Here is a 57,305-nt window from a genome sequence, read left to right as displayed (position 1 = left end):
CGACGGTCGCGTCCTCTTCTCCGAGGTGTCCTTTCGGGTCGGTGAGGGTGCCAAAGTCGCGCTCATCGGCGCCAACGGGACCGGCAAGACCACCCTCGTGCGCATGATCGCCGGGGACATCCCCGCCGACGAGGGCGCCATCACCCGCGGCGGTGGACTCGGCGTCATGCGGCAGCTCCTCGTGCACGACGACCGGCACCTGGCCGACCTCGCGCTGTCCCTCGCGCCCGCGCGGCTGCGGCAGCTCGGCGAGCGGCTCGCCGCGGCCGAGGCCGACATCGCCGCCGCCGAGAGGCGCGGCAAGTACAGCAACGCCGCCGAGAAGGCCCAGGTCGCCTACGCCGACGCCCTCACCGCCTGGGGCGACGCCGGCGGCTACGACTTCGAGGTCCTCTGCGACACCGTCTCCATCCTCATCCTCGAAAAACCCTGGGACGAGACGCGCCACCGCGTCGTTCGCACGCTCTCCGGCGGCGAGCAGAAACGCTTCGCCCTCGAACTCCTCCTCCGCGGCCCCGAGGAGGTCCTCCTCCTCGACGAGCCCGACAACTTCCTCGACGTACCCGCGAAACGCTGGCTCGAAGAGCGCATCAACGAATCCGAGAAGACGATCCTCTACGTCTCCCACGACCGTGAGCTCCTCGCCAACACCGCGCAGCGCATCGTCACCCTCGAAGCCGGCGACGTCTGGACCCACGGCGGCGGCTTCGCGACCTGGCACGAGGCCCGCGTCGCCCGCTGGGACCGTTTCGAGGAACTCCGCCGCCGCTGGGACGAGGAGCACCAGAAGCTCAAGGACCTCGTCGCCATGTACCGCAAGAAGGCCACCTACAACGACGGCATGGCCTCCCGCCTCCGCGCCGCCGAGACCCGCCTGGCGAAGTTCGAGGCGATCGGCCCGCCGCCGACCCCGCCGCGCGAGCAGGACATCAAGATGACCCTCCGCGGCGGCCGCACCGGCAAACGGGCCGTCATGTGCGAGCAGCTGGAACTGGACAACCTGACCTTCCCCTTCGACCTGGAGGTCTGGTACGGCGACCGCGTCGCCGTCCTCGGCGCCAACGGCACCGGCAAGTCGCACTTCCTGCGGCTGCTGGCCCGCGGCGGCAGCGAAGGCGCCGGACCCGTCGACGGGCAACGCCTGGAACCGGTGCTGCACAACGGATCGGCGCGGCTGGGCGCCCGGGTCATGCCGGGCCACTTCTCCCAGACCCACGACCGGCCCGAACTCATGGGCCGGACCCTGCGCGAGATCCTGTGGAAGGGCGACGAGCACCGCCCGAGCCTGGAGCGCTCGGCGGCGATGAGCAAGCTGTCGCGCTACGAGCTGGCGCCCTCCTCCGAACAGGTGTGGGAGAGCCTCAGCGGCGGACAGCAGGCGCGCTTCCTGGTGCTCCTGCTGGAACTGTCGGGGGCGACGCTGCTGCTGCTCGACGAGCCGACCGACAACCTCGACCTCGCCAGCGCCGAAGCCCTCGAAGAGGGACTCGGGAGTTTCGACGGCACCGTCATCGCGGTGACCCACGACCGCTGGTTCACGCGCGGCTTCGACCGCTTCGTCCTCTTCGGCGGCGACGGCGAGGTCGTCGAGACCGACGAGCCGGTGTGGGACGTGCGATAGTGAGCCGTGCCCTGGGTTAGACGCGCCATCACCGCGGCCCCGCTCGCCGCCGCCTTACTCGCCGCCACCGCCTGTGGCGGCGCCCGCGACATCGCCGCCGACAAGCTGCCCGTGCTCCAGAACGAGTGGTGGGACTGGGTCGTGTCCTCGCCCGTGGACCGCAACCCGGTCACCGACACCACCGGCGCGTTCTGCGGGGAGGGGCAGCCCGACGACATCTGGTTTCTCGCCGGGACCTTCGGTGACGCCGCGGGCCCCGTCGACCGCGCGTGCGAGATGCCCGCCGGTGTGCCGATCCTCGTTCCGGCGGTGAACCTGCTGGCCTTGCCCGACCTGTCCGGAGCTCCGGAATCGCAGGCCTGCCTTGAGGTCATGGGACAGATGAGCGGTGTGATCACCCTCGACGGCGCCGAGGTCCTCCTGGAGAAGGTCGAGGGCGCGCAGGTGACGGTGAAAGGCGTGATGGGCAACCCGATCTCGCATGACCTGTCCATGGTCAGCGGCGCCGGATGCGGCCTGTGGGCACGGATCGCGCCGCTCGCCCCAGGCGCCCACACGCTCACGATTCGCGGCGAGATGCCCGGCGCGAACGTCGACGTCGACTACGCCCTCACGGTCACCGACTGACCATCACCGGGTGACCCAGCCCTCACTTCCCTCAACGAAACGCCCCTTGCCCCCGCACGCCCCGAAGGCGTACGGTGGCCGCAAGTAACCCACGGGAGTCCGGTGCACCGGGCTGAGAGTGGGGCTTCGTAGCCCCAGACCGTCGAACCTGATCCGGATCATGCCGGCGCAGGGAGGAGCCCTACTGTGCTGTTTCCGCACGCGTTTCCGCGTCTGCACGTCATCACCGACACCGCCCCGGGCGTCGACACCGTCGCCACCGTTCACGCGGCTCTCGCCGCCGGCGCGCCGTTGATCCAGGTGCGCCCGAACGAGCGCGACACCGACCGTGCCGCCTACGATCTCGCCCTCCACATCGCCGAGCTCTGCGCCCGCTATGACGCGACCTGCCTGGTCAACGACCTGCTGCACGTGGCGCTGGCGGTCGGCGCGCACGGTGCCCATGTCGGCGCCGACGACCTGCCCGTCGACGCCGCTCGCCGGGTCCTCGGGCCCGCCGCGATCCTCGGCGGGACCTGCCGGGACCCCGACGCGGCCCGCGCGGCACAGCGCGCCGGCGCGAGCTACCTCGGCGTCGGACCCGCACACCCGACGTCCACAAAGGACGGCCTGCCGGATCCGCTCGGGGTGTGGGGAATCCGGTCGGTCGCCGCGGCCGTCGACATCCCCGTCGTCGCCATCGGCGGGATCACGCCCGGGCGGGTCCCCGCGCTGCTCGCCGCCGGTGCGCACGGTGTCGCCGTCGTCGGCGCGATCAGCCGCGCCGCCGACCCGGCCGCCGCCACCCGCGACTTCCTCGACGCGCTCCCCGGCGACAAGCCCGCCGGAGCCGCCCGATGACCCACGTCGGCATCGTCGGCGCGGGCACCATCGGACTGACGATCGCCTGGCGCTGCGCTCAACGGGGAATGTCCGTCGACGTCCACGACCCCGCGCCGGGCTCCGGAGCGTCCACCGTGGCCGCCGGGATGCTCGCACCCGTCGGTGAGGCCCACTACGGCGAACGGGACCTCCTCGAACTGTCCCTGACGTCTTGCGCGCTGTGGCCGCGATTCGCCGCCGAACTCGGCGTCGACATCGGCTACCGCGAGAACGGCTCGCTGCTCGTCGCCCTCGACGCCGGCGACCGCGCCGAACTCGACCGGCGACACGACTTCCACCGCGAACTCGGTCTCCCCGCGACCCGTCTCACCGCCGGTGAGACCCGGCGGCGGGAACCCCTGCTGTCACCCAGGATCAGCGGCGGACTGCACGCCGGCGGGGACCACCAGGTCGACCCCCGCAGACTCCACACCGCCCTCCTCGACGCCGCCGTCACCGCCGGAGCCAGACTCGTCCGGCGGCACGTCGCGGATCCATCCACAGTGGATGCCGACGTCGTCGTCATCGCCGCCGGGAGCCACTCCGGCCCCATGCTCTCCGCCGCGATCCGGCCCGTCCAGGGCCAGGTGCTGCGCCTGCGCGGACCCGCCGACCTCGGCACCGTCGTCCGCGCCACCGTCAACGGCAACCCCGTCTACGCCCTCCCGCGCGCCGACGGCGAAGTCGTGATCGGTGCCACCAGCGCCGAACGCGGCTTCGACCTCACCCCACGCGCCGGAGACGCCTACGAACTCCTCCGCGACGCCATCGCCGTCATCCCCGAACTCGCCGAATACGAACTGCGCGAACACACCGTCGGCCTGCGTCCCGGGACCCTCGACAACGCGCCACTCCTCGGCCGCACCGGCGATCCCCGCGTCATCGCCGCCACCGGTCACTACCGCAACGGCATCCTGCTCGCCCCCGTCACCGGCGAACTCATCAGCGAGCTCATCGCCACCGGCCGGACCCCGGAGGCGCTCGAACCCTTCGACCCCAGGAGGTTTTAGCCATGCACGTGATCGTCAACGGTCGCGCGCGCGAGATCGCGCCGGAGTCAACGGTCGCCGACGTCGTGCGGCAGACGTCGCCCGAGGAACGCGGCATCGCCGTCGCCCTCAACGGCGAGGTCGTGCCGCGCGCCGACTGGGCCACCGCGCTGCGCGAGGCCGACCGCGTCGAGGTCCTCGTCGCCAGCCAGGGCGGCTGACATGGGCGACGACCTCACCGTCGACGGCGTCACCCTCCCGTCGCGCCTGATCCTCGGCACCGGCGGCGCCTCCGGGCACGCCGCCGCCGAAGCCGCGATCCGCGCCAGCGGAACGGGACTGGTCACGGTCGCGCTGCGGCGAGTGGACCCGAACGCCGCGGGGAGCATCCTCGACGTCGTGGAACGCTGCGGTGTAAGGCTTCTGCCGAACACCGCGGGCTGCTTCACCGCCTCCCAGGCGATCCGCACCGCCCACCTCGCCCGCGAGGCCTTCGGCACCACCTGGGTCAAGCTGGAGGTCATCGGCGACGAGCGCACGCTCCTGCCCGACCCGGTGGAGCTGCTCGCCGCCGCCGAGAAACTCGTCGCCGACGGCTTCACCGTCTGGCCCTACACCAACGACGACCCGATCCTCGCCCGCCGCCTCGCCGACGCCGGCTGCGCCGTGGTCATGCCGCTGGGCTCCCCGATCGGCACCGGCCTGGGCATCCGCAACCCGCACAACATCGCGCTGATCACCGAGAACGCCACCGTTCCGGTCATCCTCGACGCCGGGATCGGGACCGCCTCCGATGCCGCCCTGGCCATGGAACTCGGCTGCGCGGGCGTGCTCGTCGCCTCCGCCGTCACCCGCGCCGCCGACCCCGCCGCCATGGCCGAGGCCATGCGCCACGCCGTGCGCGCCGGGCGTCTGGCCCGCCTCGCCGGACGCATCGCGCGGCGCCACCACGCCGAGGCCTCCACCGCCTTCGAGGGGATGGCCGAACTGTGACGCCGCCCAGGCTCCTCGTGATCAGCGACGGGACGCAGGCCGTCCATCCACTGTGGGACGTGCTGTCGGCCGCGATCGACGGTGGTGCCCGCGCCGTGGTCCTGCGCGAACACGCCATGGCGCCCGGCCCGCGCGCCGAACTCGCCGCCCGCCTGTACGCCCGTCTGTCCGAAGTGGACGGAAGACTGCTGCTCGCGGTGTCCGGCGAACCACCCGAGGACGTTCCCGCCCACGGCCTGCACCTCGCCGCCCGTGCCCGGCCCGTCGACGCGCCCGGCCTGCTCGTCGGCCGCTCCTGCCACGATCCCGGCGAACTCGCCGCGGCCGCGGCCGAAGGCGCCGACTACGCCACGGTCTCACCGGTCTACCTGTCGGAGTCGAAGCCCGGCTACGGCCCGGCGCTCGGCCCGGCGGGCCTGTCCGTCCTCTGTGGCCGGACGAGCCTGCCGGTCTACGCCCTCTGCGGCGTCACGGGTCCCGAGCGAGCACGCGAGTGCCGCACCGCGGGCGCCCACGGCGTCGCCGTCATGGGCTCGCTCATGCGCGCGGCCGACCCGGCCGCGCTGGTGGGGGAGCTGCTCGATGCGCTCGGCTGAGGCGCCTGCGCGCGTAGTGGACCGTCAGCGCCCCGAGCAGCGGACCCCATCGCATCAGTGGCGCGTACGCCACGATCGCCGCGACGCCTTCCAGGGTGTCGAAGGAGAGCGGGAAGTCGCCGCGCATCTCGGCGATCCCGGCGAGTGTCCACGTGAGAGTGAGGGCGGCCGATCCGATGGCGGCGGGGACGACCGCCGGCATCGGCGGCACGCGACGTCCGGCCACTCCGGGGATCCAGCGCGGGAAGACCTCGCCCCAGCGCGCGACCAGGCCCACCACGCTGAAGGCGAGCACCTCGGAGAACACCGAGAGCGGTACGACGCGGAGGCGTACCGGCAGCCAGTCCGGCAGGGCGCCGGAGCCCTGTTCGGCGCCGCCGCCCATGTGGAAGGTGACCGTCAGGATCCGCCAGATCCCCGACGGGAGAACGGTCAGCGGCACCGCGTGCGCGGCGAGGACCGCCCACCGGGGCACACCGGCCGTCGTCACCCTGGAGTTGCGGGCGGATCCCCCGTCATGGGAAGAAAGGGGCCCGTGTCATGAGCCCGCCGGTCGTGCTCACCATCGCCGGTTCCGACTCCGGTGGGGGAGCGGGGATCCAGGCCGATCTGAAGACCTTCGCCGCGCACGGCGTGTTCGGCACCAGCGTGATCACCGCGCTGACCGCGCAGAACACCGTCGGCGTCACAGGCGTCCACGCCGTCCCGGCCGACTTCGTCGCCGCGCAGCTCGACGCCGTCCTCGCCGACCTCGACGTGCGGGCGGTCAAGACCGGGATGCTCGGTGATCCGGCGATCCTGGCCGTCGTCGCCGACTACGCCCGCGCCGGGCGGCTGCCGAACCTCGTCGTCGACCCGGTCGTGGTCGCCACCAGCGGTGACCTGCTCTACCGGGGTGATCCGGTCGACTATCTGCGCCTGCTCACCCCGCACGCGACCGTGCTCACCCCGAACATCCCCGAGGCCCGCGTCCTGGGAAGCGAGGACGCGGCGATGCTGGCCCGCGCGGCGGGCACCGCGGTCGTGCTCAAAGGCGGCCACGCCGACGGCGAGCGCTCCACCGACACCGTCGCCGACGGCGAGCGGCTCTGGATCCTCGACGCCGCGCGGATCGACACCGTCAACACCCACGGCACCGGCTGCACCTTCTCGGCGGCGATCGCCGTCGGGCTCGCGCGCGGCGCCGATCTCGCCACGGCGCTGCGGGACGCGAAGTCGTACATCACCGGCGCACTGGCGGCGGCGAGCACCTGGCGGCTCGGGCGGGGCCACGGTCCCGTCGACCACTTCTGGCGCCCCTAGATCTCACGCCGGCCGCGCGGCCGGGCGTTCACGACGACCACTTTGGAGTGTCCATATGCGACAGAAGGTCTACGTCGAGGGTTCGAGCCCCGGCATCCGTGTTCCCTTCGCCGAGGTGCACCTGTCCGGCGGCAACCCGCCGGTGCGTCTCTACGACACCTCCGGGCCCGGCTCGGAGCCCGAGGAGGGCCTGCCGGAGCTGCGCCGGGCCTGGATCGACGAAAGGGCGGCGCACGGCACGGGTCCGTGCGTCACCCAACTCCACTACGCGCGCAAGGGGATCATCACCCCGGAGATGGAGTTCGCCGCGATCCGTGAGGGCCTCGACCCAAAGATCGTGCGCGAGGAGATCGCCGCCGGGCGCGCGATCCTGCCCAACAACGTCAACCACCCCGAGTCGGAGCCGATGCTCATCGGATCCCGCTTCCTGGTGAAGATCAACGCCAACATCGGCACCTCGGCGGTGTCGGACTCGATCGCCGACGAGGTCGAGAAACTGCGCTGGGCCACCAAGTGGGGCGCCGACACGGTCATGGACCTCTCGACCGGCAAGCACATCCACGCCACCCGTGAGCACATCATCCGCAACTCGCCGGTGCCGATCGGGACCGTGCCGCTGTACCAGGCACTGGAGAAGGTCGACGGCGATCCGGTGAAGCTGACCTGGGAGGTCTTCCGCGACACGGTGATCGAGCAGGCCGAGCAGGGCGTCGACTACATGACCGTGCACGCCGGGGTCCTGCTGCGCTACGTGCCGCTCGCCGCCGACCGCGTCACCGGGATCGTGTCGCGCGGCGGGTCGATCATGGCGGCGTGGTGCCTGGCGCACCACACCGAGAGCTTCCTCTACACGCACTTCGAGGAGCTGTGCGAGATCTTCGCCCGCTACGACGTGGCCTTCTCGCTCGGCGACGGCCTGCGCCCGGGCAGCATCGCCGACGCCAACGACGAGGCCCAGTTCGCCGAGCTGCGCACCCTCGGCGAGCTCACGCGGATCGCGTGGCGGCACGACGTCCAGGTCATGATCGAAGGGCCGGGACACGTGCCGATGCACAAGATCAAGGAGAACGTCGACCTCCAGAAGGAGATCTGCGCCGAGGCGCCGTTCTACACCCTCGGGCCGCTCACGACCGACATCGCGCCCGCCTACGACCACATCACCTCGGCGATCGGCGCCGCCATGATCGGCATGTTCGGTACGGCGATGCTGTGTTACGTCACGCCGAAGGAGCACCTCGGCCTGCCCAACCGCGACGACGTCAAAGCGGGCGTGATCGCGTACAAGATCGCCGCCCACGCCGCCGACCTCGCCAAGGGCCACCCCACCGCGCAGGCCTGGGACGACGCCCTGTCGAAGGCCCGCTTCGAGTTCCGCTGGGAGGACCAGTTCAACCTCTCCCTCGACCCCGACACCGCCCGCGAGTATCACGACGAGACCCTCCCCGCCGAACCGGCGAAGACCGCGCACTTCTGCTCCATGTGCGGGCCGAAATTCTGCTCGATGCGCATCTCGCACGACCTGAAGGAGTACGCCGCGCGCGGCATGGCGGAGAAGTCGGCGGAGTTCGTCGACGGTGGGGGGAAGGTGTACCTGCCGGTCGTGAGCTGAGCGGACGGTGCTCGGCGGCTCCGGCCGCCGGGGACCGGGACGGGCCTCGCCGCCGACCGGGTGACCGGGGCGTCTCCGGGCCGCCGACGCTTTTCGGTGGCTCGGTGGCTCGGTGGCTCGGTGGCTCGGTGGCCCGGCCCGCGGTGACCTGACCGAGCCCTCGCCGCCGCCGAGAGCCTCGTCACCGGGCCTTCCGTACTCGACGAGGCTTCGGTGACGCTCCCGCGCCATGGGAAGGCCTCATTCCCGACCTGCCGCACATGCGTGGGCGGGGCGGGCTGCGGGGTCCTCTCGCCCGCTCGCGGAGACGCTGACCGGCGAGGGCCGGGAGCCGTCGGGAGGGAACAGGGGCACCGCCCAGGGCCGACGGCGCCTTCGACCGTCGAGCGGCCCCGGGGCTCAGCCTCTTCTCCGGCGGCGTGGGCCGCGATGACGGCCCGGCCGACCGGGGTGGCCGGGGCTCGGCCGGGACCGGGAAGGGCTCAACGCGGACCTTCCCCATGCGGGAGCAACGCTGGGTGAGGACGTCCGTCCCCGCGCTCGCCTGGCGACGCCACTGGGCACGCGCCTCGCCAGCGGGCGCGACGGGCGCGGGCACGGCCCTCGCGGCAACTGGTCCTCCCAGCGGAACTCGAAGCGGGCAGTACGGCCCCGACGCGCCGAGGCCGGGGTTGTCGCGGTGCGGCACCGCATGGAGCGGACGGCATCGGTGTAGCCGGGCAGGTCGACGATCCGGGGGAAGGGGCGCACGACCCTCGCGCGGCCGTGAGGAAGTGCCGTCCCCGCGCCGCTCGCGGCGGATCCCGCGAACGGCCACCGGAGAGTCGGCCGGGAGCACGAGAGCGGCCCGCTGTGCCGGCGCTCACGCGGAACAGCGCTCTCGGCGTGCCCCACGCCGAGCCGCCGGTGGCGGCCGTGCACGCCGAACGCCACCGCCTCCGCCGGGAGCCCGGGCCCCGCCCCGTGACCCCCACCACCCACCACGCCATCCCACCCGGCACCCCCACCGGATACACTTGCCCTGCACACGAGCGTGCCCGCCACCCCGCCGGACGGTCAGCCACGAGCGCGGGGTAGACTCGCGGACTGTTGTGCGAGCGGCCGGATGCCACCGAAAGTGTGTGCACCCAGTTCAGGTACGCTCGGGCGATCGGCGCGGTCTCGCGCGCCCACACACCGACGATGAGAGCAAGGTAGACCTGTGCCTACGTACAGCCCGAAGCCGGGTGACATCACTCGCGAGTGGCATGTCATCGACGCGACCGACGTTGTGCTCGGCCGTCTCGCCACCCACGTTGCCACGCTGCTGCGCGGCAAGCACAAGCCGACGTTCGCGCCGCACATGGACACCGGTGACTTCGTGATCATCGTCAACGCCGGCAAGGTGGCGCTGACCGGTAACAAGCGTGAGCAGAAGATCGCCTACCGGCACTCCGGCTACCCGGGTGGTCTGAAGAAGACCAAGTACTCCGAGCTGCTCGACAAGAAGCCTGAGCGTGCCGTGACGCTTGCCGTTAAGGGCATGCTTCCGCACAACAAGCTCGGTGCCGCGCAGCTCACCAAGCTGAAGGTGTACGCCGGTGCCGAGCACCCGCACGACGCCCAGCAGCCGCAGCCGTTCGAGATCAACCAGATCGCGCAGTAGGCGCGGCTAAGGAAGCGTGAAGAAACAAATGACCGAGCCGACGACCGCCCCCGAGGCGACCGACGACCTCACCGCCGAAGTTCCGGCCGTGGCCGACGTCCCGGCCGTTCCGGCTGTGGCCGACGTACCCGCCGTGCCCGCCGTGGCCGACGTCCCCGCGCCGTACGTCCCGCGCATGGACAAGCCCGTGCAGACCGTCGGACGCCGTAAGAAGGCGATCGTCCGGGCCCGTCTCAAGCCCGGCACCGGCAAGTTCCTCCTCAACGGCCGTTCGCTGGAGGAGTACTTCCCCAGCAAGGTCAGCCAGCAGATCGTCAAGGAACCGCTGGTCACCATCGACCGCGTCGAGACCTTCGACATCTTCGCCAACCTGCACGGCGGCGGCATCACCGGTCAGGCCGGTGCGCTGCGCCTGGCCATCGCCCGGGCCCTCATCGAGATCGACCCCGAGGTGCGCCCCGAGCTGAAGAAGGCCGGATTCCTCACGCGTGACGCGCGTGCGACCGAGCGCAAGAAGTACGGCCTGAAGAAGGCCCGCAAGGCACCGCAGTTCTCCAAGCGGTAATCACATCCTGGCGTTTCGAAGCCGCCGGGGACGCGTGCGGCGTACCCGGCGGCTTCGGCGTGTATTCACCGACAGGTAGTCGACACTTGGAGGACTGGCATGGGGCGGTTGTTCGGCACGGACGGCGTACGCGGACTGGCCAACGAGAAGCTCAGCCCGCAGTTGGCGACCTCGCTGGCTGAGGCCGCGGTCCATGTCCTGTGCGATAAGGACGCCGTCGCGGGCCGCCGCCCCGTCGCGCTGATCGGCCGCGATTCCCGCGCCAGCGGCGAGATGCTGGAGGCCGCGACGATCGCGGGCCTGCTCAGCGCCGGTGCCGACGTCCTCCGCGTCGGTGTCCTCCCGAGCCCCGCCGTGGCCCACCTGGTCGCCGAAGTCGGCGCCGACCTCGGCGTCATGCTCTCCGCCAGCCACAACCCCATGCCCGACAACGGCATCAAGTTCTTCGCCGCCGGTGGCCACAAACTCTCCGACGAGGTCGAAGACGAGCTGGAGGCGAACCTCGCCACCGCCTGGCCGCGTCCCGTCGGCGGCGACATCGGCCGTCTCCGTGACCTCGCCGACGGCACCGAGCGCTACATCCGCCACCTCGTCGGCACCATCGACGTCGACCTCACCGGCCTGCGCGTCGTCGTCGACTGCGCCAACGGCGCCGCGACCGAGGTCGCGCCCGAGGCCCTGCGCCGCCTCGGCGCCGACGTCACCGCGATCCACGCCTCGCCCGACGGCCTCAACATCAACGACAACTGTGGCTCGACGCACATGGCGTCGCTGCGGGAGACCGTCCTGTCCACCGGCGCCGACATCGGTTTCGCCCTCGACGGCGACGCCGACCGCTGCCTCGCCGTGGCCGCCGACGGGTCCGAAGTGGACGGTGACGCCATCATGGCGATCCTCGCCCTCCACCTGCGCAAGTCCGGCGGCCTCGCCGACGACACCCTCGTCGCCACCGTCATGAGCAACCTCGGCCTGCACCACGCGATGCGCGAGAACGGCATCAGCCTCGTCACCACCGCCGTCGGCGACCGCTACGTCCTGGAAGCCCTGCGCGCCAAGAACCTCAGCCTCGGCGGCGAGCAGAGCGGCCACGTCGTGATGCCCGCCTACGCCACCACCGGCGACGGCACCCTCACCGCCCTGCACCTGGCCGCCTCGGCCGTCGAGTCCGGCCGGACCATCGGCGAGCTCGCCGCGGTCGTGCGCAGGCTCCCGCAGGTGCTGCTGAACGTCCCGGTCGCCGACAAGGCGATCGTGGAATCGGTCGAGGTCAAGGCCGTCCTCGACGAGCAGTCGGTCGTCCTCGGAGACGGCGGGCGCATCCTGCTGCGCCCCTCGGGCACCGAACCGCTCGTGCGGGTCATGGTCGAGGCCGACACCGCCGAACGCGCGCACGCCATCGCCGACACCGTCGCCTCTGTCGTCCGCGGCGGCTGACCGAGCCGCGCGACGGAGGAGTCACCGGCCGGGCACGGTCGGCTATCGTCGGGAGCATGTCGACGCGCAGCCGGGCCCGCGCACTCGCCGCCGAGCACGGTTTAGGCGCCGTCGGGCGGATCCATCGCGAACGGCTGCCGGTGTGGAGCCCGTGGGCGCGGTACACCTCCGTCCTGGCCGTCGCGGCCGCGTTGGGCTGTGCCTTCCGGGATCCGTTGCTGTCGCTGGGGATCCTGGCCGCTGTCGGGATCGTCGTCCACGGCTACGCGCACCTGTCGGAGATCACCGCGCCGGCCGGGCGGCGCCACATCGCCGTCTGTGCCGGGGGACTGGTCGTTCTGCGGGAGTTCGCCGACCCCGTCGTGCTGCGCTGGACGGGTGTCGAGGTGACGCTGCGGGTGCCCCGGAGGCGCGCGCACCCCGCCGACGCGGGAGTCAACTGGACCGAGACCGTGTTCTACGAGGGTTTCCAGCTCGCCGGACGTGATGTCGCCGGTCGTGCCGTGACCGTCCCCATGGGACCTTTCGGTGGCCGGGCGGCCCTGGTGTCGGCGGTGGAGGACCACGCCGCCCCGGTCGTGCTGCACCGGGCCAGGAAGGACCTGGCCGAGACCGGCCGGGCCGAGTTCGGGCCGGTCGCGGTGACGCCGTGCGGGCTCGAACTGTGCGTCGGCGGGGCCATGTTCGTGGCGCCGTGGTCGAAGTTCCACAGCGACGGCGAACGCATCGTCCCGCTGCTCCCGGCGGCCGTGCACGCGCACCCGCAGTTGGCGTCGACGCCGGTGAGCCGGGCACTGCTGGCGCTGATCGCGGAGACGCGAGCCGGGCGGGAGTCCACAGGGGACGGGCGTTAATGCGTTGATCGGCGGGGATGCGCTGCGTATGTTCATTCCTACGCACCTCCCGGTGCGAAGGCAGCGGTTACTTCTGGTTTGCAGTGTCGCGGGTTCGAATCCCGCCGTCTCTTCGGGGACGTAGCTCAGAGGTAGAGCATGTAACGCGGTTCGCCGCGGTCACCGCCGCCGGCCTTGAACTCGGGAGGGCGTGCCCAAGCCAAGGGCGTCCGGTGCGCAGACATGGGTTACTTCGACCTCTTAAGTCGAAAACGCGGGTTCGAATCCCGCCGGGGCCACCACCCGGCCCTGTCGTCTAGCGGCCCAGGACATCCACGTTTCCCACGTCGACTTCGATCTCGGACACCCTTGGCGCGGTACGCCGCGGCGAATTCTCCTACTTTGTCAATGAAAGGCGGTGCACGAGACATGGCCAAGTTCAACAAGACCCGGCAGAAGACGTCCGGCGCCGGACCGATCAAGGGCGCCGCGCACGCGACGGGACGCACCCACGAGGGCGCCCCCGGCTACGAGCGCGACCCGAAGGGCGAGCTGTTCCTGCTCGCCGTGTCGAACCTCTGCGGCGAGCAGTCCTTCTACGAGTCCGCCGACGCGCGGGACTCGCGCTACATCAAGCTGATCCGCAAGCTCGCCGTGAGCGATCCCGACTGGCTCGGCCGCTTCCTGGTCTGGCTGCGCACCACCGCCAACATGCGTTCGGCCGCCCTCGTGGGCGCGCTGGAGGCCGCGTACTGGATGGTCCGCGCCGGGATCCCGGGTTCGCGGTCGATCGTGTCGAGTGTGCTGCGCCGGGCCGACGAGCCCGGTGAGGCCCTGGCCTACTGGAACGCGCGGTACGGACGCGCGCTCCCGAAGCCGGTCAAGCGCGGGATCGCCGACGCGGCCGTGCGGCTCTACGACGAGTACGCGCTGCTCAAGTACGACAGTGCCAATGCGGGCTTCCGCTTCGCCGACGTCCTCGACCTGACCCACCCGTCGTCCACTTCGGACGCTCAGGGCGCCCTGTTCGCGCACGCTCTCGACCGCCGCCACGGCAACGCCGGCTCGATCCCCGGGTCCTTGCCGTTGCTGCGTTCGCGGGCGGAGCTGATGGCCCTGCCGGTGAACCGGCGCCGGGCCGTCCTGCGCGATCCCGAGCGTCTCAAGGCGGCCGGGATGACGTGGGAGGCGCTCGCGGGCTGGTTGCAGGGCCCGATGGACGCCGAGGCGTGGACCGCGGTGCTGCCGGGCATGGGTTTCATGGCCAGGCTTCGCAACCTGAGGAGTCTGGACGAGGCCGGTGTGGACGACGACGTCGCCGCGCGGGTCGCCGCCGAACTGGCCGATCCGGTTCGCGTGGCGCGTTCGAAGCAGCTGCCGATGCGGTTCCTGTCCGCCCACCGGGCGACGGGTTCGCTGCGGTGGTCGCAGGCCCTGGAGACGGCGCTGTCGCACAGCCTCGCCAACGTGCCGGTCTTCAGTGGACGGACGCTGGTCCTGGTCGACCGCTCGGGTTCGATGTTCTTCGCGAACTCGCGGCGCGCGGGCCTGACCTTCGCCGACACGGCCGCCGTGTTCGGCACGGCGCTGGCCCTGCGGGCGGAGAAGGCCGACCTGGTCGAGTTCGGGACGACCTCGAAGAGCGTCGGTTTCCGCAAGGGCGACTCGGTGCTGCGCGTGGTCGAGCGTTTCGGCAACCTCGGTGGGACCGACACCGCCGTGGCCGTCCGCCGCTGGTTCGACCACCACGACCGCGTCGTCATCGTCACCGACGAGCAGGCGTGGAGCGGGGCGGGCGGCGACCCGACGCGTGCGGTCCCGGCGGAGGTCCCGGTCTACACCTGGAACCTCGCGGGATACCGCCACGGACACGGGCCGACGACGGCGAACCGGCACACCTTCGGGGGCCTCTCCGACGCCGCCTTCGGCATGATCCCGCTGCTGGAAGCGGGAAAGCGGGCCGCCTGGCCCTTCTAGACCTGATTCGGAAGACACGTGTAGGTGGACTGCACGAGGACCGCCCCGGCGCGCACACGCCGGGGCGGTCGCGCGCGTTCAGCCGTCGCGCCGCCGCTCCTCGAAGGCGCGGACCTTCGCGCGGTTCCCGCAGGTCGCCATGTTGCACCAGCGGCGGCGGCCGCGCCGGTCGAGGAACAGCCAGCCGCATTCGTCGCCGGGGCAGGCGCGGACGTGCGCACGGTCGGGGGAGCAGAGCAGTTCGGCGGCGGACTGGGCGAGGAGCCGCAGCGGCAGTTCGAGCTCCACGGCCGACGGTATCCGCCAGTGCGCGACGCCGTCGTCCCCGGAGACCAGTTCGGCGTGCGCGGCGGCCTCGGCGGCGAGTCCGGCGACGACGCCGAAGGCCTTGGCGTCGCCCGGATCCAGCAGGACGGCGTACAGGTTCGCGCGCAGCGCGCGGGCCGTGTCGAGGACCTTCGCGGCCTCCGCGGGCAGGTCGGCGCCGAGCTCGCGGACCGGTGCGGCGTCCTCGGCCGACACGAGGCCCGCGTGCACGGTGAACACGGTGAGCTGGTCGTAGTCGGGGAGCCATTCGCCGCGGGGGAGCGGGGGGCCGTTCCAGCCCGCGTAGGTATCGCAGAAGTCGAGGGCGGGATGGCCGCCGACGGGCTTCGGCATGCGGTATCCGAGCACTTCCGTCCAGTACACGTCGCCAGTATCCCTTGCCCGGCCACTCGATAACCACTAGTCTCGCCATAACCGGTTAGAGATCACTGTCCGGTTAGTGAACGGAGGAGACATGCGCGCACGATCGGTCCTGTTCGCCCTCGCCGTGGCCGCCGCGACGGTCCTGGCCCCCGCCGCCGCCCACGCCGAACCGGCCACCACCGTCATCGGCCCCGAGCCCTGGCAGCCCTGGTTCCAGCGGAACTGGGAGGCGGCCGACGGCCTGTACTGCGACTTCCCGCTCGGCCACGAGGTCGTCAGCCAGGACATCCGCTCCCGCGTCGTCGAGCGCTACCCCGACGGGACGAAGAAGATCGAGGAGTACGAGGGGCCGCTCATGTCGGAGTTCGTCAACCGCGACACCGGCAAGCGCTTCCTCGTCGACGCCGGCGGGCGCGGCTTCTCCGAGTACCGTCCCGACGGCACCGAGGCCCGCTTCGTCATGATCGGCCCGGTCGGCACCGGCTTCCGCGACGGCGACCTCGACCTCCCGCGCGGCTACTACCTCTTCGACGGTTTCCACGTCGTCGCCTTCGCCCCCGACGGCACCCGGTCCCTGCCCGTCGACCTCGGCCCCGAGCACAATGTCTGCGAGGACCTCGACTGAGGCGTGTTATGGTTACCGCCGCCACGAGGGCAGCCCGCAAGGAAGGAGGAACGCGATGTCGACCTGTATCTCTCCGCGCTCCCACCTTCCACTCGCCGAAGGCTGACCCCGTACCCCGGGAGTGCGTCTCACACTCCTGGAGCCGCGATGTCCGCTGTCACCATCCGCCGCATCAATGCCGGCGAGACCGAACTCTTCACCCGCTTCCCCCACGCGCCCCACCCCGAGGTCGGCCGCGAGGCGAAGCAGGACTATCTCGAAACCCTCGCCGAGGGCCGCACCCGCCCCGAGTGGACCTGGGTGGCGCTCCGCGACGGTGAGACCATCGCCCGGGCCGCCTTCTGGGGCCGGCCGGGCACCGAGCACCCCATCACCCTCGACTGGTTCGAACTCGGCGACGCCACCACCGAGATCGGAGCCGCGCTGGCCCGGGCCGCCTACGCCGAGACGACCAACGCCGACGGCGGCCGGCCCGAGTTCCAGCTGGTCCTGCCACCCGGCTGGCGCGAGCGTCCCGACGTGCGCGCCGAGGCCCAGGCCCGCATCGACGCCGTCGAGGCGGCGGGACTGTCGGCCTTCGTCGAGCGCTGGGGCTACACCTGGGAACCCGCCGACGGCCTGCCCGAGCGCGGTGACCGCCTGGTCTTCGCCGAGGCGGGCGACGAGGAGCTGCTCGACGCGATCACCGCGAGTCTCCCCGGGACCTTCGACGCCCACGACAGTGCCGCCGTCGCCGGCGACGGCATCGAGGCCGCCGCGCGGTCGAGCTGGGAGTTTTTGACGTCCCTCGCGGGCCGTGAGCACTGGCGGCTGGCGAAGAACGCCGACGGGGACGTCGTCGGGGCGATCTTCCCGACGACCTTCTCCGCCGAACGGGGAAGCATCGGCTACATCGCCGTGCTCCCCGGTCACCGTGGCAAGGGCTTCGTCAACGAGCTGCTCGCCGAGATGATCCACGGGCACGCCGAGCGCGGCGCGAAGCGGATCACCGGGAACACCGACCAGGCGAACTTCCCGATGGCGAAGGCCTTCAACCGCGCGGGTTTCCGCACCACCTCGGCCCAGATCGACTTCCGGTGAGGGGGGCGCGGTGATCACCTACAAGGGACTGTCCACTGAGGACGCCGCACTCTTCGGCGCCTACCCGCATCCGGCCTCCCCGGAGGTCGGCTTCGAACGCCGCATCGACCCCGCGAAGTACCTCGCGGAAGGCCGGTACCGGCCCGAATGGATGTGGGTCGCCGTCGACGGCGAGACCGTCGTGGCGCGCATGGCCTTCGGGGGCTTCCCCGGCGACGACGAGCCGTACTGCGTCGACTGGTTCGAGATCGGCGAGCGGCCCGACCGGATCGCGATCGGCGCGGAACTGATGCGCCGGGCCTACGCCGCCGTCCACAAGGGACAAGGTCCGCGACCGTCGTACCTGCTGCCCACACCGACGGAGTGGCGCGGCAGGGAAGGCGTCCGCGACGTGGTCGGCGACCGGATCGCGGCGGCGGAGGCGGCGGGCCTGTCGGTGTTCGTGGAACGCCACGGATTCCACTGGACGCCCGACGCGGGACTGCCGCTGCGGCCGGCCCGGCTCACCTTCACCGAGGGCACCGACGAGGACTTCGTCAAGGCCGTCGCCGACAGCTACACCGGGACCCTCGACGCCTACACCGGCGACGACACCCGGCGTATCGGGGCGACGGCCACCGCCGAACAGGAGGTCGGCGACCTGCTCAAATACCCGCGCGGCCGCGACTGGTGGCGCCTCGCCCACGACGCCGACGGTTCGCCCGTCGGCGCGATCTTCCCCGCGCACACACCCACGACCCCGGTCATCGGTTACCTCGCCGTCCTGCCCGGACATCGCGGCAAGGGCTACGTCGACGACCTGCTCGCCGAGATGACGCACATCCTGCGCGACGAGGGCGCCGAGAAGATCGTGGCCAACACCGACCTGGCCAACGTCCCGATGAAGGCCGCCTTCGACCGCGCGGGCTTCACCACCGACAGCTGCCGCATCGACCTGCGTTAGCGCGGCACCTGCGGTCCGGAACTGGTCACGCCGATGCGCGTCGAGCCCGGCGGACTGTGCTTGTCGCGCAGGATCGCCGACAGGAACGGTTCGTAGGCCGACAGGTGACCGCCGCGGCCGTAGGCGAGGTCGACCCGCAGCTCCACGTCGTAGTGGGTGACGCGGCCGACGTCGATCGTCACCTCCAGCTCGACCGGTCCGGTCGCCGGCTCGTGCCCGTCCATCGTGGGCGGCACGAGCCGGACCCGGTGGACGCCCGCCGGCAGCGGATAGAACCAGGGCCCGTGCCCGACGGCCGTCGCGATCCCGTCCACCGACAGCGAAGGCGGCGGCGTCCACGACTCGTGGGCGTCGAAGCGCGGGCTGCCGTCCTGCGTGGAGTTCTGGTCGACGTCGACGTGCAGCAGCAGCCCGCCGTGCCTCTCGGGCGGCCGGGGGACCGGCGGCCGGCGCAGCGCGGGCAGCAGCGTCCCGGGCGCCTCACCGCCACCGTCGTAGGGGACCGCCTCGCCCGACTGGGCGAGCACGATCGAGCGGCCGCGCCAGCGGATCGGCAGGGACACCAGCCACGTCGCCAGCACCGTCCAGACCAGCCAGCCCAGCAGCGCGAACAGCCAGCCCTCACCGGAGTTCAGCAGCGTCACCAGCATCGCGATCGCGACGGCCTGGACGCCCAGGATCACCGTGATCAGCCGCGGTCCGGTCAAGCCCGTCCCGCGCACCCGCCCCGACGGCCCGAGCACGCCCTTGCCGCCCAGCCGCGATTCGACGAAGTCGAGCTCGACGATGCCGCCGGCCGGAACCTCCACCGTCCGGCCGCACTCCCCGGCGCCCTGGATCTGCGCGGTCACCAGATGCCGCCCCGGCGGGACCTGCACCAGCGCCTGCCCCCACCCCGACAGCACCGGCGCGTCGCCGACACCGATCACCGGCGGCCCGCTCCGGGGATGTCCCACGGTGCGGATCCACAGCCCCCCGGCGTCACCGGAGAGCAGCGGCGACTCGGGTGAGACGCCGACCCGGACACCGTAGGGCGAATCCCGGTGCCCGACCAGGGGGAAACCGCTGTCCTCCCAGGCTGTCATGTCCGGTCACCCATGGCGGCTCCCCGTCGGCTGTGCGTGTGCCGTCACGCTAGCGGCCCGGCGCCGACGGCGGGCCACGGTGGGACGGAGGGCGAACAGGGTCTGGACGTGTGGGCGCCAGAGCTGTCCGGACGGTGGGTGCGGGCACCGATCCGGGGCGTCACCCGAGCGGCCTACATCCCGCGAACGACCCCGCGCCGGAATCATCACCGCGGCCGACCGGAAGTCTGCCGCCGGACCGACGCGCCCGCCCGGCCACCGGCCATAACGTCGGGGCGACCCAGGAAGGAATCCACATGAGACGAACGATCGCCCGCACGGCGGCCGCGCTCGCCGTGTCCGCCGGGCTCGTCGCCACCGGCCCCGCCGCCGCGGCCGCCGTACCGGTGCCGCGGTTGCTGGAACCGACCGGCGCGTACTCCGTCGGCGTCACCCAGCTGCACCTCGTCGACGAGGGCCGGCCCGACCCGTGGGTGCCGGAGGTGGACCGCGAGCTCATGGTCGCCCTCTGGTACCCGACCGCTCAGGACCACGGACCGACGGCGGGCTACCTGACGCCGGAGGAGGCGCGGCTGTTCCTGATCCAGTCCGAGCTCGACCTCCCGCCGAACCTTCTCAGCGACGTCGAGACCCACGCCTATCCGGACGCCCGGCCGCTGCGGGGCAAGAAGCCCCTGGTGGTGCTCTCGCCCGGCTTCAACAAGCCCCGCGCGATCCTGACCGGCGTCGCCGAGCAGCTGGCGAGCGAGGGTTTCCTCGTCGCCGTCATCAGCCACAACTACGAGTCGGTGCTGGAGTTCCCCGACGGGCGCACGACCACCTGCCGCGCCTGCGGCACCGGCGAGTTCGCCAAGGCGCAGCGCGGCCGCGCGCAGGACGTCCGCTTCGTGCTGGACGAGCTCACCGGCCGGGGGCCGTGGAAGTCGCTCATCGACACCCGCCGCATCGCCATGGGCGGCCATTCCCTCGGCGGGGCCAGCTCCTTCGCGGCCATGCGCCTCGACCCGCGCATCAAGGCGGGCCTGAACGTCGACGGGAACATCGACGAGATGCCCGACATGCCGCTCGGCCGGCCGTTCATGCTGATGGGCCACGAGGGGACCGCGGTGAACAACCCGACGTGGACCGACGCCTGGGGCCTGTCGACGGGCTGGAAGCGCTGGCTGGAGGTGACGGGCACCGAGCACGCGTCCTTCACCGACGTCGGGCTCCTCGGGTCGCAGCTGGGCCTGCCCATGGAGTCGGCGATCGACCCGGTGCGGGCGACGGAACTGACCCGCGCCTACGTCAGCGCGTTCTTCGCCGAGCACCTCGGCTGCGGCGACGGCGGCCTCCTCGACGGGCCGAGCGCGGACTGGCCGGAGGTCGTGTTCCACGGCTAGCGGGACACGAAGTCGCGGGGGTCGCATTCCGGCGGCCCCCGCCTTCGTCCCCGGCCGGGTCCGGGACAATCGAGACGACACCCGCCCGGCCACCGGAAGGCGCCCAGTGGACAACTTGGACAACCCCGCCCTCACCACGGCGGCGGCGGTCGCCGGCCTCGTCCTCCTGGTGGCCGCGATCGCCTGGTTCGTGTCCCCGCGCGCCCGCTCGCGCCTGCGTCGCGGCCGCACCGCCGTCCTCGTCGGGTTCCTCGTCCTCCTCGCCCTCGTCTGGGCCTTCAAAGGGCGCGGCTGAGCTAACGTTTCGCCCACAGCACTTCACCGATCGGGGTGATGCACGGTGGACGACCCGCTCCTCGCCCGCGTCCGCGCCGGGATCATCGGCGCCGACGCCGTCCTGCCCGGCCCGTACGGCCCCCGGCGTCTCGTCTACGCCGACTACACCGCCTCCGGCCGCGCCCTCGACTTCATCGAGGACCACATTCGCGCCGAGGTCCTCCCGCTCTACGGCAACACCCACACCGAGACCTCGGCGACCGGCCGCCGCACCACCCGCCTGCGCGAGGACGCGCGCCGCCTGATCCGCGACGCCGTCGGCGGCACACCCGACCACATCGTCCTGTTCACCGGATCCGGCGCGACCGGCGCGGTCAACAAACTCGTCGGCGTCCTCGGCCTGCGCGGACCCCGCGCAGCCGGCCCCCGGCCCGTCGTCTTCGTCGGACCCTACGAACACCACTCCAACGAACTCCCGTGGCGCGAATCGGCCGCCGACGTCGTCCGCATCGACACCGGTCCCGGCGGCACCATCGACCTCGCGCAGCTCGACGCCCGCCTCCGCGCCCACCACGACCGGCCCCTGCGCATCGGCAGCTTCTCCGCCGCCTCCAACGTCACCGGCATCGTCTCCGACGTCGACGCCACCGCCGCCCTCCTGCACCGGCACGGCGCCCTGTCCTTCTGGGACTACGCCGCCGCCGCGCCCTACCTCCCCATCCGCATGGCCGCGAGCGCCCCCGGCGCCGGCGACCACAAGGACGCGGTGTTCCTCTCCCCGCACAAGTTCGTCGGCGGTCCCCAGACCCCCGGCGTCCTCGTCGTCGACCGCGACCTCGTTGGCAACGCCGTCCCCACCGAACCCGGCGGCGGGACCGTCGCCTTCGTCGGCCCCGACAGGCACCGCTACCTCGACGACCCCGTCGCCCGCGAGGAGGGCGGCACCCCCGGCATCGTCGAATCCATCCGCGCCGGGCTCGTCATCGCCCTCACCCGCGCCGTCGGCGCGGACACCATCGCCCCCATCGAGGAGCGGCTGTGGCGCGACGCGCTCGCCGCGTGGGGGACCGACCCGCGCATCGAGATCCTCGGCGACCTCGCCGCGCCCCGGCTGTCCATCGTGTCCTTCCGGGTCCGCCACGGAGACCGCTATCTGCACCACAACTTCGTCGTCGCGCTCCTCAACGACCTCTTCGGCGTCCAGGCCCGCGGCGGCTGCTCCTGCGCCGGCCCCTACGGCCACCGGCTGCTGGCCATCGGCCGCGAGGAGTCGAAACGCTACGAGGCCGTCCTCGCCCGCGGCTGCGACGGCGTCAAACCCGGCTGGGTCCGCGTCAACCTCCACTACCTCGTCACCGACGAGACCGCCGCCTTCATCCTCGACGCCGTCCGCCTCGTCGCCCGCCTCGGCCACCGCATGCTCCCCGACTACCGCTTCGAACCCGAGACCGGCGTGTGGCGCCATCACACCGACACCGCCGAACACCCCGGCCTGCCCGACATCACCGCGATCACCGCCCCGCCACGGCCCGCCGCCGCGACCGCGACGCCGCCCCCGTCGCCGGCCGAGACCCTCGCCACCGCCCACGCCCTCATGTCGGCCCGGCCCGACGACCTCGACGACGGCCCCACCGGACTCGGGTCCCGCTTCGAGCACCTCCGGTCCTTCCACCTGCCCCCGGCCTGCCTTTCGGCCGCCGCGACACACGAAGAACGGTGATCCCACTCGACGCAGGTCGTACCCGCCTGCCACACTCCCTGCTGGGGGTGATGCCACCGTGAGCGAATGGGTGCTTCCCGATGAGGTACTCGCCAACGCGCCTTCCAGCACGCCTCGGCCGCACGAACTGGCCGACCTGGAGTTGCTGCTGGCCGGCGCGTACGAGCCGCTGACCGGATTCCTGTCGGCCGCCGACGTCGCCTCGGTCGTGGCGCGCGGCGAACTCGCCGACGGCAGACCGTGGCCCGTGCCGGTGACCCTCGACGTGCCCGAGGAACTCGCCGCCCGCCTCGACCCGGCCGCCCCGCGCGACCGCGTCCTCGTGCTCACCGACCCCGAAGGCGCGCCCGTCGCCGCCGTCGAGGTCCTGGAGATCACGCCGAGCGGGCCGGGCCAGGCCCGGCTGGCCGGGCCGGTACGGCGCATCGCCGAGCCGGAGCACGGCCCGTTCCGGCGGTTGCGGGCGACGCCGGTCGCCGTTCGCGCGGGACTGCCCGACGGCAGGGTCCTCGGCGTCATCGCCGACACGCCCCTGCACCGGCCGCAGCTGGCGCAGATCTCGCACGCCGCCAAGGCCCTGTCGGCGCACGTCCTGATCCTCATCCCCATCGCCACGCCCGGCCCCGACGGGCTGCCGCCCGAGGCGCTGGTCCGCGCGGTGCTCGCCGCCCGCGACCGGCTTCCGCGCGCCTGCACGGTCGCCGCGGTGCCCCTGGCCCCGCGCGGTGACGAGATCCGCGACGGCCTGCTCAACGCCAAGGTCGCCGCCGCCTATGGCGTGACGCATCTGCTGTCGGACGGCCAGACCGTGACCGGCGGCGGCCTGCGCGTCATCGTGCCGCGCGAGCTCGGCTACGACATCCGCGACGGGCAGTGGCGTCCCCTCGACGACATCCCGCCGCGCTTCCGGCGGCCGCGCAAGACGCGCGGCGAGATCGCCGACCTGCTCGATCGCGGGCACGGCCTGCCCGACTGGCACACGCCACCGGCGGTGGCCGCCGAGCTGAGCCGCTCGCGCCCGCCGCGCAGGGAGCGGGGGCTGGTCGTGTTCTGCACGGGCCTGTCGGGTTCGGGGAAGTCGACGATCGCGCGCGGCCTGTACGACACCCTCGCCGAGAGCGGCCAGCGGACGGTATCCCTTCTGGACGGCGACGTGGTCCGCCGCCTGCTGTCGGCCGGACTGTCCTTCTCGGCGGCCGACCGGGACCTCAACATCCGCCGGATCGGGTACGTCGCGGCCGAGATCGGCCGGCACCACGGCGTGGCGATCTGCTGCCCGATCGCGCCCTACGCGGCCTCACGCGACGCGGCCCGGGAAGCCGCTCGTGAGGCGGGCGCCGACTTCGTGCTGGTGCACGTGGCCACGCCCCTGGAAGAGTGCGAGCGGCGGGACCGCAAGGGCCTGTACGCGAAGGCGCGGGCGGGCGTGATCGGCTCGTTCACGGGCATCAGCGACCCCTACGAGGTGCCGGTGAACGCCGAGCTGACGATCGACACGACGGACCTGACCGTCGACCAGGCGGTCGAACGCGTGATCACGTACCTGACCGACGAGGGGTGGCTCGACAGGCAGGGCTGGTAGCGGTCGCGCGCACATCGGCGGCCCGGCTGTTTCGCCCACGCCGGGACGGCTACGGCAGCTGCACCTGGAACTGCCGCGACTCCCCGAGCTCCCGGAACGCCGACAGCGTCCCCGGGTCCCCGTCGATGCGCGAGTCCTTCCCGCGGTCGTTGGCGGTCTCGAAGTACACGAGTGCCTTCAGCCTCGGGAAGTGCGCGAGCTGCGCCATGGCCTGCGCGAACACCAGGGCCTGGTGCCCGGGGTTCTTGTCGGACTGCCAGACGCCCCATTCGGCGAGCATGAGCGGCTTGTCGGGGAAGGTCCTGGCGGCCCAGCGGTAGTAGCCGGGCCAGGCGCCGGTGTCGTCGGTGCGGTCGACCATCTCGGCGAAGTCCCCGAAGCCGTATCCCTTGTCGGAGTAGGCGTAGGTGTCCCAGGAGACCCAGTCGACGACGTCGTCCCCGGGGTAGAGCTGGGAGTGCCACGGCTTCGTCGACCAGCCGAGGTAGGCCATGTAGACCATGACCGTGACGAGGTTCGTCACGCCTTTCCCGCGCAGGTACTCGATGACGTACCGGAACATGGCCGCGTAGTCGGCGGCGGTCTGCCCGGAGCCTTCCCGGGGGTCGACGTCGTTCTCGGGTTCGTGGTGGACGGTGAAGAAGAAGGGCTCGCGGAAGTTCTCCTTGATGTGCGCGGCGAGCCTGTCGAGGTAGCCGTCGACGTCGCGGTCGCCGGCGGCGATCTCGGCCCAGCTGGCGCCGCGCGGCTTCCAGTTGAGGAACAGCAGCCGCGGCCGCCCGGGATCGCGGGCGATGGTGATCTCCTCGTCGGTGGGGAAGAGCTCGTCGCCGCGGTGGTAGGCGTGGAACACGTCCTGCGGGCGCCCGGTGCGCTCCTCGAAGCGGGCGATGGCGTCGGCGCGCGACTCCTTCGACCGCGCTCCGGGCGCGACGCCCCACAGGGCACCGCAGGTGGGCACGAGTTTGACGCCCACCTCGCAGGGCCCGGCGAGGTCGGCGCCGTAGGTCGCCTCGGTGCTCTGGGTCCCGCCGCTGAGCGACGCCGACGGGGTCGGGGTGACCGGCACCCGGAAGTTGAGCCGGGGCGCGACGCCGCCTTCGCGGGAGTGGAAGCGCGTGAGGAGCCGCTCGTCGGGTGAGGTCACGGCGAAGGCGTACACGCCGACACCGGTGACGACCTTGCTCACGTCGAAGGAGACGGTCCCGCCGCCGCCCGACGCGGAGTCGAGGGCCCGCCCGAAAGGCGGTACCTCGACGGCCGACAGCGTCGTCTCGTCCCAGCGGCCGTCGACGGCGATGACTTCGAGGAGCTGTTCACTGCCGCTCTCGGCGACGGCGAGTTCGAGCCGCGCGTCGCGCACGGGCGCCTGCGTCACCGTGAACCGCACGTAGGTGCTGGCCACACCGACCTCCGGCGACCCGCCGACGAGGAGCCGCGGTTCGGATCCCGCCGCGCCCTCGGGCTCGGCGGTGCGGATGTAGGTGTCGGCCTCGGCGTCGACGCCCGTCGCGGTGAACTCCGACGTCGGCACGGGCGCGCCGGAACGGCTGAAGCCCACCGAGTAGCCCAGGCCGAAGCCCGTCGCCGCGACCGGGATGATCACCGCGAACGTCAGCCTTCTGCGGGCCCGCCGGTCCTGTAGCCCGAACGTGTTCGAGAGGATCCGGCGCCAGTCCTTCATCCTGCCCCCCACTGGCCGGGCGCTGCACCGGCCGCCTCGCTCCATGTACAGGTCGGACGCTCGCGTTGATTACTGTGGGTTCGACCTTTTTGTGAACACCCACCGTATCCGACAGTTCCCTTCTTCGTCACCTAGGCCGTATCCGACGCGTCCCGATTTCGTTGACCCTCATTGGACGATTGACGGCGGAGGGGGCGGACCGCTCGATGGCCATGGACGCTAGGGGCACCACATCCACTTACCACCTGGGCGACGTGCTCGTGGCGGTAAGGCGCGGACGCTGGCTTCTTCTCGCACTGCTCGCGGCCGGACTGCTGGCCGGTGGCGCGGTCGCGGTCGCCAGCCCGAAGGTGTACGAGTCGCGCGCGCAGGTGCTCGTGCGGCCGACCGGCGTGGACTCCGTCAACGTCGAAGGCGGCCGGACCAAGTCCGAGCTCAACCTCGACACCGAGGCGCAGCTCGTGCGCTCCACCGAGGTCGCCGCCCTCGCCCACGACCTCCTCGCCTCCCCGCGTGAGCCGGGCGAGTTGTCGGCGCGCGTGACCGTCGAGGTCCCCGCCAACACCTCCGTGCTGACGATCGGCTTCGCCGGCGACTCGGCCGCCGAGGCCCGTGACGGCGCCGCCGCCTTCGCCGCGGCCTACCTCGCGCATCGCGAGAACAGCGCCCGCGAGGTCATCGAGGCCGAGATCGCCACCGTCGACGCCAGCCTGGAGACCTTGCGCGGCGAGTTCTCCGAGGTTTCGGCCAAGCTCGCCGGCGCGGGCTCGCGCGACCCGCAGGCCCCGGTCTGGAACAGCAACCGCGACCTCGTCCAGACCCAGATCGAGGAGCTCGCGGCCCGCCGGGCCGAACTCGACAACAAACTGTCCACGCTGGCCGGTGGCCGCGTCATCAGTGAGGCCGCGCTGCCCGAGTCGGCGAGCAGCCCCGTCGTGTGGCTCGACCTCGCCGGGGGCGGCACGGCCGGGCTGCTGCTCGGTTTCGGCGCCGTCATCGCCCGGGAGCGCTTCTCCCGCCGCGTCCGCCGCGCCGCCGACCTCCCCGAACGCTGCGGTGTTCCGCTGCTCGGGGAGCTCCCGGCGTCGGTGGCGCCGAAGTTCGCCGACGTCTACGGCGCCTACGGCCCGCCCGGCAAGCTCTTCGGCCGTCTGCGCAACGAGCTCGCCGCGACCCTGCTGGCGCCCGCGGCCCACGCGGACGCGAGCAGGCCCGGCAGCGGTCCCGTCCTGCTCGTCGTCGGCATCGACCCGGGCCCGGCGGCGACGGTCGTCGCCGCCAACCTCGCCGCCGCCTTCGCCCGCATCGACCGGCCCGTCGCCGCCGTCGCCGCGCACGCCTCGCCGTACCTCGCGCTGCCCGACCTGCTCGGCACGCCGTCGGTTCCGGGCCTGGCCGAGGTCATCACCGGCCGCGCCGACCTCGACGAGGTCGCCAACCGCGCCGCCCGGCACCCGCACCTCACCGTCATCGGCGCCGGCAGCGCCGCCCGCGCCTCCGGCTGGCCCACCGACACGATGCGCCAGGTCGTCGGCGCGCTGTCCCAGTCGGCCGAACTCGTCGTCGTGGAGTCCCCGCCCGCCGGCGGCGGTGACGACGCGCAGCGCCTCGCCGCCGCGGCCGACGCAGTCCTCCTCGTCGTCGAATCCGAGCGCACCCGGCTCGGCGCCGTCGTCGACCTCGCCGAGCAGCTCCGCCGGGTCAACACGCCCCTGCTCGGCGCCGTCGTGCTGCCGCGCCTGCGTCCCCCCGCGATCACCCCCGTCGAGGTCCCGACCGTGCAGGCCGGGGCCGCCGGGAAACCCGCCTCGCCCATCGCGCTGCGCTTCGACGGCCGCGAGCCCGCCGCCGCCGAGCAGCCCACGCAGGTCCTGCCCGTCGTCGCCGCCGCGATTCCCGCGCAGCACGAAGGCGACGCCGAGAAGCCCGGCCCCCGGCCGCGCCGCTCGTCCACCGTGGACGGACGGTCATGCGGGCGGGGCTAGGAACCGGCACCGCCGTACCCTCGCGGGCGCTCGCCGTGACGCACGCGTCCACTGTGGAGGGCGTGCGCTCGGGGCCTCGCGCGGCCCGGCTCCTCAATCTGCCGCCCGCCTGGCCCCTGACCGCTCTGCTCGCGCTCTACCCCCTGTGGTGGGCGCTCGGCCTCGGCACGCTGATCTTCCCGATCCTCGCCGTGCCCATGCTCGTGCGGCTCGTCCGCCTGCCGAAGGTGGCCGTGCCGCCCGGGTTCGCGCTGTGGCTCGCGTTCTGCGCCGTCGTCCTCATCAGCCTCCTCGCGCTCGACCTCGACCCGGCCGGCACGATCCCCGGCGGCGTCGCCTCGCGCCTGCCCGGTGCGTTGTTCCGCGTCGTCGGGTACGCCTCGGTCACCATCTGCCTGCTGTACGCGGGAAACCTGAGCGAGCGCGAACTTCCCCGCCGCCGCCTGGTGAAGCTCCTCGCCTGGCTGTTCGCGGTGACCGTCGCCGGGGGCCTGCTCGGCATGGTCGCCGGGCACTTCGAGTTCACCTCGCCGCTGGAGATGATGCTCCCGGCGAAGGTCGCCAAGGACGGCTTCGTCCAGTCCCTCGTGCACCCCGCCGCCGCCCAGGTCATGGACTTCCTCGGCTACGAGACCCCGCGCCCGGCCGCGCCCTGGGGCTACACCAACACCTGGGGCAACAACCTCGGGATCCTCGCCCCCTTCGTGGTCGTCGCCGTCTGGGCCTGGCCGACCGGCCGCATGGTCCGCCTCGGCGCCGCCGCCCTGCTCGTCGTCGCACTGGTCCCCGCGATCTACTCGATGAACCGCGGCCTGTGGCTCAACCTCGGCGTCGCGGGCGCCTACCTCGCCTTCCGTTTCCTGCTCGCCGGGAAACTGTGGATCCTCGGCGCGGGGGCCGCCCTCCTGCTCGCCGGCGGGATCCTGCTCGCCGCGACTCCCCTCGGCGGCGTCGTCTCGCAGCGTCTCGACAACGGCCACTCCGACGACGGCCGCGGCTACTCCACCGAGCAGGCCGTCGAAGGCGTCGCCGGATCCCCCGTCATCGGCTACGGGTCCACCCGCAAGACCATCGGCTCCGGCGCGTCCATCGCCGTCGGCGCCACCGAGGAGTGCCCCCGCTGCGGCGGGCGCGTCATCGGCGGCAACGGCCAGCTGTGGCAGGCCCTCTACGCGCACGGAATCCTCGGCGCCGCCTGCTACGTCGGCTTCTTCCTCGTCGTCCTGTGGCGCTTCCGCCACGACCGCAGCGCCATCGGACTGGCCGCCTCGGCGGCCATGCTCCTGTCGCTGACCTCGATGTTCTATTACAACGCCCTCGTCACGCCGCTGGCGCTGACGATGCTGGCGTACGCCCTGCTGTGGCGCAACAAGCGGGAGAACCACTCATGACCAACGACAACACGGCCCGGCGGGCGGAGTACGTCAACGAGGTGCTGCCGATCCTCTACCCGGATCCCTGGCGGCGCGACGGATCCGGGGCCCCCGGCGACGACACCGCCGTGCGGATGATCGCCGTGCCGAACATCCGCCGGCCGCGGCTGCTCGTCCCGGCGAACTCGCCGAAGGTCGCCGCGGCGGCCCTGGCCCGCTACGCCCGCCCGCCGTCACGGCTGGCGAGGCTCAAACGCGACGCCGCCGTCCTCGCCCTGCGGACCGGCATGTCGCGCCTCCTCCTGCGCGACCGGATCACCGTCACCACCACCGATCCGGACGCCGACAGCCTCAGCGGGTACCTGTCGGGCGTCCTCGACACGCCCCTGCACATCTCCGTCCACATCGGACCGGCGCGGGCCAACCGCAAACCCGTCGTGCAGCTGCTCACCGAGCACGGGCAGACCATCGCCTTCGCCAAGATCGGCGTCAACCCGCTCACCCAGCGGCTCGTCGCCGAGGAGACCGAGGCCCTCCAGCGCCTCGCCAAGGCCGAACTGGTCAAGGTCACCGTGCCCGGCGTCCGGCACGCCGGTGTGTGGCGCGAGCACCAGGTCCTCGTCCAGCAGGCCCTGCCGATCTGGACCGACCGCGTTGCCGTCGCCCCCGGCCGCCTCGCCGAGGCCATGCGCGAGATCGCGACCCTCGAAGGCGTCCACAACCGGCGCCTCGACGAGTCGGACTACCTCGCGACCCTCCGCGACCGCATCGACGCCCTCGACGACACCGCCGACGCCCGCGAACTGCGCGCCGCCGCCGTCGAGCTCCTCGACGCCGCCGCCGGGGAACGCGTCACCTTCGGCGCCTGGCACGGCGACTGGACCCCCTGGAACATGGCGATGCTCGCCGACACCTGCCTGGTGTGGGACTGGGAGCGCTTCTGCCTGGAGGCGCCCGTCGGTTTCGACGCCCTCCACTACCGCCTCCAGCACGACATCGTGATCGCGCGCCGGGACCCGTCGGCCGCCGTCGACCACTGCATCAACAAGGCCGGGGCCCTCCTCGCGCCGTTCTTCCCCGCCAACCCGGCTCCCGCCCCCGCCCGGCTCGCCCGGCTGACCGCGCTGCTCTACCTCATCGACCTGGCGACCCGGTACCTCACCGACCGCCAGGCCGAGGCCGGAGCGAGGCTCGGCGCCCTGGGCACCTGGCTGCTCCCGGTGCTCGTGCGCCGGGTGGCCGCCTTCGCCACGCCCGACGCCGATGTCGTCGGACCGACCAGCCCAGAAGGGAACTAGCCGATGCTCATCGACGCCGAGGGGAGCCGTTCGTGCTGAAGATCAGCGGAGAGAAAGTCCCGCACCAGATCAAACGCGTCATCCACGCCGGGTCGCGTTCCTACGGGCGGATGACGGCGGCGGCGAGGCTGCTCCCGTCCTTCCTGCTGTGCGGCGGGCAACGCTGCGGATCGACGTCGCTGTACCGGGCGCTGTCCTCGCACCCGGCGATCCTCAAGCCGGTGCTGCACAAGGGAGTCCACTACTTCGACACGAACTACCAGCGCGGCCTGTCGTGGTACCGGGGACACTTCCCGACCCGGCTGACGGCCCGCCGGGTCACCGACGGCCTCGGGATCCGGCCGATGGTCTTCGAGTCGAGCCCGTACTACCTGTACCACCCCCTGGCCGCCGAGCGTTTCGCCCGCGACCTGCCCGGCGTGAAGCTGATCGTGCTGGTCCGCGACCCGGTCGAACGGGCCTACTCGCACCACGCGCACGAGGTCGCGCGCGGTTTCGAGCCGATCCTCGACTTCCGCAGCGCCCTCGACGCCGAACCGAAGCGCCTGTACGGGCAGGACGCGCGCCTGCGCCGCGAGCCCGACTACTACAGCTTCAGCCACCAGCACCACGGCTACCTGTCGCGCGGGGAGTACGCCGACCACCTGGAGCGGGTGGCGGGAATCGTCGGGCGCGAGCGGATCCTCGTCCTCGACTCGCACGACTTCTTCGCCGAGCCCGAGGCCGTCTACGACCGGATCCTCGGCTTCCTCGGCCTGCCGTGGCTGCACCAGCCCGGGTTCGGGAAGCACAACGCGCGCCCCGACCGGCCGTCGATGACGCCGGAGCTGCGCGACGAGCTCGACGCGCACTTCCTGCCGCACGACGAACGGCTCACCGCGTGGCTCGGCGCCGAGCCGTCCTGGCGCCGGTGACGACGACGGAGGCCGGGGCGGGGGGCGCGTCGATCGCGCCCGCGCGGAACGCCCCGGCGCCCGACGCCCTCGCCGCCCTCGACGAGGTCGCGGCCGAGGCGGCCCGGGTCGCGGGGATCGAACCGGGAGCCGCCTCGCGACCGGCGCGGCCGCTCACGCCGCCTCCCGGCAAGGTCGTCGCCATCCCCGCCCAGCCCACGGCGCCGCCCGCCTCAAGCGAGCTCGCCCCGGCGCCCCCACCCACCGCCCCACCCCTGCGCGGTGTCGCCCTCGGCGGCATCGCCAACCTCGCCGGCTCCGCCGTCTCCGGCGGTGCGGGCCTCGTCATCACCTGGCTCGTCGCCGCCGCGCTCGGACCCGACGGCGCCGGCCTCTTCTTCGCCGCGACCTCGGCCTTCCTGCTCGCCACGAGCCTCGCGCGCCTCGGCACGCCCACCGGCCTCGTCTACTGGATCGCCCGCCTGCGTGCCACAGACCACCCCGCGCCCGCCCGCGCGCCCATCCGCATCGGCGTCACGCCCGTCGCGGCCCTCAGCGTCGCCCTCGGCATCGCCGGCTACATCGCCGCGCCCGCCCTCGCCGCCGCCTACAGCCCCGACCCCGCGCACGTCGACGACTACGCCCGCCTCCTGCGCCTCCTCGCCGTCTTCGTACCCGCCGGCACCGTCCTCGACTCGCTCCTGGCCGCCACCCGCGGCCTGTCGACGATGAAACCGACCGTCTACATCGAACGCCTCGGCCGCACCCTCGCCCAGCTGGCGCTCCTCGCCCTCGCCGTCTCACTGTCCACGGCGGACACCGCACCGGCGTTCGTCACCGTCGCGTGGGCGCTCCCGTTCATCCCGGCGACCGCCGTGGCCGCCTGGTGGCTGCGGAAACGCACCACCACCGCCGAAGGCGACCCGGGCCTCACCCCGGCCGCGTTCTGGCGCTACACCGCCCCCCGCGCGCTCGCCTCGGTCGCGCAGCTCGCCCTCCAGCGCCTCGACATCCTGCTCGTCGCCGGGATGCTCGGCTTCGCCGAGGCCGCGCTGTACACCGTCGCGACCCGCTTCGTCATCGCCGGGCAGCTCGCCAACCTCGCCGTCGGCTCGTCGCTCCAGCCGCGCATCGCCGCCGCTTTGTCCATCAAGGACACCGCGACCGCCCGCCGCCTCTACCGCCACACGACGACGTGGATCATCCTGCTGTCGTGGCCGATGTACCTGTCGGCGGCCGTCCTCGCACCGGAGTACCTGGGCCTGTTCGGCGCCGAGTACCGGACCGGCGCGGCCGTCGGCGTCGTCCTGACCCTCGCCGGGGCCATGCTCGTGGCCAGCGCGTGCGGGACCGTCGACACCGTCCTCGCCATGTCGGGCCGCACGTCCTGGCAACTGTCCAATGTGATCACCGCCCTCGTCGTCAACGTCGCCGTCAACCTGTGGCTGATCCCGCGGATCGGCGTACTCGGGGCCGCCGTCGGCTGGGCCGCGGCCGTGCTGGCGAACAACCTGATCCCCTTGGCACAGCTCGCCTTCGCCGAACGGCTCCACCCGTTCGGCCGGGAGAGCGGGCTGGCCATGGCCGCGACCGCCGTCTGCTTCGGGGTCCTCCCGACGACCGCCGGTCTCGTCCTCGGCGGGGGCGCGCGACTGCCGGTCGCGATCTGCGGGGGAGTCGCCTACGCGGTCCTCCTCTGGCGCCTGCGGGGTCCGCTGCTGACCCGGCATCTGAAGTGAACACCTGACACAACCTGGGGGATATGAAAGGGATGCGCACCAACTACACAGAGGTTTTCCGCGACGAGAAGGCCGTGGAGAAGTACGAGCGGGAGGTCTACGCACCCCGCTCTTTCTCCACGCACGTCAGCGCCCGGCAGCGCCAATGGCTGCGCGCCTTCACCGAGACCGCCTTCGAGCGGCCGCCGGTGCACCACGACTTCGCCTGCGGCACGGGCCGCGCTCTGCGCATGCTGGACGGGCTGACCAGCGGCGCGCACGGGTACGACACCTCCGAGGCGATGCTGTCCAAGGCACGCGAGCTCGGCGTCCCCGCCGATCTGCACCTCGTCGGTGAGACCGGTCCGCTGCCGGGCACGGTGGACGGTCAGCGTGAACCCAACCTGGTCACGATGTTCCGCTTGCTGCTCAACGCGCCGCGGGAGGTCCGCGACCGCGCGATGGAGTTCGCCGCCGGGATGCTGCCCACGCCCGACTCGGGCCTGCTCATCGTCGAGAACCACGGCAACGCCGGTTCGCTCCGGCACCTGCGCAAGGCCGCCGGGCGCGTCGAGGAGGGCCGCTGGTTCGCCGAACTGAGCCACGCCGAGATCGGCGAGCTCTTCGAGCGGCACGGTTTCGAACTGCTGACGCGGCAGGGCTTCACGCTGCTCACGCAGGGTTTTTACAAGATCCCGCCGGTCAGCTGGGTCGCGCCCGGCTTCGACTCGTGGGCGAGCCGGCGGTCGTTCCTGTCGGGTTGCGCCACGAACGTGCTCTACATCGCCCGCCGTCTTGGTTTAGGGGCACGGCGAACCGGCCCGGACGCCTCGTCCGGGCCGGTTCGGCCGCACGTGTGCGCCTAGCGGCGCAGCAGGGCCAGCAGCAGCAGGCGCAGTGCGAGCGGCGCGTCGTGCAGGACGTAGCGGGCGAAGAGCCGGCGCGGTTCGCGGGCCATCCGGTGCAGCCATTCGAGCCCGGCCCGCTGCATCCACAGTGGAGCGCGCCGCAGGGTGCCCGCGACGAAGGCGATCGAGGCGCCGCAGCCCATGAACCACGCGCCGGGCAGCAGGGGCGCCAGTTTGGAGATCATCCACTCCTGCTTGGGGAAGCCGAGCCCGACGTAGACCATGTCCGGTTTGGCCGCCGCGACCTCCTCGCAGACCCGCCGGACGAGCTCGGGATCCTTCTCGAAGCCCATCGGCGGTGCCAGCGCGCCCGCGATCCGCAGGCCGGGACTGGCGTCCATCAGCCGCCGCGCGGCCAGCAACTCGCTGCCGGGGCGTCCACCGAGCAGGAACACCGACCCGCCCAGTTGCCCCAGTTCGCCCGAAAGGCTCCAGATCAGGTCGGAGCCCGCGACCCGCGCGGGGAGGCCGCGACGGGCCAGTTTGGACGCCCAGACGACGGGTGCGCCGTCGGCGACGACGAGGGTTCCGGCCTCGACGTGGGCGCGCGCCTCGGGGTTCTTCAAGGCCTGGCGGACGATGTCCACATTGGCCGTGACGATCCGGCCGCCGTGTCCCTCCTTGAGCGCCCGGCGCACGTGCGCGACCACTCCCCGCTCATCGAGCGCGTCGAATCTGATACCGGCGACGGTGAAATGACTACCGCTAGTTTCCAGGCGACTCTGGAACGTGGGCTGCGAGCTCATAGCCGCAGACCTTAACCCGCGAAGGAGCTAATCGTAGTTGTTTTGACACAAGGCGTGTCCTTTCGGTGGGGTCGATCGGTTATAGGAGGTGAGGGCTGCCACCGCCCTCCGGCGGTGACCCCGCCGGACGCACCGTGGGGGACAGGTATGTCAGAGGTCGTACGGGTGTTGTTCATCGGCGGGCTCGGCCGGAGCGGGACCACCCTGCTGGAGAGGCTGCTCGGTCAGCTGCCGGGGACGCTGCCGCTGGGCGAGGTCGCGCACCTGTGGGAGCGTGACATCCGCGACGACGAGCGCTGCGCCTGTGGCGCGCGTTTCTCCATGTGCGAGTTCTGGCAGCGGGTCGGGCGGCGTGCCTTCAACGGCTGGGAGAACGTCGACCTGGCGCGGATCGAGGCGCTTCGGGCCACTGTGGACCGCACCCGGCACATCCCGACCCTCGCGGCGAAGAAGCTCTCGCCGGTGCAGCATTCGCTGATCACCGAGTACGCCGAGTTCTACCGGCGCGTGTACGCCGCCGCCTCGGCCGACGCCGGTGGCGGCCGGTTGATCATCGACTCCTCGAAGCACGCGTCGCTGGCCTACTGCCTGCGCTGGTGTCCCGACGTGGATCTGCGCGTGGTGCACGTCGTGCGCGACAGCCGCGGTGTCGCCTATTCGTGGACGAAGCAGGTGTCGCGGCCCGAGACGGGCGGGCAGGCGGAGATGACGCGGTACTCCCCGGCGCGGTCGGCGCTGCTGTGGAACGCGCAGAACGCGGCCTTCTCGATGCTGGGGCGGCGCGGGGTCCCGGTGCGGCGGGTGCGCTACGAGAAGCTGCTGGCCGACCCGCGGACCGTCGTCGAGCGCCTCGCGGAGTTCGCCGGGGTCGAGCTCGCGCCGACCGACCTGCGCTACATCGGTGAGGACTACGCCGACCTCGGCCCGAACCACAGCGCGGCGGGCAACCCGATGCGCTTCTCGGTCGGGCGGATCCCGCTGCGCCGGGACGAGGAGTGGCGCGAGGAGCTGCCGTCGACGCAGCAGCGTCTCGTGAAGACCCTGACCGCGCCCCTGCTCAACCGCTACGGGTACACGACGCGGCCCGTCGAGCCACCGGAGGCGGCCCCCGCGCCGGACGTGCCCGGGCCGACGGTGGCGCTGCCGCTGCCGATGCAGTCGGCGCCCGCCGACTCGCGGCCCGAGCCGATCGGGCCCGTCGCCATCGCCCCGGTCAGTGTGGGGCGGGAGTAGGTGTCGGAGCAGGAGAAGAGCTGGCCCTCGGTCGGCGTCGTCGTGCCGACCCACCGCCGGCCGCAGCAGTTGCGCGACACCCTCGACGCGATCCTCACCCAGGACTACCCGGGTGAGATGCACATCGTCGTGGTGTTCGACCGCGCCAAACCCGACGAGAGTTTCGTGCAGGACGGGCCCCGTTCGGTGCGGGTCACGAAGAACCTGCGGACGCCCGGCCTCGCCGGTGCCCGCAACACCGGCATCGACGCCCTCGGCACGGATCTGATCGCCTTCTGCGACGACGACGACGTCTGGCTGCCCGGACGGCTGCGCCGCCAGGTCGCCGCGCTGTCGCCGAACGCCGAGCTGGTCACCTGCGCCGTCGAGGTCGCCTACGAGGGCGCCGTCGTGCCCCGGCTCGCGGGGATGGCGACGATCCGGCACGTGGACCTGTTGCGCTCGCGGATGATGATGCTGCACTCGTCGACGTTCCTGCTGCGCCGGGCCGCCCTGCTCGGAGGGCTCGGGATGGTCGCCGAAGACGCCCCGGGAAGCCAGAACGAGGACTGGGACCTGCTCCTGCGCGCGGCCCGCCGCGCGCCGATCACGCACGTCGACGAACCGCTCGTGCGCGTCCACTGGGGCAACTCGCACTTCGCGGCCCGCTACGACACGAAGATCAGCTCGCTGCACTGGATGCTGAGCAGGCACCCGGAACTGCACGGCTGCCCGCAGGGCGCGGCACGCGTCTACGGGCAGCTCGCCTGCTGGCACGCCGCTGTCGGGCAACGCAAGGACGCCCTGCAATGGGCCCGCCGCGCGATGCGCTCGAAGTGGACGGAGCCCCGAGCGGTCATCGCGACGGCGGCGGCGGTGGGTCTGGTGCGCATCGAGACGGTGATGTCGGCGCTGCACCGGAAGGGGCATGGGATTTAGGGGCGGCCACCGGCGCGCGCGGCCGAATACCGCGTCTGACATTTCACCCACCCGGGGGACCCCCGTCCCCCACCACGGTCATGCCGCGCCGCCGCCCGCGCGCGAGTCTGGCCCCCATGACCGCATTCCCGCGCCGGGCCGCGATCGTAGCGGCCGTCGCCACCACCGTCTACCTCGCACTCCGCGTCTACTGGGCCGCCGGGGGCGTCCTCGGCCTCACCGTCTGCGCCCCCGGTGAGTCCGACCGCGCCGCCCTCGCGTCCGGGTGCGACGCCGACACCGCCGTCCTCGGGTTCTGGCCGGGGTGGGGTGCCGTCGGACTCGCCGCGCTCGCCGTCGGTGTCGTGGCCGCCGCGCCGCGGCGGGGCACGGTGACCGAGGCCGGGTTGTGGGGCGCGACGGCCGCGTTCGTCGTCGTCTCGTTTCCCGGGCACCTGCTCTTCCAGATTCCCGCCGGGCTGGCGGGGCGGGCGACGGACTGGCGCGACGTCGTACACCGGCTCGCGCAGCTCGGACTCGCGCTGCTGCTCGCACGGGTGGCCGTCGCGTCGGCGAAGTCGCGCCGCTGCGGGCACGACCGGCGACAAGGGACCTCGCCGGTCGCGCGCTGGGCGCGCCGGTCGGCGTACGCCGCCTGCGCCCTACCCGTCCTCGGCTTCAGCGTCCCGCACCTGCTGTGGGTCCTCGGGATCCCCTTCGGCGCCTCGGAGCAGACCCTCACCGAGATCCGCACCGACCTCGACCCCGCCACCGCCATCGCCCTGTGCGCCGTCCCGGCGCTCGGCGGGTTCGTCAGCCTCGGCCTCGGCATGCGCTGGGGACGTGTCCTCTTCGGACGGAGGATCCCCCGGATGCTCGCCCTCGTACCGGGCGCGGTCGTCTCGGCGGCCCTGACCGCCTACGGCGTCATCGGAATCGCGCTGATGACCCGCGACCTGTCGGCCGGTACCGCGACGTGGACCGACCTGGCCCGCGAATGGTCGATCTTCGGCACCGAACTCGTCTTCCTCGCCTGGGGCCTCGCGCTGTCGGCGGCGACGTGGGGATACCACCTCGCCGCCCGCGACCGCTGCGGCACATGCGAAAGGGCGGACGACGGCGTCCCGCCGCCCGCCCCCTCGGTCACTTCACCGGCGTGAAGTCCCGGGCCGCGACGAAGTCGGGGCGGCGCCCCGGAGCGGCGTACGGGGCCACGCACGTGTTGTCGACGCTGTTGAACACGACGAACACGTTCGACCGCGCGAAGGGCGTGATGTTGCCGTTCGAGCCGTGCATGCAGTTGCAGTCGAACATCGTCGCCGACCCCGCCGGGCCGGTGAACAGCTCGATCCCGTGCTTCTCGGCCAGCACCGCCAGACTCAGCGGGTCGGGCGTCCCGATCTCCTGCTCCCGCAGGGACTCCCGGTAATGATCGGCCGGGGTCTCGCCGACGCACGAGACGAAGGTCTTGTGCGAACCCGGCATGATCATCAGCCCGCCGTTGTAGGCGTGGTTGTCGGTCAGCGCGATCGAGATGCTCACCGCGCGCATCCGCGGCATCCCGTCCTCGGCGTGCCAGGTCTCGAAGTCGGAATGCCAGTAGAACTCCTTGCCCTTGAAACCGGGCTTGTAGTTGATCCGCGACTGGTGCACGTAGACGTCCGAACCCAGAATCTGGCGGGCCCGCCCGACGACGCGCTCGTCGGCGACGAGACCGGCGATCACCTCGCTGATCTTGTGCACCTCGAAGATCGACCGGACCTCGCCGGAGTCCTTCTCCAGCACCGTCCGCTCGTCGCGCTTGATGGCCTCGTCGGTGAGCAGTCGCTCCAGCTCCGCCTGGTACCCCAGCAGCTCGGCCGGCGTGATCAGCTCCTCGACCGACAGGAAACCGTTCTCCTCATAGGAGTCGAGGGTCTCCTGATCGAGCAGCCCCTCGTTGCGCCGGCCGTAGACGACCGGGTCCTCCTTGCGGTAGAGCAGCGCCGCCTCGGCGCCGACCCGGGTCGGGTACAGGTCGCGGACTCCATGAACGGTGTCGAACATCAGCTTTCCTCTCCGGTCTCGGTCAACAGGGGGTAGACGCCGTCGGCGTCGTGCACTTCGCGGCCGGTCACCGGCGGGTTGAACACGCAGACTGTCCGCAGATCGGTGTGCGCGTGCAGCGTGTGCTTCTCGTGCCCGTCGAGCAGGTACATCGTCCCGGGCGCCAGGCGATGGCTCTCACCGTTGTCGTGGTCGATGAGCTCGCCCTCGCCGTCGATGACGTAGACGGCCTCGATGTGGTTGGCGTACCACATGGAGGTCTTCGTACCCGCGTAGAGAACGGTGTCGTGCAGGGAGAAGCCGACCTTCTCCTTGGCCAGCACGAGCCGCAGCGAACGCCACGTCCCCTGCGCCCGGTCCCGGTCGTTGCCGACGACGTCGCGGTCGGTGCCCGCGATCTCTTCCAGAGTGCGCACGATCATGCCAGTTCCTTCCTCGCCGCCCGGACCGAATCGGCCACGATGGACAGTCCGGCGTCCAGATCCTCCCGGTGCGTGGTCAGCGGCGGGAGCAGCTTGACCACCTCGTCGTCGCTTCCGGCCGTCTCCAGCAGCAGGCCGCGCTCGAAGGCGTTGCGGCACACCGCCCCCGCGATGTTCGCGTCCTCGAAGGCCACCGCCCGCGCCAGGCCGCGACCGCGCACGGTCGCTCCGGCGTCGGCGTGCTCATCGGCGATCAGCCGCAGTTCGGAGTCCACAAAGGACCCGTTCCGGTCGACGGTGTCGCGCAGGATCCCGTCGCGCCAGAACTCGTCCAGCGCGGCGGTCGCCGTCACGAACGCCGGGTTGTAACCGCGGAAGGTGCCGTTGTGCTCGCCCGGCTCCCAGATGTCGAGCTCCGGGCGCAGCAGCGTGACCGCGAAGGGCAGGCCGTAGCCGCTCAGGGATTTCGAGAGGCACACGACGTCGGGCACGACGCCGGACTCCTCGAAGCTGAAGAACGGGCCGGTGCGGCCGCAGCCCATCTGAACGTCGTCGACGATGAGCAGCATGTCGTGCTCGGAGCACAGCAGCGACAGGGCGCGCAGCCACTCCGGGCTCGCCACGTTGATGCCGCCCTCCCCTTGGACGGTCTCCACGATGACGGCGGCCGGGAGGCCGACGCCGCTGCTGGAGTCCTCGATCAGGCGCCGCAGCCACAACAGGTCCGGGGTGGACCCGTCGAGGTACTGGTCGAAGGGAAGCGTGAGCGTGTGTTCGAGGGGAACGCCCGCGCCGTGCCGCTTGCGCCCGTTGCCGGTGACCGCGAGCGACCCGAGGGTCATGCCGTGGAAGGAGTTGGTGAACCGGGCGATCGTCGTGCGCCCGGTGACCTTGCGGGCGATCTTGAGGGCCGCCTCGACGGCGTTCGTCCCGGTCGGGCCCGGGAACTGCACGCGGTACTCAAGGCCGCGCGGGCGCAGGATCACGTCCCGGAAGGTCTCCAGGAAGCGGGCCTTGGCCTCGGTGTACATGTCGAGGGAGTGGACGATGTGGTCGTCGGTCAGGTACTCCAGCAGCGCGTTCTTGAGCACCGGATGGTTGTGCCCGTAGTTGAGGGCACCCGCGCCGGCGAAGAAGTCCAGATAGGACTTCCCGTGCTCGTCGAAGACGTGACTGTCCTTGCTGCGGACGAACAACGCGGGCCAGCCGCGGCAATAGGAGCGGACTTGCGACTCGGTTTCTTCGAATATGCGCATTATCCTCCAGGGTCGGCCTGTACTGGCCGGTCGCCGTCGTCGCGCACCGCCCCTGCCGGGGGGCGGTGCGGCACGTCATCGGGTCGGCATCACCCGATGGCGGAACCGTTCCCCGGTGGGGGCGTCGCCGCTCGGCGCAGGGGTCCTATGTGGAACAGGACCTCCGCCTCGTGGGCGCCGCCGGCCGGGAAATGGTCCTCGGCGAACAGCACGTCACGCGTGACCGTCGCCCCCCTCGCTTCCGCGAAGGAGGTGAACAGCCGCGTGGACGATTCGTTGGACGGTGTCACCGTCGCCTCGACGTTCACGACGCCACGGGGGGCGAGGGAATCGGCGAGGTGGTCGAGCATGCGCCTGGCCAGGCCCTGTCGCCGGTGGCTCGGGGCGACCGCCACCTGCCAGACGAAGAGCGTGGCGGCCCGGCCGGGCCGGGTGTAGCCGGAGATGAAGCCGACCGGTCGTTCCCCGTCGCGCGCCACGACGCTGGTGTCGGCGAAGTCGCGGCACCAGAGCAGGTAGCTGTAGGGGGAGTTGACGTCGAGGGATCCGGCCTCGCGGGCCAGGCGCCAGAGATGGTTGCCGTCGGGTATCGAGGGGGTCGAAAGGGTGACGGCGAGGTTCCCGGGGACCTGGGCGACGGTTGCGCTTGCGTCGTCGGGGGACATGGTCAACGACACTATCGGATCAGAGCAAGGTCAAGCCAGCCTGGTGTTTTGAGCGCTTTTGCGAGGTCTAAAAGGGGATATTAAGGGCAGGTAGCGGGCTTTTCGGACGAAGACTGTCGAGGATCGGACAGTCTGCCGGTTTGCCTGTCGATTGTCGACAAAGTGAATGCGCGGGGTGCCTTTGGGGGCTTTTCGGGGACTTGCGGACTACGCCGCGTCCTTCTCGGCGGCGCGGACCCGCTCGGCGAAGTCGAGGGCCGCCCGGCGCAGCGCGAGTTCGGCGTCGAGCCCGGCCTCGCGCGCCCGCGCCACGAGCGCGAACAACCGCGCCCCGAGCGTCTCCTCGGTCAGTTCGGCACCGGTGCCGTCTTCGGGCCAGGCGGCCTCGGCCAGTCCCGCGCGCTCGGCCCGCGACTGGAGCTTCGCCGACAGGGGCAGCGCGGGCTGGCCCATCGCGACACCGTCCATCGCCGACTCGCGATGCGGCTTCTCCTCGGCCTTGATGGCTTCCCAGTTGTCGTTGAGCTGTCCGGCGTCGGTCACCTCGACGTCGGCGAACACGTGGGGATGCCGCCGCACGAGTTTGGCGACGAGGTCGCCCGACACGTCGTCGATCCCGAAGCGCGTCTCCTCGTCGGGATCGTCCTGCGCCATCCGTGCGTGGAACGCGACCTGGAGCAGCAGGTCGCCCAGTTCCTCGCGCAGGTGCTCCTTGTCGCCGGAGTGCACGGCGTCGATGACCTCGTAGGTCTCCTCGACCAGGTAGGGCAGCAGCGACTCGTGGGTCTGCTCGGCGTCCCACGGGCAGCCGCCCGGCGAGCGCAGGGTGTCCATGGTGGACACGACGTCGAGGAGGCGGCCGCCCGGCGGGTCCCAGGACCCGTGGCACAGTTCGATCTCGGCCGCCGAGGGGTTCTTCGCCAGCCGTGTGCCGAGGGTGCGCGCGAGGCGCGGGTCGCCGTCGGGGCCGGACAGCCACACGGTCGTGGCACCGTCCACGGTGGACAGCAGGACGTCGGCGGCGGTGTGCTCGTCGATCACGGTGACGTTGACGCCGACCCGGCGGATCGCGTTGGCCTGCGCGGAGTCGGCGCCGGTGAAGACGGCCTGGGCGCGGCGCAGCTCGTCCCACGCGTCGGCCGACAGGATCCCGGCGGGCAGTCGCGGTGAGGTGACGAGGAGGACGATGCGCGGTGCCATGGCGTCAGGACGCGGTAGTGGGAAGCGGAACCGTCACCGAGTAGGCGACCTGCGGCGCCACCGCGACCTGCGCGACCGTGACGGTCGGGGCGCCGTAGCGCGGGTTGGCGACCACGTCGTACTCGGCGAACAGGCTGTTGAGCAGGTCGCGCTTGCCGAGGGACTGGCTGAAGGCCTCGCCGGTGGCCGCCTGGGAGATGGCCTCTTCGACGTAGGCGGCCTGTTCGGCGTCGAGGGACGCGTTGATCTGGCTGAACGTGCCGATGCGCAGGTCGGCCACGTCGGCCTCGGTGGGCTGCACGGCGGTGGCCTCGGTGAACAGGGTTTGGCCGTAGGCGGCCTGTTCGGCATACAGGCGTGTGAAGGCGCTTTCGCCGCCCGCGGCCTCGGCGACGCCGGCGTAGTCGGGGCCGGGCAGTGCGGTGCCGTTGTCGGCGGCGTACTGGCGGGCCAGTTCGACGACGGCGAAGGAGCTGACCGTCCACTGGCGGATCGGCCCGATGTCGTTGCCGAAGGCCTCGGGGGCGCTGTCCACGACCGCGTCGACCTGCGTCTCGGCGATGCGCTGGTCCTGGACGAACACGGCGGCCCCCGACTCGACCCGACAGGCCGACAGCCCGGCCACGGCCAGCAGCCCCACGGTAGCGATGGCTGCCTTCGCGGCGATGCGTCGTACCTTCACGTCGTCCCTCGCTGTCTGCTCAGTCAATTCCAAACCGAAGGCAGCCTATCCGAGCTTCACGAGACCGGCTGCGGCGCGTCGAGCACGCCCGTCACGAGCTCCCCGGCCCACTTGAGCAGCGGCAATCCCGACAGGGGCGCCCCGCCCATGCGCCCGGTCGTCGGCCGGGGCAGGGACACGACGTCGCCGGTGGTCTTGTACACCGCGTCGGGGTAGTAGCGCTTGAGCCGCATCTGCCTGGAGTCGGGCAGGTCCATCGGCGAGAAGCGGATGTGCCGGCCCTGGAGGGCCACGTCGGTGAGCCCGTACCGGCGCAGCAGCAGCCGGAAACGCGCGACCTCCACCAGGTTGTCGACCGGTTCGGGCGCCTCCCCGTAGCGGTCGGTCATCTCGGCGCGCACCTCGGCCAGGTGCTCCTCGGTGCGGACCTCGGCGAGTTTGCGGTACATCTCCAGCCGCAGCCGCTCCACCGAGATGTAGTCGTAGGGGATGTTCGCGTCGACCGGCAGGTCGACCTTGACCTCCTGCAGCGGTTCGCGCTTGTCGCCCTTGAAGGACGCCACCGCGTCGCCGACCATCCGCACGTACAGGTCGAACCCGACCCCGGCGATGTGCCCGGACTGTTCCCCGCCGAGGAGGTTCCCGGCGCCGCGGATCTCCAGGTCCTTCATCGCCACGTACATGCCGGCGCCCAGCTCGGTGTGCTGCGCGATCGTGGCGAGGCGCTCGTGGGCCTGCTCGGTCAGCGGCTTGTCCGGCGGGTACAGGAAGTACGAGTACGCGCGTTCGCGGCCGCGCCCGACGCGCCCGCGGATCTGGTGGAGCTGCGACAGGCCGAGCAGGTCGGCGCGCTCCACGATCAGGGTGTTGGCGTTGGGGATGTCGATGCCCGACTCGATGATCGTGGTCGCCACGAGCACGTCGTACTCGTTCTCCCAGAAGCCGACCATGATCTTCTCCAGGCGGTCCTCGCCCATCTTTCCGTGGGCGGTGACCACGCGCGCCTCGGGTACGAGCTCGCGGATGCGGCGGGCCGCCTTCTCGATCGACTCGACCCGGTTGTGCAGGAAGAACACCTGCCCGTCGCGGAGCAGCTCGCGCCGGATCGCGGCGGTGATCTGGCGTTCGTCGTAGGCGCCGACGCTGGTCAGGACGGGGTGGCGCTCCTCGGGCGGGGTCGCGATCGTCGACATCTCGCGGATGCCGGTGATCGCCATCTCCAGGGTCCGCGGGATCGGCGTCGCCGACATCGACAGCACGTCGACGGCCGCGCGCATCTGCTTGAGGTGCTCCTTGTGCTCGACGCCGAAGCGCTGCTCCTCGTCGACGATGACCAGCCCGAGGTCCTTGAAGCGGCTGGTCGGCTGGATGAGGCGGTGGGTGCCGATGACGATGTCGGCCTCCCCGCTGAACATCGTCGTGAGGACCTCCTCGGCCTCCTTGGGTGTCTGGAAGCGCGACAGCTGCTTGATCGTCACCGGGAACTGCGACATTCGCTCGGTGAAGGTGTTGAAGTGCTGCTGCGCCAGCAGCGTCGTCGGCACCAGGACCGCGACCTGCTTGCCCTCGGTGACGGCCTTGAAGGCCGCGCGGACGGCGATCTCGGTCTTGCCGTAGCCGACGTCGCCGCAGATGAGGCGGTCCATCGGCATCAGCTTGCGCATGTCGCCCTTGACCTCTTCGATCGCGGCGAGCTGGTCGGGCGTCTCGTGGTACGGGAACGCGTCCTCCAGTTCCCGCTGCCAGGGCGTGTCCTCGCCGTAGGCGTAGCCCTCGGTGGCCTGGCGGGCCGCGTAGAGCTTGATGAGCTCGGCGGCGATCTCCTTGACGGCCTTGCGGGCGCGGGCCTTCGTCTTGGCCCAGTCGGCGCCGCCGAGGCGGTGCACGGTCGGCTGCTCGCCCCCGACGTAGCGGGTGAGCATGTCGAGCTGGTCGGTCGGGACGAAGAGCCGGTCGCCGGGCTGGCCGCGTTTGCTGGCGGCGTACTCGATGACGAGGTATTCGCGTTCGGCGTCGTTGATGGTGCGGCGGACCATCTCGACGTACTGGCCGACCCCGTGCGTCTCGTGGACGACGAAGTCGCCGGCCGTGAGTTCGAGGGGGTCGACGCCGCCGCGCCGCCGGGACGGCATCTTGCGCATGTCACGGGTGCTGGTGCCGCGTCCGCCGGTGATGTCGTCGCCGGTGATGACGACGAGCCCGGCGCCCTCGTCGACGAGGCCGGATCCGAGGGAGCCGGTGGTCACGGTGATCGTGCCGGGTTCGAGGTCGGCGAGGGTGTCGACCGACGCCGCCAGGTGCGCGCCGAACTCGGCCGTGCGCAGCAGCTCCACCGCGCGTTCGGCGGGACCGCTCGCGGGGAAGACCAGCGCGACCCGGCGGCCGGCCTTGAGGTGGGCGCGCAGGTCGATCAGCAGCTGGGCGTTGTCGCCGTGGTACTTCGGCGCCTCCTGCGCGCCGATCACAATGGTGTCGATGTCACTGAGATCACTGACCAGCGGGGTGAGGTTCCACCACGCCTGACCGCGCGCCGAGGCGGCGTCGCGAACGTCGGAGATGCCCCGGAACGCCGCCGCGCCGAGGTCGATGGGCGTCTTCGCGCCCGCCGCCGCGGCGGCCCACCCGGCGGCGAGGAACTCCTCGCTGGTGGCGTTGAGGTCGTGTGCGCGGGTGCGGATGCGTTCGGGGTCGCAGGCGACGACGACGGTGCCTTCGGGCATGCAGTCGGTGAGGAGTTCGAGGCGGTCGGGGCCCAGCAGGGCCGGGGCGAGCGACTCCATGCCCTCGACGGGGATGCCCTCGGCGAGCTTCGCGGTCAGTTCGGCCAGGCCGGGGTAGTCGCGGCCGAGTTCGCGGGCCTTCTCGCGGACGTCGGGGGTGAGCAGCAGTTCGCGGCACGGGGGCGCCCACAGGACGTCGGCCTTGTCGAGGGAGCGCTGGTCGGCGACGGAGAAGTAGCGGATCGACTCGACCTCGTCGCCCCAGAACTCGACCCGCAGGGGGTGCTCCTCGGTCGGCGGGAACACGTCGAGGATGCCGCCGCGCACGGCGAACTCGCCGCGCTTCTCGACGAGGTCGACGCGGGCGTAGGCGACGTCGGAGAGGGCCTGGGTGACGTCGCCGAGGTCGTGGGTCGAGCCGACGGTCAGGTGCACGGGGACGAGGTCGCCGAGACCTTTGAGCTGGGGCTGGAGAACGCTGCGGACGGGCGCGACGACGACCTGGACGTGCCCGCGCAGCGGGTCGTGGGGGTCGGGGTGGGCGAGGCGCCGCAGGACGGCGAGGCGGCGGCCGACGGTGTCGGAGCGGGGGGAGAGGCGCTCGTGGGGGAGGGTCTCCCAGGCCGGGTAGAAGGCGACCTGGTCGGGTGGGAGCAGGCAGCGCAGGGCCTCGGTGAGGTCCTCGGCTTCGCGGCTGGTCGCGGTGACGGCGAGCACCGGCCGTCCGGCGCCGAGGTCACCGGAGGCGATGGCGCCGACGACGAAGGGGCGCAGCGCGGCGGGGCCGGTCAGGTCGAGGCCGTCGGCGGCGGCGGCGTTCTTCGCGAGTGCGGCGGTGCGGGCGAGTGCGGGTTCGGCGAGAGCGGCGGCGAGCAGGCCTGCCAGCGACATGGTGACACCTTTTGGGTTGGAGCACGAGGGCACGACGGCTTGCCCCCTGGCCGCGTGAGGGAGGGGGTGGACGTGCGCTTCGGCAAGCCTACGTCCACGTTCCGGCGGTGTCATGGGAGTTGTGTCACCCGGGCGTGTCCGATGGGTGGCGGGTGCGTGGGAGCATCGCCGGATGCGGATCACAGAGCCTGCCGAAGCCCGGATCGCCGACGCCGGAAACCTTCTGGTCGCGGCGGGCGGAGTGGAGTTCGCCGAGCCGGCCGGCGACTTCTTCGGGACCGCGGTCGCCTACGAGCGGATCCTGTCGGGTGCGGCCGAGGTGGCGGGCAAGAGCGTCTACCTGTGCGGTGACCTGGCGGGGGTGGACGTCGCGCGGCTGCGGGACGCCGCCCGGGTGTTCGCGGTCCGGGAGCTGTCGCACGGTCACCGCGAGGGCGCGCCATGGACCGTCGTCGGCCTGGGCAGGGTTCCGGTCCGAACGCACGGCATGGGTGTGTACTACCGCCGCTTCTTCGAGCCCGGCGAGGACCACTTCGGGCGCATCACGGCCGAGCACGAGTTCCAGTCGCTGACCGAGTCCACCAAACCCGCGACGGCCCACCGCAGCGGGATCTACCTGACGCCGGTCACCCGCGAGGGCGACGCGCTGCGTTTTCGTCTGCTGCGGTGTTCCACGAACCTTTCGGGACCGACCGACAACTTCCGCCCGACCGACACCTCGGTCGTCGGCGCGCTCAACCGCGAGGCCGCGACGGTGTTCGCCGGGCACGCGCCGCTCAACCACGTCCTCGCCCAGATCTACCGCAACACCTCGGCGACGGCGGAGCGGAAGCAGTCCAAGGCCAAGATCTCCGACCACGCCGACAAGACGAAGGACATGCCCGCCGACGGGATCATGGCCTTCTGCACCTTCTACGACGGACTCGACGGGCTGCGGCCCTCGGCCGATGACCCCTTCGACTTCGGTGTGAACGGGGTCAGTGGGCTGACCAGGCTCCATTTCCGGCGCAAGGACGCCGACGGAGAGGGGCCGGAGAGCTTCACCGTGCCGCTGTATCCGGGCTCGGTCTTCTTCATGCCGCTGTCCACCAATCGCCTGTACACGCACGCGATCCGGCCGTCGGCCCTCGACGCCGGGCTTCTCCCGACCCGGCTGGGATACGTCGTGCGCTGCTCGGCCACCGAGGCCGTGCACGACGGCGGCCGCACCTTCATCGTGAGGGACGCCCGGCGGGTGGAGCTGGGACCTCCCACGCCGGAGGGCATGGGCGAACTGCGGCGGCTGTACGCCGAGGAGAACAGGTCCTCGGCGTTCATCGACTACGGCGAGAGCTTCGGTTTCAGCATGAACACCGGGGACTACCGTGCACCGCGGATCTAGCGTCGCCGACGAGATCACCGTGTGCGAACTGCCGTCCGATGTGGACCTGTTCGCGGAACTGTCGGCCTCGGTTCGCATGGAGGACCTGGGAAAGGGGCGGCGGGGCGGCGTGCTCACCAGGCCCGACGAGACCGGCGCCGTGCCGCTCGTGCGGACCACGACGCGCTACACCGCGCCGCCGCAACCGTTCCGGGAGGTGCACGAGCGGCTCGCGCGGCGGATCCGGGAGTGCGCGGGACTTCCCGTCGGCTTCAACAACGCCCTCATCGAGTGCTACACCAACGCCTACCGGCGGATGGGCGCCCACTCCGACCAGGCCCTCGACCTGGAGCCGGAGTCGTTCATCGCGGTGTTCTCCTGCTACGAGCACCCGGAGGGACCGGCGCGGAAACTGGTCTTCGAGTCGAAGTCGTCCGATGTGGATGGTCACGAGGTCGCGCTCGCCCACCACGGGGCCGTCGTGTTCTCCGTCGCGGCCAACCGCCGGCTCAGGCACAAGATCGTGCTGGACGCGCCGGTGGGGGCCGCCGGCAACCGGTGGCTCGGCGTGACCTTCCGCATGTCGAAGACGCTTCTGCGGTTCCGTGACGGGCACGCGTACCTTCCGGGCGGTTCGCGTCTGTCGGTGGCCGACGACGAGGCCGGCCGTGAGTTCTACCGGTTGCGGCGCAGGGAGAACGAGGAGACGGACTTCGCGTACCCGGCGGTGGACTACACGGTGAGCGGGAGCGACCTGTCGCCGCCCGTCGTCATTCCAGGAGTTTGACGATCGCCGCGCGCACCTCGGGCAGCATGGCGATCGCGGCGATGCCGCCGAGGATGGTGAAGCCGGGGGTGAGGACCTTCTTCTCGAAGGGTCCGCCGACTTTGACGGCCATCTTGTCGGGGACGCCGATCTCGTACCAGACCTGCTTCTTGATGGGGAGTGGGAAGAAGAGCGGGCAGCCCATCTTGGTGATGATGTCGCCGAGGGTGTGGATGACGCAGCCCGCCGCCACGGCTATGCCTATGAGCCAGTAGGAGCGGCTTTCGGGTAGTGATCGGTAGGCCGCGAAGGCGCCGACGGCCGATACCACCACGATGACGAACCAGCCCTTCTCCTTGGCGAACTCGGCCATGAGGCCGCGCATGGCCAGGCCGATCATGAAGAAGAGGATGGGGATGACGGCGGGTTTGCCGAAGTCGCTGGCGAGCCAGCCGAAGAGGAGGCCGATGAGTCCGGCGAACATCCAGGAGTGCGTGAGGGTGCGGTGGCCGTTGTTGCGCTTGCCGTCCTTCTTGGTGCGGGTGATGGAGTAGAAGCCCCACGCGATCCGCTCGGTGGCCTCGGCCATGATCATGGTGACCGGCCCGAAGGTGCGCGCGACGGTCGAGCCGCCGCGGTTCTTCAGGACGCGTCCGGCGCAGTCGAGGTCGGGGAGCAGGGCGCCGCCGGCGCAGACGATCGTGCCGACCATGAGCTCGGCGGGCGTCTGGTGGACGTTGTAGACGGCGTCGGCGACGGCCGACCCGGCCAGCCAGATCGCGGCACCCGAAACGGCGTGCGTCGGACCCATCACCATGAGTAGTCACTCTCCTTTGTGGACGTGAGGGTAGCCGATGACGGCGACAGGACCGACGGCGGCGACGAACGCTTTCGGTGTACGGCAAGCGATGCGGGGGCGGGCGCGGGAGGGCGGCACGGGGGTGGTGTGAAGTGGGGGGCGCGGCTGTGTTTCCGCACCCGCGCCGGGACCTGGGGGCGTGAGTCTCGCTTCGCTCGCCCCCGCGGGTCGGGGACCTGGCCGCGGCGGTCCGCCAAGGGTGAGTCTCGCGCGCGCTCGCCCCCGCGGGCTGGGGACCTGGCCGCGTTTCGGCGCCCTGGCCGGGGACCCGGCACCGGCGGCGGGCCGCAGCCCGATCCCATGCCGCAAAGGCGGTTTCGTTCGCGCCGCCCCAACAAGCACAGGCTCTTCAAGCTCACCCACCAACGCCGGGAACCGGGTTTGTTCACCCACCAAGACTGGGAACCCAAGACGCCGACCCCACAAGCGTGAGCCTCGCTTCGTTCGCCCTCGCGGGCCGGGAACCCCGGCCGCAGCGATCTTGCCAAGCGTGAGTCTTGCTTCGCGGCCCACTCGGGCCCGGGTGCCTAAGACGCGGCCCGGCGAGCGTGAGTCTCGCTTCGCTTGGCCCGCCGCAGACCTGGCCTATGCGAGCGCAAGCCCCGGCTTCGCGTCCCGCTCACCGTGGGTCGCCTGCCGCAGCGCTGTCGCGCGACGGGCGAGTCCCGTTTCGCTCGCCCACGCAGGTCCGGGACCCGAGACACGACCTCGCGAGCGCGAGTCTCGCTTCGCTTGCCCGCTCACGCCGGGGACCCGGCCGCAGCCGTCTCGCTCACAGCGTGTCTCGCTTCGCTTGCCCGCTCACGCCGGGGACCCGGCCGCAGCCGTCTCGCCCACAGCGTGTCTCGCTTCGATCGCCCACGCGGGCAAGGAATTCTGGCCGTAGCGGTGTCTACTGCGGGCGAGTTTCGCTTCGCATGCCCACCCGCGCCGGGGATCCGGCCGCAGCCGTCTCGCCCACAGCGTGTCTCGCTTCGATCGCCCGCCCTGGCCGGGGACCCGGCACCGGCGGCGGGCCGCAGCCCGATCCCATACCTGGCAGGCGGTTTCGTTCGCGCCGCCCCAACAAGCACAGGCCCTTCAAACCTCACCCACCAACACCGGGAACCGGGTCTGTTCACCCCCCAACGCCGGGTACCGGGTCTGTTCACCCCCCAAGGCCGGGTACCGGGTCTGTTCACCCACCCCCACCGGGCCCCAAGCCACCCCACAACCCCGAGCTGCGCTTCGCTCGTTCCCCCCGCGAGCCGAGTCCCCACCGCCCCCGTCGGTGTCTCTCGCCTATTAGGGTGCTCTTCATGCCCGCTCGGCGGTTTCGCGTGCTGTTCGTGCTCGTGTTGGTTCTTTCCGGTTGTGGTCGTCCTTCTTCTCCGGCTGTCGATGCGCCCGTCGACTTCTGGGTCGTGGTGGAGGCGGATGGCGATCTTTCGCCTACTTTGGACGGTGGTCGTGTCTTCGCGGCTTCCGGCACTGAGGGTCTCCTCATCGGTGCGGACTTCTCGTTGCAGCAGCGTGTGGTGTCCGTGACTCGCGATATCGATGCCGTCGAGGCTTCCGCGTACGGTCTTCGCGGTCCGCTGCATGCCCCTGCGGGCCACGAGTTCGTGCTGACGCAGGTCGCCACGCAGCGGTGTTCCGACTGGGGCGGCAATGCCGCCGGTTTGGCGTCGGAGGTCGTGGTCGGGGAGCGCGTGATCGTCCTCGACGATCCTCTGGAGTGCGGTGACCTGCTCGCGGTGGTGGCGCCGGTGGGCGTCGCGGTCACGCTTTCGGTGACGACGGAGGGTCGCGGGCAGGGCCTGAATCTGCGTGACGGCACGCGTGTCGGCGAGATCCCCGAGTTCTATGGTTTCGCCGAGTACGTCGCCTTCGCCGAGTCCTATGAGCAGAGCGGTGATGTCACGGCCAAGGGGGTCACGCGCGACGTGAGCCTGAGTCTCACCTTCTCGGCGGCCGCGCGCGGGCCCTGGGACCGCCATGGTGAGCGCTGGGCCGGCGACGGCCGGGTGTGGCTGCGTTTCGCGGTGACCTGCTCGTCGGACGCCTACTGGGGTTTCTCGCCGGAGGTGTCGAAGCACGAACCGGCCGTGGAGTGGCGGCTGTCGGCGGCCGACAGTTACAGCCTCGTCGTCGGCGGTGAGACCGTCGCGCCCGCCAACGACGACGTCGACGACCTCAGTGACCGTTCCGGCGAGGGTGTCACGTGTGCCGGCCCGGTCTTCGGCATTCCGGCGACGGCGGAGGGCGCGACGCTGCGGGTGCATCCGGACGGCCCGATGCGCGCGGTGTGGTCGGACGCGACGGCGGCCACGAAGTGGTCGAAGGGACCCCCGCCGGCGGAGTACGCCGTGACCTTCGCGCCGCTCTGACGGGCGCGGCCGCCCGCGCGACCCGTGAGGTGGGTCTCACTCGGCGAAGTCGTCGCGACGGGTTCGCGCCCGCCGGCCTTCGGTAATATCCCTTCCGACCACGGACAGCGCCGTCCACCCCCCGTCACGAGGGAGACCGAGCATGTCTGAAGTGGCCGGCGGCGCTTCCGCCGCGGCGATCGACACCGCACTCCGCGCCGATGTACGCCGCCTCGGCGCGCTGCTCGGGCAGAGTCTCGTGCGCCAGGAGGGCGCCGACCTGCTCGACCTCGTCGAGGAGATCCGCAAGCTCGTGCGCGCCAACGACGAGTTGGCCATCGCCCGCCTGTCGACGCTCGACCTGCCGACCAGCATCAGCCTCGCGCGGGCCTTCGCGACCTACTTCCACCTCGCGAACATCGCCGAGCAGGCGCACCGCGCCCGCGACCTGCGCCGCCGCCGCGCCCACGACGGCGGGCACCTCGCCGACGCGGCCCGCCTGATCGCCGAGCGGGGCCTGTCGCCCGAGGAGATCACGGCGAAGGCCGCGCGCCTGCAGATCCGCCCGGTCTTCACCGCCCACCCGACCGAGGCCGCGCGCCGCTCGATCCTGTCGAAGCTGCGGGCCGTCGCCGACCTCCTCGACGCCGAGGCCGCCGAGGCGGCCCTCACCGGCCACACCGACACCGACGGCACCGACAAGCGCCTCTCGGAGCTCATCGACCTCCTCTGGCAGACCGACGAGGTCCGCGTCAACCGCCCCGACCCGGCCGACGAGGCCCGCAACGCCGTCTACTATCTCGCCGACCTCTACGACGAGGCCGCCCCGCGCGTCCTCGACGACCTCCACCGGACCCTCGAAGGCCTCGGCGCGACGCCCCCGCCGCGCCCGCTGAGTTTCGGGACCTGGATCGGCGGCGACCGCGACGGCAACCCCTTCGTCACTCCCGAGGTCACCCGCGACGTGCTGCTCATCCAGCACGAGCACGGCATCCGCGCGGCCGAACGCGCCATGGACGCGATCATCGCCGACGTTTCGGTCTCCGAGCGCCTGTCGAAGCCCGGCGACGCCCTCGTCGCGAGCGTCCGCGCCGACCTCGCGGCCCTGCCCGAGCTGCCGGCGCGTTTCCGCCGGGTCAACGCCGAGGAGCCCTACCGGCTCAAGGCCCGCGCGATCCGCACCCGCCTGGAGCTGACGCGCGCGCGGCTCGCCGACGGCACCGCGCACCGTCTCGGCCGCGACTACGCCGACGCCGCCGAGATCGTCGCCGATCTGGAACTGATGCGCGCTTCCCTTGCCGCGCATCATGGTGAGCTCATCGCCGACGGCCGCCTGGCCACCGCGATCCGCACGATCACCGCCTTCGGACTGCAGCTGGCCACGATGGACGTCCGCGAGCACGCCGGCGCGCACCACGCGGTCCTCGCCGAGATGTACGAGCGCATCGGCGGCCTTTCGGGGCCGTACGAGGACGCCTCCCGCGAGTCGCGGACCGCTCTGCTCATCAAGGAACTCGGCGGCCGCCGTCCACTGTCCACACCGGACACCGAGCTGGCTGAGCGCAACCGTAAGACGATCGACGTCTTCCGTGCCATCCGTGCGGCCCAGAAGCGTTACGGGCCCGACGTCATCGAGTCCTACATCATCTCCATGACCCAGGGCGTCGACGACGTCCTGGCCGCCGTGGTCCTGGCCCGCGAGGCGGGCCTCGTCGACGTCCACAGTGGACGCGCCGCGGTCGGTTTCGTGCCCCTGCTCGAAGAGGTGCCCGAACTCGCCGGTGCCGAGTCCTTCCTCGACGCGCTGCTGTCGGTGCCGTCCTACCGGGCGATCGTCACCGCGCGCGGCGACGTCCAGGAGGTCATGCTCGGCTACTCCGACTCCAACAAGGACGCCGGGATCACCACCAGTCAGTGGTCCATCCACCGCGCTCAGCGGCAGTTGCGCGACGTCGCCGCCCGCCACGGCGTCCAGCTGCGGCTCTTCCACGGCCGCGGCGGGACCGTCGGCCGCGGTGGTGGCCCGACCCTTGAGGCGATTCTGGCGCAGCCGTGGGGGACCCTCGACGGCGCCATCAAGGTCACCGAGCAGGGCGAGGTCATCTCCGACAAGTACACGCTGCCCGCGCTGGCCCGCGAGAACCTGGAACTGACCGTCGCCGCCGTGCTGCGCGCGACGCTCCTGCACACCGAGCCGCGCTTCCAGTCCGACACCCTCGACACCTGGTACGCGGCGATGCAGCAGGTCAGCGACGCCGCCGAAGGCACCTACCGCGAACTCGTCGGGCACCCGCGCCTCGCGGAGTACTTCTGGGCCGTGACACCGACCGAGCTGCTCGGTTCCCTCAACATCGGTTCACGCCCGGCGAAGCGGCCCGACACCGGCGCCGGACTCGGCGGCCTGCGCGCGATCCCGTGGGTGTTCGGCTGGACGCAGTCGCGCCAGATCGTGCCCGGCTGGTACGGCGTCGGCACCGGACTCGCCGCCGCCCGCGAGGCCGGACTTGGTGACCTGCTCGACGAGATGTACACACGCTGGCACTTCTTCCGCACCTTCCTGTCCAATGTGGAGATGACCCTCGCGAAGACCGACCTGGACATCGCGAGCCGCTACGTGCAGCTCGCCGACCCGTCGCTGCACCCGCTCTTCGACCAGATCCGCGACGAGCACGCGCGGACCGTCACCGAGATCCTGCGGGTCACCGGGGAGGACGAACTCCTCGACCACAACCCGGTCCTGCGCCGGACCCTCGCCGTCCGCGACCGCTACCTGGCGCCCCTGCACCACCTGCAGGTGTCGTTGCTGGCCCGTCACCGCGACAGCGGCGACGACGCCGACCCGCTGCTCCAGCGGGCTTTGCTGACGACCGTCAACGGCATCGCGGCGGGGATGCGGAACACGGGCTGACCGCCGGTAACCGTTTCGTAAGCGCGACAACCCTGGCGTTCGCCGCGGGAATCGGGTGGGATTGAGTCATGTTGAGCAAGCTCGCCCGTAAACCCGTCGCCTGGGTCGTGGCCGGGGCGGTCGTCGTCGCGATCGCCTTCGGCCTGTTCTGGTTCCAGCCGTGGAAGCTGTGGACCACCACGACCGTCGACGAGGACCTGCCCATCGCCGCCGCGCCCTCCGGCGGTGCCCAGGGAGCGCCGGACGGCTCCGAAGCCCCGTCGACGAACGACGACCCGACCGTCGCGCACCTGCTCGCCGAAGGCGACTTCATCACCCACGAGCACGACACGAGCGGCAAGGCCCAGCTCTTCGAGCAGCCCGACGGGACGGTCGTGCTGGCCATCGCCGGCCTGAAGACGAGCGACGGCCCCGACCTGCGCGTGTGGATCACCGACCAGGAGGTCGGCGAGGACTGGTTCGTGTTCGACGACGGCTACCACGTCGAACTGGGCGAGCTCAAGGGCAACAAGGGCGATCAGCTCTACGAGGTCCCCGCCGACACGGACCTGAGCAAGGTGACGAGCGTGACGATCTGGTGCGAACGGTTCAGCGTGTCCTTCGGCGCCGCGCCCCTGGCGACGGCCTGACCGACGCGCGGGCACAGGTAAGGGCCGGTGCCCTGGGCACCGGCCCGAACGTTGCCGGCCGCGTCGCGGGCCGTACTAGCCCTGCGCCTCGATCTGCTTGCGCACGTCGTCCATGTCGAGCTCCTTGACCTTCTCGATGACGGCGTTGAGGCCGCTCTCGGGGAGGATGCCGGGCTGCGCGAAGACGAGGATCCCGTCGCGGAAGGCCATCACGGTCGGGATGGAACTGATGCCGGCGGCGCGGGCGAGGTCCTGTTCGGCTTCGGTGTCGACCTTGCCGAAGGTGACGTCCTCGTGCTGCTCGCTGACTTTGGAGTAGGTCGGTGCGAAGCGCTTGCACGGACCGCACCAGTCCGCCCAGAAGTCGACGAGGACGATTCCCTCTTCGCTGATCGCCTTCTCGAACGTGTCCTTGGTCAGGTCCACGGTGGCCATGGGTCCTCCAGCTTCGCCGGTACTCTCTCGGTTCGCGGACGGCTCATACCGTCCACGGGTATCGCAACGACTTCTTCCCTCCGACTATTCCACGGCCGGTGGCCCCGGGGACGGGTGCGTTGCCGCTAGCGTGGCGGGGACACGCCTGTTGTGAGGTCGCTGATGAAGAAGCTGATCAATACGCCTGAGACGTTGCTCACCGACGCGCTCGACGGTTTCGCCGCCGCCCACCCGGGTCTGACGGTGGACCTTGAGCAGCGGATCGTGACGAGACCGCCGTCGCCGGGGAAGGTCGCGCTGGTCTCGGGCGGCGGCTCGGGGCACGAGCCGCTGCACGCGGGTTTCGTCGGGCCGGGCATGCTGCACGCGGCCTGTCCGGGGGAGGTGTTCACCTCACCCGTTCCGGGGCAGGTCCAGGCCGCGACGGAGGCCGTGCACGGCGGTGTGGGCGTCCTGCACGTCGTGAAGAACTACACGGGCGACGTCCTCAACTTCGCCCTCGCCGCCGAACTGCTCGACGACGACGACATCGAGGTGGCGACCGTGATCGTCGACGACGACGTCGCCGTGACCGATTCCACGCACACCGCCGGGCGGCGCGGGACGGGCGCGACGGTGTTCGTCGAGAAGATCGCGGGCGCGGCGGCCGAGGCGGGGGAGTCGCTCGCCGTCGTCCACGAGCTCGCGCGGGAGGTGAACGCGCGGTCGCGGTCCTACGGGGTGGCGCTGTCGGCGGGCACGGTCCCGGCGGTCGGGCGGCCGGGTTTCCCGCTCGGCGACGACGAGATGGAATGGGGCGTCGGCATCCACGGCGAACCGGGACGCCGCAGCGGACCCCTCGCGCCCGCGCGAGACATCGCCGCCGAGGCCCTCGACGCGATCGCGACGGACATGCCGCTGACGGGCGAGGCGCTCGTCATGGTCAACGGGATGGGCGCGACGCCGCTG

General features: G+C 71.8%; 50 protein-coding genes, 1 tRNA gene and 1 riboswitch (2 of these 52 running past the window's edge). Of the genes, 37 read left to right on the top strand and 14 right to left on the bottom strand.

The window, feature by feature from the left end:
• The 7 genes from HNR73_RS06185 to HNR73_RS06155 form a co-directional block, all read left to right on the top strand.
• Positions 1 to 1,621: the 3' portion of an ABC-F family ATP-binding cassette domain-containing protein gene (locus tag HNR73_RS06185; RefSeq protein WP_184786274.1), read on the top strand. The gene continues 41 nt to the left of window position 1, outside the view; the window shows 1,621 of its 1,662 coding nt (coding positions 42-1,662); the start codon falls outside the window, past its left edge; it ends in the stop codon at positions 1,619 to 1,621.
• A gap of 6 nt (positions 1,622 to 1,627) precedes the next feature.
• Positions 1,628 to 2,248: a signal protein gene (locus HNR73_RS06180; RefSeq protein WP_184786273.1), complete on the top strand. Its 621-nt coding sequence runs from the start codon at positions 1,628 to 1,630 to the stop codon at positions 2,246 to 2,248.
• Between the two features lie 81 nt (positions 2,249 to 2,329).
• Positions 2,330 to 2,440, top strand: a riboswitch (TPP riboswitch).
• A 21-nt stretch (positions 2,441 to 2,461) separates the two neighbouring features.
• The gene (gene thiE, locus HNR73_RS06175) at positions 2,462 to 3,088 is read left to right on the top strand and encodes a thiamine phosphate synthase (protein ID WP_373316651.1); all 627 of its coding nucleotides are present in this window, start codon (positions 2,462 to 2,464) and stop codon (positions 3,086 to 3,088) included.
• Complete coding sequence (gene thiO, locus HNR73_RS06170; RefSeq protein ID WP_184786272.1) at positions 3,085 to 4,119, top strand: glycine oxidase ThiO; 1,035 nt, start codon at positions 3,085 to 3,087, stop codon at positions 4,117 to 4,119. The genes thiE and thiO overlap by 4 nt, the downstream gene beginning before the upstream one ends.
• A 2-nt stretch (positions 4,120 to 4,121) precedes the next feature.
• Positions 4,122 to 4,319 carry a sulfur carrier protein ThiS gene (thiS, locus tag HNR73_RS06165; protein ID WP_184786271.1) on the top strand — a complete coding sequence of 66 codons (198 nt, stop codon included), beginning with the start codon at positions 4,122 to 4,124 and terminating at the stop codon, positions 4,317 to 4,319.
• 1 nt (position 4,320) lies between these two features.
• Complete coding sequence (locus HNR73_RS06160) at positions 4,321 to 5,091, top strand: thiazole synthase (RefSeq protein WP_184786270.1); 771 nt, start codon at positions 4,321 to 4,323, stop codon at positions 5,089 to 5,091.
• Positions 5,088 to 5,687, top strand: coding sequence for a thiamine phosphate synthase (locus HNR73_RS06155; RefSeq protein WP_184786269.1), 600 nt, complete (start codon positions 5,088 to 5,090; stop codon positions 5,685 to 5,687). The genes HNR73_RS06160 and HNR73_RS06155 overlap by 4 nt, the downstream gene beginning before the upstream one ends.
• Here HNR73_RS06155 and HNR73_RS06150 read toward each other — a convergent pair.
• Positions 5,629 to 6,162 (bottom strand): hypothetical protein, encoded by a 534-nt coding sequence (locus HNR73_RS06150; protein ID WP_239122372.1) that lies wholly within the window; start codon positions 6,160 to 6,162, stop codon positions 5,629 to 5,631. The two genes, HNR73_RS06155 and HNR73_RS06150, sit on opposite strands and share 59 nt — an antisense overlap.
• A 65-nt stretch (positions 6,163 to 6,227) precedes the next feature.
• On the opposite strand from HNR73_RS06150, the gene thiD reads away from it, so the two are divergent.
• From thiD to HNR73_RS06110, 8 genes are all read left to right on the top strand, one after another.
• Positions 6,228 to 6,989, top strand: a complete 762-nt coding sequence (thiD, locus tag HNR73_RS06145; RefSeq protein WP_184786267.1) for a bifunctional hydroxymethylpyrimidine kinase/phosphomethylpyrimidine kinase — start codon at positions 6,228 to 6,230, stop codon at positions 6,987 to 6,989.
• A gap of 55 nt (positions 6,990 to 7,044) precedes the next feature.
• Positions 7,045 to 8,598, top strand: a complete 1,554-nt coding sequence (gene thiC / locus HNR73_RS06140) for a phosphomethylpyrimidine synthase ThiC (protein ID WP_184786266.1) — start codon at positions 7,045 to 7,047, stop codon at positions 8,596 to 8,598.
• Positions 8,599 to 9,799: 1,201 nt separating this feature from the next.
• Positions 9,800 to 10,243: a 50S ribosomal protein L13 gene (gene rplM, locus HNR73_RS06135; RefSeq protein ID WP_184786265.1), complete on the top strand. Its 444-nt coding sequence runs from the start codon at positions 9,800 to 9,802 to the stop codon at positions 10,241 to 10,243.
• A gap of 28 nt (positions 10,244 to 10,271) precedes the next feature.
• The gene (rpsI, locus tag HNR73_RS06130; RefSeq protein WP_184786264.1) at positions 10,272 to 10,808 is read left to right on the top strand and encodes a 30S ribosomal protein S9; all 537 of its coding nucleotides are present in this window, start codon (positions 10,272 to 10,274) and stop codon (positions 10,806 to 10,808) included.
• Between the two features lie 99 nt (positions 10,809 to 10,907).
• Positions 10,908 to 12,242 carry a phosphoglucosamine mutase gene (gene glmM / locus HNR73_RS06125; RefSeq protein ID WP_184786263.1) on the top strand — a complete coding sequence of 445 codons (1,335 nt, stop codon included), beginning with the start codon at positions 10,908 to 10,910 and terminating at the stop codon, positions 12,240 to 12,242.
• A gap of 56 nt (positions 12,243 to 12,298) precedes the next feature.
• Positions 12,299 to 13,096 (top strand): hypothetical protein, encoded by a 798-nt coding sequence (locus HNR73_RS06120; RefSeq protein WP_184786262.1) that lies wholly within the window; start codon positions 12,299 to 12,301, stop codon positions 13,094 to 13,096.
• A 204-nt stretch (positions 13,097 to 13,300) separates the two neighbouring features.
• Positions 13,301 to 13,377, top strand: a tRNA-Lys gene (locus HNR73_RS06115).
• Between the two features lie 127 nt (positions 13,378 to 13,504).
• Complete coding sequence (locus HNR73_RS06110) at positions 13,505 to 15,052, top strand: TROVE domain-containing protein (RefSeq protein ID WP_184786261.1); 1,548 nt, start codon at positions 13,505 to 13,507, stop codon at positions 15,050 to 15,052.
• 78 nt (positions 15,053 to 15,130) lie between these two features.
• Here HNR73_RS06110 and HNR73_RS06105 read toward each other — a convergent pair whose 3' ends face one another.
• On the bottom strand, positions 15,131 to 15,742 hold the full coding sequence (locus HNR73_RS06105) for a CGNR zinc finger domain-containing protein (RefSeq protein ID WP_184786260.1): 612 nt from the start codon (positions 15,740 to 15,742) through the stop codon (positions 15,131 to 15,133).
• Between the two features lie 91 nt (positions 15,743 to 15,833).
• Between HNR73_RS06105 and HNR73_RS06100 the strand changes: the two genes are divergently transcribed.
• The 3 genes from HNR73_RS06100 to HNR73_RS06090 all read left to right on the top strand — a co-directional run bounded on the left by HNR73_RS06100 (position 15,834) and on the right by HNR73_RS06090 (position 18,390).
• Complete coding sequence (locus HNR73_RS06100; protein ID WP_184786259.1) at positions 15,834 to 16,367, top strand: hypothetical protein; 534 nt, start codon at positions 15,834 to 15,836, stop codon at positions 16,365 to 16,367.
• 147 nt (positions 16,368 to 16,514) lie between these two features.
• Complete coding sequence (locus HNR73_RS06095; protein WP_184786258.1) at positions 16,515 to 17,447, top strand: GNAT family N-acetyltransferase; 933 nt, start codon at positions 16,515 to 16,517, stop codon at positions 17,445 to 17,447.
• Between the two features lie 10 nt (positions 17,448 to 17,457).
• Entirely contained in the window at positions 17,458 to 18,390 is a 933-nt protein-coding gene (locus HNR73_RS06090; RefSeq protein WP_184786257.1) for a GNAT family N-acetyltransferase, read from the top strand.
• On the opposite strand, the gene HNR73_RS06085 is transcribed toward HNR73_RS06090, so the two are convergent.
• Positions 18,387 to 19,475, bottom strand: a complete 1,089-nt coding sequence (locus HNR73_RS06085; RefSeq protein WP_184786256.1) for a hypothetical protein — start codon at positions 19,473 to 19,475, stop codon at positions 18,387 to 18,389. The genes HNR73_RS06090 and HNR73_RS06085 overlap by 4 nt on opposite strands.
• A 296-nt stretch (positions 19,476 to 19,771) precedes the next feature.
• Between HNR73_RS06085 and HNR73_RS06080 the strand changes: the two genes are divergently transcribed.
• From HNR73_RS06080 to cysC, 4 genes are all read left to right on the top strand, one after another.
• Positions 19,772 to 20,857 (top strand): alpha/beta hydrolase family protein, encoded by a 1,086-nt coding sequence (locus HNR73_RS06080; RefSeq protein WP_184786255.1) that lies wholly within the window; start codon positions 19,772 to 19,774, stop codon positions 20,855 to 20,857.
• Positions 20,858 to 20,963: 106 nt separating this feature from the next.
• On the top strand, positions 20,964 to 21,152 hold the full coding sequence (locus HNR73_RS06075; protein WP_184786254.1) for a hypothetical protein: 189 nt from the start codon (positions 20,964 to 20,966) through the stop codon (positions 21,150 to 21,152).
• A gap of 45 nt (positions 21,153 to 21,197) precedes the next feature.
• A complete protein-coding gene (locus HNR73_RS06070) occupies positions 21,198 to 22,853 on the top strand; it encodes an aminotransferase class V-fold PLP-dependent enzyme (RefSeq protein ID WP_184786253.1) in 1,656 nt (551 codons plus the stop codon).
• Positions 22,854 to 22,911: 58 nt separating this feature from the next.
• The gene (gene cysC / locus HNR73_RS06065; protein ID WP_184786252.1) at positions 22,912 to 24,435 is read left to right on the top strand and encodes an adenylyl-sulfate kinase; all 1,524 of its coding nucleotides are present in this window, start codon (positions 22,912 to 22,914) and stop codon (positions 24,433 to 24,435) included.
• Positions 24,436 to 24,484: 49 nt separating this feature from the next.
• Here the strand turns inward: cysC and HNR73_RS06060 are convergent, their stop codons facing one another.
• The gene (locus tag HNR73_RS06060) at positions 24,485 to 26,119 is read right to left on the bottom strand and encodes a CBM96 family carbohydrate-binding protein (RefSeq protein ID WP_184786251.1); all 1,635 of its coding nucleotides are present in this window, start codon (positions 26,117 to 26,119) and stop codon (positions 24,485 to 24,487) included.
• A 206-nt stretch (positions 26,120 to 26,325) separates the two neighbouring features.
• Between HNR73_RS06060 and HNR73_RS06055 the strand changes: the two genes are divergently transcribed.
• The 6 genes from HNR73_RS06055 to HNR73_RS06030 are packed head-to-tail and all read left to right on the top strand — an operon-like array spanning position 26,326 to position 34,252.
• Positions 26,326 to 28,104, top strand: coding sequence for a Wzz/FepE/Etk N-terminal domain-containing protein (locus HNR73_RS06055; protein WP_184786250.1), 1,779 nt, complete (start codon positions 26,326 to 26,328; stop codon positions 28,102 to 28,104).
• Positions 28,089 to 29,495, top strand: coding sequence for an O-antigen ligase family protein (locus tag HNR73_RS06050; RefSeq protein WP_239122373.1), 1,407 nt, complete (start codon positions 28,089 to 28,091; stop codon positions 29,493 to 29,495). The genes HNR73_RS06055 and HNR73_RS06050 overlap by 16 nt, the downstream gene beginning before the upstream one ends.
• Entirely contained in the window at positions 29,492 to 30,775 is a 1,284-nt protein-coding gene (locus HNR73_RS06045; protein ID WP_184786249.1) for an aminoglycoside phosphotransferase family protein, read from the top strand. The genes HNR73_RS06050 and HNR73_RS06045 overlap by 4 nt, the downstream gene beginning before the upstream one ends.
• Before the next feature lie 32 nt (positions 30,776 to 30,807).
• Positions 30,808 to 31,689, top strand: coding sequence for a sulfotransferase domain-containing protein (locus HNR73_RS06040; protein ID WP_308441970.1), 882 nt, complete (start codon positions 30,808 to 30,810; stop codon positions 31,687 to 31,689).
• The gene (locus HNR73_RS06035) at positions 31,656 to 33,407 is read left to right on the top strand and encodes an MATE family efflux transporter (RefSeq protein WP_184786248.1); all 1,752 of its coding nucleotides are present in this window, start codon (positions 31,656 to 31,658) and stop codon (positions 33,405 to 33,407) included. Before HNR73_RS06040 ends, HNR73_RS06035 begins: the two co-directional genes overlap by 34 nt.
• Before the next feature lie 32 nt (positions 33,408 to 33,439).
• On the top strand, positions 33,440 to 34,252 hold the full coding sequence (locus tag HNR73_RS06030; RefSeq protein ID WP_184786247.1) for a methyltransferase domain-containing protein: 813 nt from the start codon (positions 33,440 to 33,442) through the stop codon (positions 34,250 to 34,252).
• Here the strand turns inward: HNR73_RS06030 and HNR73_RS06025 are convergent.
• Positions 34,249 to 35,040 (bottom strand): WecB/TagA/CpsF family glycosyltransferase, encoded by a 792-nt coding sequence (locus HNR73_RS06025; protein ID WP_184786246.1) that lies wholly within the window; start codon positions 35,038 to 35,040, stop codon positions 34,249 to 34,251. The two genes, HNR73_RS06030 and HNR73_RS06025, sit on opposite strands and share 4 nt — an antisense overlap.
• Before the next feature lie 147 nt (positions 35,041 to 35,187).
• On the opposite strand from HNR73_RS06025, the gene HNR73_RS06020 reads away from it, so the two are divergent.
• The 3 genes from HNR73_RS06020 to HNR73_RS06010 all read left to right on the top strand — a co-directional run bounded on the left by HNR73_RS06020 (position 35,188) and on the right by HNR73_RS06010 (position 38,330).
• On the top strand, positions 35,188 to 36,273 hold the full coding sequence (locus HNR73_RS06020) for a sulfotransferase (protein ID WP_184786245.1): 1,086 nt from the start codon (positions 35,188 to 35,190) through the stop codon (positions 36,271 to 36,273).
• Positions 36,274 to 37,191, top strand: coding sequence for a glycosyltransferase family 2 protein (locus tag HNR73_RS06015; protein WP_184786244.1), 918 nt, complete (start codon positions 36,274 to 36,276; stop codon positions 37,189 to 37,191). It abuts the gene before it with no gap.
• Positions 37,192 to 37,307: 116 nt separating this feature from the next.
• Positions 37,308 to 38,330, top strand: a complete 1,023-nt coding sequence (locus tag HNR73_RS06010) for a hypothetical protein (RefSeq protein ID WP_184786243.1) — start codon at positions 37,308 to 37,310, stop codon at positions 38,328 to 38,330.
• On the opposite strand, the gene thpD is transcribed toward HNR73_RS06010, so the two are convergent.
• The 7 genes from thpD to mfd all read right to left on the bottom strand — a co-directional run bounded on the left by thpD (position 38,314) and on the right by mfd (position 47,052).
• On the bottom strand, positions 38,314 to 39,216 hold the full coding sequence (gene thpD / locus HNR73_RS06005; protein ID WP_184786242.1) for an ectoine hydroxylase: 903 nt from the start codon (positions 39,214 to 39,216) through the stop codon (positions 38,314 to 38,316). The genes HNR73_RS06010 and thpD overlap by 17 nt on opposite strands.
• Positions 39,216 to 39,638, bottom strand: a complete 423-nt coding sequence (locus HNR73_RS06000) for an ectoine synthase (RefSeq protein ID WP_184786241.1) — start codon at positions 39,636 to 39,638, stop codon at positions 39,216 to 39,218. The genes thpD and HNR73_RS06000 overlap by 1 nt, the downstream gene beginning before the upstream one ends.
• Complete coding sequence (gene ectB / locus HNR73_RS05995; RefSeq protein ID WP_184786240.1) at positions 39,635 to 40,894, bottom strand: diaminobutyrate--2-oxoglutarate transaminase; 1,260 nt, start codon at positions 40,892 to 40,894, stop codon at positions 39,635 to 39,637. Before ectB ends, HNR73_RS06000 begins: the two co-directional genes overlap by 4 nt.
• A gap of 89 nt (positions 40,895 to 40,983) precedes the next feature.
• Positions 40,984 to 41,559 (bottom strand): diaminobutyrate acetyltransferase, encoded by a 576-nt coding sequence (gene ectA / locus HNR73_RS05990; RefSeq protein ID WP_184786239.1) that lies wholly within the window; start codon positions 41,557 to 41,559, stop codon positions 40,984 to 40,986.
• A 207-nt stretch (positions 41,560 to 41,766) separates the two neighbouring features.
• Positions 41,767 to 42,759 (bottom strand): nucleoside triphosphate pyrophosphohydrolase, encoded by a 993-nt coding sequence (locus tag HNR73_RS05985; protein WP_184786238.1) that lies wholly within the window; start codon positions 42,757 to 42,759, stop codon positions 41,767 to 41,769.
• A gap of 4 nt (positions 42,760 to 42,763) precedes the next feature.
• A complete protein-coding gene (locus tag HNR73_RS05980) occupies positions 42,764 to 43,441 on the bottom strand; it encodes a hypothetical protein (protein ID WP_184786237.1) in 678 nt (225 codons plus the stop codon).
• A gap of 56 nt (positions 43,442 to 43,497) precedes the next feature.
• Complete coding sequence (mfd, locus tag HNR73_RS05975) at positions 43,498 to 47,052, bottom strand: transcription-repair coupling factor (protein ID WP_184786236.1); 3,555 nt, start codon at positions 47,050 to 47,052, stop codon at positions 43,498 to 43,500.
• Positions 47,053 to 47,224: 172 nt separating this feature from the next.
• On the opposite strand from mfd, the gene HNR73_RS05970 reads away from it, so the two are divergent.
• Entirely contained in the window at positions 47,225 to 48,433 is a 1,209-nt protein-coding gene (locus HNR73_RS05970) for a hypothetical protein (protein ID WP_184786235.1), read from the top strand.
• On the top strand, positions 48,417 to 49,199 hold the full coding sequence (locus tag HNR73_RS05965) for an alpha-ketoglutarate-dependent dioxygenase AlkB (RefSeq protein WP_184786234.1): 783 nt from the start codon (positions 48,417 to 48,419) through the stop codon (positions 49,197 to 49,199). Before HNR73_RS05970 ends, HNR73_RS05965 begins: the two co-directional genes overlap by 17 nt.
• On the opposite strand, the gene HNR73_RS05960 is transcribed toward HNR73_RS05965, so the two are convergent.
• Positions 49,183 to 49,995 (bottom strand): metal-dependent hydrolase, encoded by an 813-nt coding sequence (locus HNR73_RS05960; RefSeq protein WP_221330724.1) that lies wholly within the window; start codon positions 49,993 to 49,995, stop codon positions 49,183 to 49,185. The two genes, HNR73_RS05965 and HNR73_RS05960, sit on opposite strands and share 17 nt — an antisense overlap.
• A gap of 1,331 nt (positions 49,996 to 51,326) precedes the next feature.
• Here HNR73_RS05960 and HNR73_RS05955 point away from each other — a divergent pair.
• The 3 genes from HNR73_RS05955 to HNR73_RS05945 all read left to right on the top strand — a co-directional run bounded on the left by HNR73_RS05955 (position 51,327) and on the right by HNR73_RS05945 (position 55,922).
• The gene (locus HNR73_RS05955) at positions 51,327 to 52,406 is read left to right on the top strand and encodes a hypothetical protein (protein WP_184786233.1); all 1,080 of its coding nucleotides are present in this window, start codon (positions 51,327 to 51,329) and stop codon (positions 52,404 to 52,406) included.
• A 142-nt stretch (positions 52,407 to 52,548) separates the two neighbouring features.
• Positions 52,549 to 55,293, top strand: coding sequence for a phosphoenolpyruvate carboxylase (ppc, locus tag HNR73_RS05950; protein WP_184786232.1), 2,745 nt, complete (start codon positions 52,549 to 52,551; stop codon positions 55,291 to 55,293).
• Between the two features lie 68 nt (positions 55,294 to 55,361).
• Positions 55,362 to 55,922: a DM13 domain-containing protein gene (locus tag HNR73_RS05945; protein ID WP_184786231.1), complete on the top strand. Its 561-nt coding sequence runs from the start codon at positions 55,362 to 55,364 to the stop codon at positions 55,920 to 55,922.
• A 75-nt stretch (positions 55,923 to 55,997) separates the two neighbouring features.
• Here the strand turns inward: HNR73_RS05945 and trxA are convergent, their stop codons facing one another.
• A complete protein-coding gene (gene trxA, locus HNR73_RS05940; protein ID WP_184786230.1) occupies positions 55,998 to 56,357 on the bottom strand; it encodes a thioredoxin in 360 nt (119 codons plus the stop codon).
• 162 nt (positions 56,358 to 56,519) lie between these two features.
• Between trxA and dhaK the strand changes: the two genes are divergently transcribed.
• On the top strand, positions 56,520 to 57,305 hold the 5' portion of the coding sequence (dhaK, locus tag HNR73_RS05935) for a dihydroxyacetone kinase subunit DhaK (RefSeq protein WP_184786229.1). Its footprint extends 201 nt past the window's final position; the window shows 786 of its 987 coding nt (coding positions 1-786); its start codon is at positions 56,520 to 56,522; the stop codon falls past the right edge of the window.

Source organism: Phytomonospora endophytica, assembly GCF_014202425.1.
GTDB classification, from domain to species: domain Bacteria; phylum Actinomycetota; class Actinomycetes; order Mycobacteriales; family Micromonosporaceae; genus Phytomonospora; species Phytomonospora endophytica.
The sequence above is the reverse complement of the archived record's forward strand: the minus strand, read 5'-3'. Positions and strand labels throughout refer to the sequence as shown.

Excerpts from the sequence above, each read along its gene's own strand:
- thiD (WP_184786267.1), top strand. The coding sequence starts at position 6,228 with ATGAGCCCGCCGGTCGTGCTCACCATCGCCGGTTCCGACTCCGGTGGG.
- HNR73_RS06100 (WP_184786259.1), top strand. The coding sequence starts at position 15,834 with ATGCGCGCACGATCGGTCCTGTTCGCCCTCGCCGTGGCCGCCGCGACG.
- thpD (WP_184786242.1), bottom strand. The coding sequence starts at position 39,216 with ATGTTCGACACCGTTCATGGAGTCCGCGACCTGTACCCGACCCGGGTC.
- HNR73_RS06050 (WP_239122373.1), top strand. The coding sequence starts at position 28,089 with ATGCGGGCGGGGCTAGGAACCGGCACCGCCGTACCCTCGCGGGCGCTC.
- HNR73_RS06085 (WP_184786256.1), bottom strand. The coding sequence starts at position 19,475 with ATGACAGCCTGGGAGGACAGCGGTTTCCCCCTGGTCGGGCACCGGGAT.
- mfd (WP_184786236.1), bottom strand. The coding sequence starts at position 47,052 with ATGTCGCTGGCAGGCCTGCTCGCCGCCGCTCTCGCCGAACCCGCACTC.
- HNR73_RS06045 (WP_184786249.1), top strand. The coding sequence starts at position 29,492 with ATGACCAACGACAACACGGCCCGGCGGGCGGAGTACGTCAACGAGGTG.
- HNR73_RS05985 (WP_184786238.1), bottom strand. The coding sequence starts at position 42,759 with ATGGCACCGCGCATCGTCCTCCTCGTCACCTCACCGCGACTGCCCGCC.
- thiC (WP_184786266.1), top strand. The coding sequence starts at position 7,045 with ATGCGACAGAAGGTCTACGTCGAGGGTTCGAGCCCCGGCATCCGTGTT.
- HNR73_RS05970 (WP_184786235.1), top strand. The coding sequence starts at position 47,225 with ATGCGGATCACAGAGCCTGCCGAAGCCCGGATCGCCGACGCCGGAAAC.
- HNR73_RS06060 (WP_184786251.1), bottom strand. The coding sequence starts at position 26,119 with ATGAAGGACTGGCGCCGGATCCTCTCGAACACGTTCGGGCTACAGGAC.
- HNR73_RS06160 (WP_184786270.1), top strand. The coding sequence starts at position 4,321 with ATGGGCGACGACCTCACCGTCGACGGCGTCACCCTCCCGTCGCGCCTG.
- ectA (WP_184786239.1), bottom strand. The coding sequence starts at position 41,559 with ATGTCCCCCGACGACGCAAGCGCAACCGTCGCCCAGGTCCCCGGGAAC.
- ppc (WP_184786232.1), top strand. The coding sequence starts at position 52,549 with ATGTCTGAAGTGGCCGGCGGCGCTTCCGCCGCGGCGATCGACACCGCA.
- HNR73_RS06055 (WP_184786250.1), top strand. The coding sequence starts at position 26,326 with ATGGCCATGGACGCTAGGGGCACCACATCCACTTACCACCTGGGCGAC.
- thiS (WP_184786271.1), top strand. The coding sequence starts at position 4,122 with ATGCACGTGATCGTCAACGGTCGCGCGCGCGAGATCGCGCCGGAGTCA.
- HNR73_RS06110 (WP_184786261.1), top strand. The coding sequence starts at position 13,505 with ATGGCCAAGTTCAACAAGACCCGGCAGAAGACGTCCGGCGCCGGACCG.
- HNR73_RS06025 (WP_184786246.1), bottom strand. The coding sequence starts at position 35,040 with ATGAGCTCGCAGCCCACGTTCCAGAGTCGCCTGGAAACTAGCGGTAGT.
- trxA (WP_184786230.1), bottom strand. The coding sequence starts at position 56,357 with ATGGCCACCGTGGACCTGACCAAGGACACGTTCGAGAAGGCGATCAGC.
- HNR73_RS06020 (WP_184786245.1), top strand. The coding sequence starts at position 35,188 with ATGTCAGAGGTCGTACGGGTGTTGTTCATCGGCGGGCTCGGCCGGAGC.
- HNR73_RS06000 (WP_184786241.1), bottom strand. The coding sequence starts at position 39,638 with ATGATCGTGCGCACTCTGGAAGAGATCGCGGGCACCGACCGCGACGTC.
- HNR73_RS06120 (WP_184786262.1), top strand. The coding sequence starts at position 12,299 with ATGTCGACGCGCAGCCGGGCCCGCGCACTCGCCGCCGAGCACGGTTTA.
- ectB (WP_184786240.1), bottom strand. The coding sequence starts at position 40,894 with ATGCGCATATTCGAAGAAACCGAGTCGCAAGTCCGCTCCTATTGCCGC.
- HNR73_RS05960 (WP_221330724.1), bottom strand. The coding sequence starts at position 49,995 with ATGGTGATGGGTCCGACGCACGCCGTTTCGGGTGCCGCGATCTGGCTG.
- HNR73_RS06030 (WP_184786247.1), top strand. The coding sequence starts at position 33,440 with ATGCGCACCAACTACACAGAGGTTTTCCGCGACGAGAAGGCCGTGGAG.
- glmM (WP_184786263.1), top strand. The coding sequence starts at position 10,908 with ATGGGGCGGTTGTTCGGCACGGACGGCGTACGCGGACTGGCCAACGAG.
- rpsI (WP_184786264.1), top strand. The coding sequence starts at position 10,272 with ATGACCGAGCCGACGACCGCCCCCGAGGCGACCGACGACCTCACCGCC.
- HNR73_RS06095 (WP_184786258.1), top strand. The coding sequence starts at position 16,515 with ATGTCCGCTGTCACCATCCGCCGCATCAATGCCGGCGAGACCGAACTC.
- HNR73_RS05945 (WP_184786231.1), top strand. The coding sequence starts at position 55,362 with ATGTTGAGCAAGCTCGCCCGTAAACCCGTCGCCTGGGTCGTGGCCGGG.
- thiO (WP_184786272.1), top strand. The coding sequence starts at position 3,085 with ATGACCCACGTCGGCATCGTCGGCGCGGGCACCATCGGACTGACGATC.
- HNR73_RS06010 (WP_184786243.1), top strand. The coding sequence starts at position 37,308 with ATGACCGCATTCCCGCGCCGGGCCGCGATCGTAGCGGCCGTCGCCACC.
- HNR73_RS06080 (WP_184786255.1), top strand. The coding sequence starts at position 19,772 with ATGAGACGAACGATCGCCCGCACGGCGGCCGCGCTCGCCGTGTCCGCC.